The organism is Ensifer sp. ENS03, assembly GCF_014852035.1.
Lineage (GTDB): Bacteria > Pseudomonadota > Alphaproteobacteria > Rhizobiales > Rhizobiaceae > Ensifer > Ensifer adhaerens.
In genome coordinates this window covers 1-53392 of record NZ_JACVAV010000010.1, presented here as the reverse complement: position 1 = coordinate 53392, position 53392 = coordinate 1, and the positions used below count along the sequence as shown (strand labels likewise).

Genomic DNA, 53392 nt, shown 5'->3' with positions numbered 1-53392 from the left:
TTCTGGGCTATGCAGGCGTTCCGGCGGATCGAATGAGGCCTCTTCTTTTCCGGCTGGCCGATGCGATCGCCCGATCGCAAGGCCGCATCGGGCGATCAGGCGATTGAGGAGCCTTTCGACCGCCATGGCCCAATCCTCCGGATCCTCGTCATCGCCGCGAAGCCGCCGGGCGACCACGTAACCGATACCGCGCAACATGACGCACCGCCCTTTCCAAGGATCATTATTGCCGGACGGCGCGAAGCGGCTTTCCACTGCGCTGGGTGACGCCAACGCCGGGGGCGACGCCAACTGCGGCGTTGCAAGCCGCAAGCAGTGGCTTGCCGCGCACCATGTCGGAGGCGCGTTCCGCCAGCATGATCGTCGGCGCATTGAGGTTGGCGTTCGGCTCTGACGGAAAGACGGAACTGTCGATCACCCTCAGCCCGTTGATGCCGCGGACCTTGAGCTCGCTGTCGACGACTGCCATTCCGTCCTCACCCATGCGGCAGGAGCCGCAAGGATGGTAAGTGCTTTCCATTGTCTCGCGCACCCAGGCGTCGATCTCGTCGTTGCTTCGAACATCCTTGCCCGGCGCCATTTCCTCGCCGCGAAAGCGGTCGAAGGCCGGCTGGGCGATGATTTCGCGCGTCAGCCGCAGGCAGCGGCGGAAGCCCTCGCGGTCCTCCTCGCGGTCGAGATAATTGAAAAGGATATCCGGTTGCTCATGGGCTTCCGGAGAGCGTAGCCGGACATAGCCGCGGCTCTTCGGCTTGTTCGGACCGGTCAGCACCATGAAACCGTGGCCGTCGAGCGGCTTCTTACCGTCGTAGCGCATGGCGGCCGGCAGAAAGTGGAACTGGATATCCGGCCATTGCAGCGACGCGTCGGAGCGAATGAAGCCGCCGCTTTCGAAGTGGTTGGAGACCGAAAGCCCCTTCTTGAACAAGAGCCATTCGGCCCCGATCAGAGCCTTGCTGAAGAGCCCCATCTTGCCGTTGAGCGTGATCGGCTCCTTGCAGGCATACTGGATGTAGACCTCGGAATGATCCTGCAGGTTCTCGCCGACCCCTGGCAGATCGTGCAGCACGGGAACACCGGCCTTCTGCAGCACGGCGGCTGGCCCGATACCGGAGCGCTGCAACAGGTGCGGCGATCCGATCGGTCCGGAGGAAATCAGCACCTCGCGGTTGGCGCGCGCGACATGACGCTCGCCGCCGAGCTCGTACTCGACGCCAACGGCGCGCTTGCCTTCGACAAGCACGCGCCGCGTCATCGCATGGGTGATGACCGTGAGGTTCGGCCTCTCCATCGCCGGCTTCAGATAGGCGTTGGCCGTCGACCAGCGCACGCCGTCCTTGACGGTCATGTGCATCGGCCCGAAGCCCTCCTGCATGTGCCCGTTCGGGTCGTCTGTGGTGATGTAACCCGCCTCGCGGCCGGCATCGACGAAGGCGCCATAGAGCGGGTTCTTCATCCCGTTGCCGGCATTGGTCGCAAGAGGCCCGGAGGCGCCGCGATAGCTGTCGCCTCCGTCCTGCCAGCTTTCGGCGCGCTGGAAATAGGGCAGGCAGTTGGCGTAGCGCCAGCCGCGCGCACCCAGTTCCTCCCACTCGTCGAAGTCGCTGGCGTGGCCGCGCATGTAGACGAGCCCGTTGATCGAGGACGAGCCGCCGATGACCTTGCCGCGCGGGCAATGCACGCGCCGGCCGTCGAGACCGGGCTCCGGCAGGGTCATGTATTTCCAATTGTACTTCGTTCCGTTCATCGGGATCGAAAGCGCCGTCGGCATCTGGATGAAGATCGACTTGTCGCTGCCGCCGAATTCAAGAACCAGCACCCTGGTCGACGGGTCCTCCGAAAGGCGGTTGGCGAGCACGCAGCCGGCCGATCCTGCGCCGATGATGATGTAGTCGTAGGTGTCGCTCATGGCGGTCTTCTCCAGGCGTTACGGGTATTGGCCCCAACCACGGCCACGGGCAAAAAGCCGCGTGAGCACGTAGTGGGTGGCGCCTGCGGCAAGGCAGGACGGCACGGAGGCGGTCAGGTATTTGAAGGCCGGCAGGCTTGCCAGCGTCTGCGGATTGAAGACGGCGACATAGACGATGAAGCCGACCGCAAGGGCAAAGAGCCCGATGGGGTTGAAGCCCGCCCAGAACCGATAGGGTCCGTTTTCCTGCGGTCCGTGCAGGCTGCGCATGTCGAGCTTCTGGCCACGCAGGAAGAAGTAGTCGGCGATCCCGATACCGGCGAGCGCGGAATTCAGCGCCGAAGTCCAGACGAGGAAGATGAAGAAGCCGTCATACATCTGCGGGTGGAAGACCACGAGCCCGAACGGGATGAGGCAGAAGAGGAACAGGATTGCGCCCCAGGAAATGGCGCGAACCGATGCGGTTCCGACCTGCCTGAGGCCGACGATCGACGTGTAGAGGATGTTTGCCATCGAGGTCATGTTGGCGAAGGCGACGAAAAGCAGCGCGACGATGCCGATCATCGGACCGGCGATCTTCGTCATCCAGATCGTCGGATCGCTTTCGCCGAGTGCGACTGCTGCAAGCAGGCCGACAATTTCGCCGAGTGCTGCCGCCCCGAAGATACCGAGAACATTGGGCCAGAAGGCGGTGCGCTCGTTCTTCGTCAGCCGCGCCAGATTGCCGATATAAGGCCACCAGGAGAAGCCGGCTGCCAGATTGACCTCGACCGCGACGATGAAGTTCAGCGTCTTGTCCTCGAAAGGCGGCGCAAGGGCCGGCAAGGCCAGAAGCTCGCCGATCGAATGATGGCTGAGAATGAGGTAGAGCATCGCCACCATCAAGAGGACCAGCGCCGGCGACACGACCATGTTGAAGAACTTGATCGAGGTCGGCCCCTTGGCGACGATGAACCAGGTGAGCAGGATTGCGCCGATCGCGGCGATGATCATCTTCGCGCCCGTCGGATTGGCGGCCTCACCGGCGCTCAGCGCCATCAGCCCGTCGATCGAGCGACCGAACATCATCGCGAGAACCGCAAGCCACCCCATGGTGAGAATGACGACGGCGAGCACATAGACGACGCGGCTGCCGTTGTAGCCAAACTGGCTGCGCAGCGCCACGAACTGCTCAACGCCGTAGCGGCCGGTCATGGTGGTGGTGGCGAGCGCCGTCAGCACGACGCCGACGATGTTGCCGATGATAATGGCGGCGATACCCTCCTTCGGCCCGACGAAGAGGCCGACAGAGCCGCCGATCAGAAAGGCCCAGGTGGCAATCGCCAGTGCCGAATTGGCATAGGTGAACTCCCAGAAGCCCCAGAGCCGTTCAGACGGCAAGAGGGGCGCATCGCCGCGCTCGGCGGCAGCACGATTACGGGCGGCCTCTTCCTGTTCCGTCTTCAAAGTGGAGAGATGTTCGAGTGCGACATGATCGGTCATCTCAAGCCCCCCAGAGCCAGAAGCCGACGACCAGCACGAGCGTCAATACCGTCATGCCGGTGTAGTCGAGCGCAGTCATCGTGCCCTCGAAGCGGTCGCCCGCCTCGATATCTTCATAGATGCGGGCGCGCCGCGCCAGTTCGCTCTGCCAGGCGATATCGTTGTTTTCCATCGTCGTTCCCCTTTTCGCGTCGCGCCTTCTGGCGTCTTTCCGCGAAGTCCATTGCGGCTCCATCAGCCGCCGATCTTCGGAAGCGGATAAACCCGCTGCCGGCTACCGAACCGTGACGGGCTCGGAATAGAAGGGCAGTCGGTCAATCCTCGGCGACCAGCTGCCGTTTTCGACAACACGCCGCACATGGGCGGCAATCTCCTCCATCGGCGCGAACCAGACGTCACCGCGCGTGAGAACCTGTTCGAGGAAGCGATGCACCACCTCCCAGCGGGCAAGCCGGCCGGTGGCAAAGGGATGCACGACCGGCACCCACAGCGCGCCGTGGCGATAGGCCGCCTCGAACTCCTGCGAAAAGGCGGCAAAGCCCTGCTCCGGCGCGCGGATTGGCATCATGTAGTCGAGGTCCATCGACTGGACATATTGCGGCCAATCGTCGAGGCCCCAGTGCGACGGCAGCTCGACGAGGGCGCCGGCGTCGCATTCAAGCAGATAGGGAATGTCGTCACCCATCAACGAAGCGTCGTAGGCAAAGCCCCGCGACACCAGGAGGTCAGCGGACCGGTGGGAAAAATTGTAAAGCGGCGCCCGCCAGCCACGCGGTCGCTTGCCGCTCGCCTTCACGATCACCTCGATGCCGCGGTCGAGCCAGTGCGCCTCTTGCTCGTCCGAAAGTTCGCGGGGGTGCTCGTGCAGGAAACCGTGATGCGCCAGCTCGTGGCCGCCTTCCAGAATGGCCTCGATCGCCTGCGGATATTGCTCGATGCACCAGGCCGGCACGAAGAAAGTCTGCTTGATGCCCAGTTGCCGATAGCTCTCGACAATGCGCGGGATCGCGACCTTCGGCCCGTATTGCAGCATCGAGATCGCCGATACGCGGCTGTGGCCATCCTTTGGATGGGCGATATGGACGAGGCTGTCGGCATCCATGTCGAAGGTGATGGAGGCGGCGCATTTGGCGCCGTTCGGCCAGGGAATGGGATTGGCTATCATGGCATGATGCTCCCGCCGTTGCTGCCGATCCCCTGGCCGGTGAAGTAGCGCCCGCCGGAGCCGGCGAGAAACCGTGCGAGTTCGGCGATCTCCTCGGGCTTGCCGAAGCGCGCAAGCGGTATCGCCAGTTCCCTGGCACGCCATTCGGCGCTCATGTTCGCCGCCCCAAGCATCTCGGTATCGATCGGACCGGGGCAGATCGCATTGACCAGCACGCGCGGCGCAAATTCCTTTGCCCAGGAACGCACCAGACCGAGCACGCCGTGCTTGGACGCGACATAGGGCGAAAAGGTCTCGCGGCCGTAATAGGCCATGTCGGAGGCAATCATGATCAGCCGCGCGGGCTCCTCAGCCGTTCCCCCCATCAGCCCCAATGCCATCTTGCCGACGAGGAAGCTGCCACGCAGGTTGATGGCGATGACCCGGTCGAAATCCGCAACGGGTGTTTCAAGCAAGGGCGCTTCATGAATGACGCCGGCGCAGTGGACGACGATATCCAGTCCGCCGAACGTCCGTTGCACCACCTCGCCGATGGCGGCGACCGAACCTTCGTCTGAGACATCGCAGGCAAGCGTCAGGGTTTCCGTAGCCCCTGCCTGTACGGCCGAAATCGCCGTCTCGTCCGGTTTGCGAATATCGGCAAGCGCAACCCGAGCTCCTGTCGCTGCGAATGCCAGGGCGCAAGCAGCCCCAATACCGCGATAGGCGCCGGTGACAAGAACGCGCGCACTCATGCCATCACCTCGCCGCGGTCGAGCATCAGCGCCTGGCCCGTCATGTCCCTTGCGCCATCGGAAGCGAGGAAGAGATAGGGTGCAGCGAGGTCTTCCGGTTCCAGGAGGCCCGGCAGAACCTGGGCTCCCACGATCTCGTCCAGCAGGTCCTCCTCGCTGCGCCCGGTGCGCAGCGACATGTTCTTCAGCGACAGCATCGCCGCCTCGGTGCGCACCCAGCCGGGGCAGACGGCATTGACACGAATGCATCGTCCCCCAAGTTCCTTGGCCATCACCCGGGTGAAGCCGAGATTGGCATGCTTGGAGGCGATATAGGCGGAGAACTCCGGCACCGCGACACGGCTCCAGATCGACGCGGTGACGACGATGCGGCCCCCCTCGCGCATGTGAGGCAGCGCGTGGCGGGTCACATAAAAGGTGCCGTTGGTGTTGATGTCGGTGATGCGTCGGAACGTGTCTTCGACACCGTCGTCTTCGTCGGTCACCGGCGTAATGCGCTCGAGCCCGGCATTGTTGACGAGCACATCGATGGGACCCAGCGGCGCGAGTGTCGCCTTAACGGCAGCACTGTCGGTGATATCGCATTCGAGGGCCTCGATCCTGCGACCGAAGCGTTCAGACATCTCGCGGGCGGCCTCGTGAATTCCACGGCCGGAGGAAAGAATGGTGACCTCTGCCCCGGCGGCGGCAAAACCTTCCGCGACCGCGCGGCCGATGCCGCGGCTGGCGCCCGTCACCAGCACGTGTTCGCCGGAAAAATCGTAAGCGATACGACCCATGGTCTCAGCCTCTCTTGGCGTGCATGACGCGGCCGATGAGGTTCATCAGCACCTGGGCGGCGAGGATCGAGGTCGAGCCTGAGTGGTCGTAATCCGGCGCAACCTCGACCAGGTCGATGCCGACGATGGTGCCGCGCCTGGCGAGTATCGAGAGGATCTCCAGCACCTCGTAATAGATGAAGCCGCCATGGGACGGCGTGCCGGTGCCCGGCGCAATCGAGGGATCGAAGCCGTCGATATCGATCGTGACGTAGTAGCGGGCTCCGGCCGGCACGCGCGAAGCAACCTTCTCCGTGCCGAGCGCGCGGATCTGGCGCACGGACAGGATATCCGAGCCCATTGACCGCGCATTCTCGTAGCCTTCCTTGGCCGTCGAGGAAACGTTGCGGATGCCGAACTGCGAGAGCCCGGAGACATAGGGCTTCTCGGCGGCCCGGCGCATGGGATTGCCGTGGCCGTAGCGAACCCCGTGCCGCTCGTCGACGAAGTCGAGATGCGCGTCGATCTGGACGATATGGATCGGGCCGTGTTCAGCACAGTCGTCTTCAAACGCGTTGATGCAGGGGATGTTGACCGAATGGTCACCGCCGAGCACCACCGGAAGCGCGCCGGCGGCCAGGATCTTGCGCACGCCGAATTCGATGTTGGCATGGCTCTTCATCGTGTCGGTGTGGACGATGTCGGCGTCACCGATATCGACGATCGAAACCTTGTCGCTCGGCAGGTAGGTGACGTCGTCCTCGTGATCGTAGGCGCCCCCATGGCCGAAGGAAAACAGCGTCGATGCCTCGCGGATGGCTCGCGGCCCGAAGCGGGTGCCGGCGCGCCATTGCGTACCGCAGTCAAACGGCGCGCCGAGGATCGCCACATCCGCATCGATCGCATCCCAGTCCGGCTGGTAGGGATATTTGCCGAAGGTGCAGATGCCGACGAACGGCAGGTTCAGCCGCCCGGTTTCATAGGAATTACCCGCCATGTCTCTCCTCCTCAGGATGAAGGGAGTGTGTGGAAGGTCGATACGCTTAAAAATATCTATGATTGGATGTTTAGTTATGACTTAATCAATGAATGATCAACAAGGTTCGCCATCGCATCCTCAATCTGTCGCTCGGCGATGCAGAGTTGAGATTGTTGCGTGTCTTTGCCTCCGTCGTGCAGCATGGGGGGTTTTCCGCCGCGCAATCATCACTCGGGATGACGCAGGCGACCATCTCCACCCATATGCGCCACCTTGAGGAGCGGCTGGGCTTACGCCTCTGCAGCCGCGGGCGCAGCGGTTTCCTTCTGACCGACGAAGGACGCCTCGTTTATGAGGCGACGCTGGATCTTTTCGGCGCGCTGGAAAAGTTCCAGAGCCGTGTCGGCGAAGCGCAAGGGGAACTGACCGGCAGCCTGACCTTCGGCACTGTCGACGCGATGATTACCAACCGGGATCTCGATCTCCAGGGGGCGCTCGCTGCCTTCCACCGACAGGCGCCGCGTGTGCATCTGGAGATCGACGTCGCCGCGCCGCAGGTGCTGCATCAGGGCCTTCTAAATGGTGGTTATCAGATCGTGCTGATGCCGACGGTCGGCAGCGCGACGCCGCATTTGCGCACGCAGCCCGTTTTTTCCGAGGTGCAGAAACTCTATTGCGCGCAGGGTCACCCGCTATTCGACCTGCCCGACGATGCGCTCACCGACGCAGTTCTGGAAGCGCAGTCTTTTGCTGGTCGCACCTACATGCTTACCGAGACGATCTGTGGGGTAAACTTCCACTGGGCGGCGGCCACGCCGCACATGGAGGGCACGCTGCTATTGCTCCTCTCCGGCGCCTATATCGGCTTCTTGCCCGACCACTACGCCGACGAATGGGTACGCAACGGTCGCCTGCGGCTGCTCGCCCCCGAGCGCATGACGTTCGAGGACATGTTCCACATCGCCCATCCCCGCAGCAAGCCCTCGCGTGCCGCCGAGACGCTTGCCCAGGCGATCCTCGCAAGCGCGCGCCCCGGCTAGACTCGATGGCGATTTCGGGGTGATCCTCGACACGCGGATTGGATGTGTCGGACGACTCAATCGTGGTAACGATCTGTTCGGTGAACTGCGGCAACGCCCATAGCGAACCTGAATCAGCCGGCGGCACCTTTCCGCTAGCGCCCTCGGCATGATCATGTACCCGACGCGCAGGGATTGCAGCAGCGTCATGCTGAAGGCGCCGATATAGATGACCTGGCTGGCCTGATCGAGCGCTTTCAGCGGTGGAATCGGACCGCCCCGATAGCCAAACTCGCTGCCCAGATCGTCCTCGATGATCAGCGCCTCGTGGCCGGAATGTCGGACATAATGCAGTCATGCAGGTAATCGGCGAAGGTGTCGCCATTCTGTCGGACAGCGCAACGGTCGCCATGGCGGTGCCAAGAGCAATGGCGGCATCCATCAGTATAACCCCGCACGCAAACTCGACGGCATGCCAGCTTGCTGCATTCGATGAAGGCGGGCGCATTGCCCATAAGCTGACGACGCGCTCTACAGTTCGAGGCTCGGCGTGCCGGCCGGACCGGGCGAGCGAACGTATGACAGAACGCTTTCGCGCGCTATTGCCCGAGCCATGCGGCACAACATGCTTGAGCAGCACTCGAAGCTGACGCTCCGGGGTTTCGATTCCATCTGGCAGGGCAATCACAGACGGCTCACGCCGCATAAGCGGGTAGGACGGGATGCGTTCTCCCGCCCGCCTCAGGCAAATTTCTGATCGATGGCTCGAAAGCCGAAGAGGGCTTTCCTCGTTGTTTGGTATTGGACACGATGTTGTCCACGGCAGGCGCTTCCGTGCCGGGCAAGGTGCGCGATCTCTGATCTGTCAGCCCGTCTTGTGTATCCCCAGCGCGTCCGCGATGGACTTCACGCGTCTGCCAAGCTTGATGTAGAGCTGCACGGCTCTCATGCGGTCTTCGTACGAATACATGAACTATCTCCTGTTAGTCCAAGAATTCGTCCGCACCTCCAGGGGATCAGTTTTTCATTTCGCCCGACACTGCGACTGCGTGAATGTCTTCATATCGTCTTCCTCGGTTCAGTTCGGCTGGCTAACTCCCCGTTCGAACCTCAAGAGCGGGCGAACGCCAGCAACGGTCCTATGTCGTGGTTATCAGCCGCCCGAAGGGCCGCAACATAACGAGCGCGGGTCTCGCCCGCATCCACCAGATCAGCTCTGCCCCAGGTAAAGGGCGGCCGGCCAAGCCGACGTGCCAGCAGATCACCAGCCAGCCGGGAAAATCTGCCGTTCCCGTTCGGAAAGGGATGAATGGCCACGAGCATATGACTGAACCGCACGGCGATCTCGTCGGGTGGAAAAGTTTCCTGTTCGACCCAGTAGCGTACGTCGTCGACCACCTGCCTGACTGCCACTGAGATGCGATAGGCATCGATACCGATATTGCGAGGCGTGGTTCTGTAGTCCCCAGCCCAGTCCCAAACGTCCCCAAACATGCGGCGATGCAGCTCACAAAGAAAAGCCTGGTCGAGCACGTCCCTTTTTCGCGACGTTGCCCACCGCAGGCCCTCGCCGATATTGACTTGCTCGGCCTCATTCAACTCGTGCCGCAAGGTGATGTAGGAAGGGATGAGCCGCTCCCGCTCCTCAGGGGGTAGAGGGGTGTTTGCCTCGTCGTCGTGCTCGAATAGAGGATCTTCAGCCATGGATCTCAATCCTCATCCCAAAGGCGCCGTGCAGCGTCGGTAAGCAGGGATTCCACGAGCCGCCGACGTTCTGCCTCCAGGTCCGACTTAAGCAGCGCCTGATTCTCCAGCCGCATGGTGTGGTCGAGCCTCGTCATATCCTCGCCCACCTTTTCGGCGGCACGCTCGTAAAGGATATCGTCGAGCGGTTTTATCGGCACGAAAGCGTAGACGAACGTGCAGTTCATTGCCGCAGCGGCCTCACGAAGGGTCTTGATTGTTGTCGCTCCGGAAACCTCGGCCTTCTCGATGGCCGGTATGCGAGACGGAGCCGCTCCCATGCGGTGGGCAAGTTGTCGGGTGGTCATACCAAGAGCTTCCCGGATGGCCTTCATCCAACCGCGAGGCGGCGAGATGATTTTGAGTTCTCGCACGGGCGCGAGACGTCTTTCCAACTGTTTTCGCGCGAGCGCGGCTTGCTTTCTGTTCATATATTTATGTCCATAAAGAAGAAAATTATCACAAATAAATGATCATGGTCAGCTTAATAGAACATATAAAGATAATCAATATTCCCATTCTTGATCATATATCCATGAGCAGTGGCCGCAATTTCAACGTGACTCTCTGGTCGCAGTGAACGCTTGCCGGCTTTCCAACCCGACATCAACAGCTGCATGGCGCCTTTTACCGCTGATTATTTCTACGCTACGAGCTCCACCGCCGGCTCGCGGACCGCATCTCGACCTTGCAATGGGATTGGAGGGTCTACACGTCATGCGCGTTTTTCTGATAACGGGCCTGTTGCGTTTCCGATGAAGCGACATTTCCGCCTGCTGACGGCAGCAAACTTTTGAGAGCTGCTTGATTGTGCGGAACCGTTTGGTTCAGATGCTCGACCACCAGTTTCGAGCCGCTGGAACCGCCACCTTCTTAGAACGCGTCGCGAACTCTTCGCGCAGGGATGGTCAGTATGGTCCAATATCAAGACTGGTGCGACTACAACGACGGGGCTCTTGGAAAAGACTACCTCCGGGTCATGACTGCGCACGGGGCCGATGTTGCGCCGTCCAAATGACAGCAAAAGCCCTGCCCGCTCACTACGTCGCCGAGGAACGGATCGCCAGACCGCTTGCAAGGATGGGTAAGAGCAGCGTGGCCAAGATAATCACCGATCTACTGCCGAAGATGCCGCAGATCCGCTCCGGCGACCTTGGTGCGACCGAAGGGATCAATGCCTATAGCGGCTACAAAGCGCCCATGTCGTTTTGCATTTAACCGCAAGACTCCGACAGCAATAGTTTCAACAAGATAGCCTGGCACTAAATTTAAGAGTTGGCAGTTAATTGAGATTGCCCCTTTGGAGACCGGTAACTTCTCGAGGGTCCGGCGGCGCAAAGGGGGGTGGCTTGGGTTTGAATATCGAAGGCACGTTCGGGTCTGGCTGTCGGAATGGTGCCCTGAAGCGATCGCGAAGTCCGCCGTTCAACGCGGTCGTCCGGACCTGCGTGAGCATGTGAGCGCCGTGGAGCGACCATCGCGTCTGCTGCTTCTTGACCATCCGCTTTCCAACAAGCGAATTACCGCCGACTCGGCAAGTGTCGTAGGGACGCGAAGCCCAGCCGGGTAGCGCTTTCCATAGTTGATGATCGCACCGCGGTTGGAACGGATGTAGGTCGGGAGCTGCGAGCCAAGGCTGTGAAGCCGTGCAAACTAGAATTCACCTTCCCGCTGCGACTGCTTGAGACTGACCAGGAGTTGCTCTAGGTCGCGGATCGCCCAATCGACGCGACCGTGCCACAGACGCCACTTCACGGCCGTGACGTCCCTGTCAATGGTAAGCAGTACATCGGCACGGTCAGAGTTGGAGCGGCAGAGGTGATTGGCGATCTGCTGCATCGGCTGGATCTTCATGGCGATGTGGAACAGTCAGATGTGAGCTGTCGGCTTCGGCATCGCCCGGGGCAGGCGCTTGAGGATTTCGGCGCCGTCCGAGATCACGGTGACGTCGCCGAAACCGCGATACCCTTCCTGCCGAAGGGCATGCAAAGTTCGATCCCGGATTGCGGTTTGGTCGGTGCTGCTCGTCGCGAAATAGCGGCCGCTGACATCACCCCGACCGCCGTGGCCGCATCGGGCCACAACGAGCTCGAAGTTTCGCCCTGAATTAGGATCAGCACTTCGGACATGAGCCGTGTCGATGCTGATGACGAATTCCTTGCGTCGGTCACCGGGAAGCTGCATTTCAAGCGAAGCGCGTTCCATCTTCGACAGCGTCACTGTTATCCTGCGCTACATAAAGTCGGTAGATGGACGGGCTTTCGAGGAGTCGGGGCGGCCGGAACGCTGGTGCGGGTCGTTTGCGCCGCCTTATGCGCAGCACTTAGAGCTGGCGGAGGAACTACAGCAAGAGATTTTAGCAGCTTGTTCGGCCAACCAGCGGTCCCGAGGCTTGCAGCTCGCAGGCCGTGGCGTCAACGCGACCTGGAGAGTGCCGTCTTCCGCGACAGGAGTATTCGCGCAGAACAACTGCATCGGCCCGACGCCATCGCTCACCTCGAAGGTCAGCTTGGCGGACCCGTCGAGACGGACGTGTTCGGAAACCTTGCGGACGATGGCCGAGAACTTCCCGGCCGTCATATGGGTCCGCTCGCCCTCCTCGATGTCCCATAGCTGCACGAAAATCTCCGACCAGGCTTCCGGATTTGCCCCGCAATCAAGCGCGGAGAACTGGCCAGCCTTGACCTCGGTCACGTGATAGCCGGGCTTCACGGGCTTTCCGTCATACAGGAAGACCAAGGGCAGGTCCGGTGTCTCTGCGGCTCTGCCGAGCAACTCCCCAAGCGAGATATCGGTTTTGTGGGATTGGCTATTGTCGATCGCGCTCATTTGCGGTTATCCTAAATTTCAATGATTCAAGGATTATTGAAATATGGATGATCGTCAAGCCCTCTCCTCCTTCGCCGCGCTTTCACAGGAAACCCGACTTTCCATCGTGAGGACCCTGGTCATCGCCGGCCCTGAAGGTCTGGCCGCCGGCGCGATTGCCGAACGCATGGGCGTCTCTCCATCAAACGTCTCGTTCCACCTCAAGGAACTCGAACGATCAGGCCTCATCTCCCAACGCCGGGAGTCGCGCTCGATCGTCTATAACGCAAGTTACGACACGCTGGCCGATCTGGTGACTTTCCTGATGGAAGACTGCTGCGCGGGGCATCCCGGCATCCGCGGGTCCGTCGAGCGATCCGCCAGTTGCTGTTCAAGCGAAGCATAGCCCGTCAAGGAACACGTCATTGCATACGATCAAGGTTCCGGCGGGCATCGTCTCCGCTCTCGGTGTCACGCAGATCATCGGCTACGGCACTCTCTACTATTCCTTCAGCATCCTCGCACCCGGAATGGCCAAAGACCTTGGCATCAGCCTGGAGCGGGTCTTCGCCGTCTTCTCGGTCTCGCTGTTCATCGGCGGCCTGTCTGCTCCGTTCATCGGCAGGCACATGGACAAGATCGGTGCGGCAACGGTGATGACGCTGGGGTCGGCCCTTGCGGCGTTAACGCTGGTGCTTTGTGCATGGTCGCCGTCTGTGTCGCTCTTTGTCCTTGCGATTGTCCTGCTCGAAGTGTCCTCCGGGATGGTCCAGTATCAGGCGGCCTTCGCAACACTGGTCGAAAGCGAACCTCGCATGGCGTCCCGCAGCATCACCTATCTGACACTCATCGGCGGCTTTGCCTCCACCATCTTCTGGCCGATCGCCGCGGCACTGACCGGATATCTCACCTGGCGGGAAATCTATCTGGTGTTCGCCGTCCTGAACCTTATCGTCTGCATGCCCCTACACTACTGGATCATGCGTGCCGGAAGGCTGAGTTCCAAAACGGACGAGACAAGAATCCGCGAGGTCGTTGTCGGCGCTCTCGAACCCCAGGCGCGTCGCCGTGGCATGCTGCTGGTCTCCTTTGCCTTCTCTCTTTCGGGCTTCACCCTCGCCGCGATCCTTGCCCACATGGTGCCGATGCTCGGCGCGATCGGACTTGGCAGTGCGGCGGTCGTGATCGGTTCCTTGTTTGGTCCGGCCCAGGTCATGAGCCGCCTGATCAACATGGTCTTCGGAAAGAGCCTGTCGCCGCCCGCGCTTGCGATTGTCTCTGCCGCTCTCATGGTCACTGGCGCGGTAATACTCGGGGTGTCAGGTGATTGGCTGCCAGGTGCGGTGGCTTTCGCCATCTGTCTTGGCCTTGGGTCAGGGATCAACAGCATCGCTCAGGGGAGCTTGCCCCTCTATCTCTTCGGGTCCGCTGGCTACGGCGCGATCACGGGCAAGATGGCTGCGGCAAGGTTGGCGACTGGCGCGGCCGCCCCGTTTGCGTTCGCGGCCGCTATGAACCACTTCGGGACAACCCTCTCGCTTTTCGTGATCGCCGCGCTGGGTACGCTTGGGATCCTGGCGTTCGTCGCTGTCGCCTCATCGGTGCGTCGCGACCGCGTTGCCTGATAATGGAAGAGCGTACATAAGAGTCCGCGGATCATTGCCATGAAAGCCGAGCCTTCGTGAACACTCCGATCAAATCGACGACGTCACGCAGTCATCCGGCCGCTTTCGGCGGCGGCGCCATCATCGGCGCACTCGGCGGGTTGATAGGGCTTGGAGGGGCAGAATTCCGTCTGCCGCTGCTCATCGGCGCATTCAATTTCGCGGCCCTCGAGGCGGTGATCCTGAACAAGGCAATGAGCCTTGTCGTCGTGTCTTGCGCCCTGCCGTTTCGAGCCGGCACGATCCCTTTCAGTCAGATCGCATCGAATTGGCCGATCGTACTGAACCTTCTTGCAGGAAGCCTGATCGGTGCCTGGTTCGGCGCAGGATGGGCCGCACGGTTGAAATCTGAGACCCTCTACAGGGTGATATCCGTTCTTCTTGTCGCAATCGCCGTCGTGCTGGTGCTTGGCCACAGCACCTCGGCGGGTCAACCGCTTCTGACCGGAAACTGGCAGATTGTCGCCGGAATATCCGCCGGCTTCGTGATCGGCATCGTTGCGTCGCTGCTGGGCGTCGCCGGGGGCGAGTTGCTCATTCCGACGTTGGTTCTGCTCTTCGGCGCGGACATCAAGCTCGCCGGTAGCCTCTCACTGGCGGTGAGCCTTCCCACAATGCTGGTGGGCTTTACCCGCTACAGCCGCGACCAGAGCTTTTCGGTTCTGGGTCGCAACAGGGTGTTCGTCCTCATCATGGCCGCGGGATCGGTGGTGGGGACGTTTGTCGGCGGTCTACTCCTCGGCATTGTCCCGAATTCGATCCTCCTTCCCGCACTCGCGGTGATCTTGTTGGTGTCAGCCGTGAAGGTCTGGCGGCACGGCTGACAGGATTTCTTCCCTGGATCATTGACGCGCTTTTCGAGTTCGGCCCCGTGGCCTCAGGCGACGGACCATCCGCCGTCCACCAGCAGGTTCGCGCCGGTGATCAGGCTCGCAGCCGGCGATGCAAGGAAGACTACGGCACCCACCACATCATCGGTTTCCCCGATCCGGCCGAGTGGAATGTGATCGACCGTCGCTTTGCGATTTTCGGCATCGGATAAAAACGGTGCTGTACCATCCGTGTGGATGAATGTCGGCGATACGGTGTTTACGGTGACATTATAGCGTGCCCATTCGGCTGCAAGGCAGCGCGTGAGGTGATTAATTGCCGCCTTGCTCATGCAATAGATTGCCTCACCGCGCAGTGCGACCGTACCGGCCTGTGAGCTAATGCTGATGATCCGGCCACCATTTCGCGCGATCATGTGAAGGCCCACTGCCTGTGTCATCAGGAAGGTGCCCTTGATGTTGACATCGAGTATCTCGTCAAGGTCCTTCTCCTCAACGAGTTCCGCAAGATTGCCCGGGGCCACGCCTACATTGTTGACGAGGACGTCGATCCGACCGAATGCAGAAACCGCCGCGTCGACGGCTTGTGCGATATGGGCCTTGTTGGGAATGTCCAGTTCAACAGGGAGAACCTTTCGTCCCGCGCCCTCGATTTCGGCGATCAGGCCCGCTGACGCTGCGACATCGCGGACCCCCAAGACAATATCTGAGCCTGCTGCAGCACAGGCAAGTGCGCAAGCACGTCCAATGCCACGGCTCGCGCCCGTCACCAAAGTCACCTTGCCCTCAAGGCTGAAATCCGGCGCACTCTTCCGCATCATTGCCTCCCTCGATGAAGCTCAATTATTGCAGCGTCGGCGTGCGGATGCCAGTTGTTCTGCTCATGTCGCGCACGTGAAGTCCGTCCGACGAACGTCATGCTCGTCGAGAACGACCTTGGGGCAGTGGTGCGCGGGCTCTAGGCTTGGCTCGGTGGGGAGATAGAAGCTTCCGGCTCAGTGCGGGCGCGATGCCTGACCGATCTTGGTCTCATTGATGAGTATCGGCCTGGGCGTTTCGATCCATGCTTTCGCCAGACCTATGGAAGGTCGATCTCACCGTTCACCACGTGGTTGAGACCAGTGCCCTCCGCCGCCAGCGTCATGCGCACCTTCAGCTTCTCGCCGCCGAACTGCCCCTCGCGCACGGCCTCTTCGATCTTACGCTGCGAGGTGACACCGACTTCTTTCAGGAACTTGCGGATCGACATGTTGAAGGCGTCTTCGCTCATCGTGGAACTCCTCGGCGTCCGTGAGGGAGCAGCGTGGGCGCTTGTCTATCGCCCGGAATGCGCCGGCATAGCCCGATGGGATGTCAGCCTTGCCTCTCATCCCACGTTAGGAACCGACGCAACAACTTGCGGCTCCGTTGTTATGTTTGGCCTCCTGGATTGGCGGGCAAGGCACGTCGCCAAAGGAACAGAACACACAGCAGTCCCCGGATTTTGGCCGGAGCATCATACCGCATCCATTGCAATCATAGAAAAACTGTCAGGCGCCGGTGGGCATCGTTTCCGTAGCCCGCTGGCCGCAATTGGGACAGGTGACGGTTGATCGAAGCTGTATGGTCACACTTTGTGCCTCGGCAACGAATGCTTTCAGATGACGCCCGTCATCCATTGCTGAATAGCCTATTGGAAATATCGCCTCGTGCATAGTTTTGCGTCATGAGCGCTAGGTCAGTCTTTCGAAAGGCTGCAATGGGCCACCATAAGCAAACAAGGCGTTGGTTCGCTTTGGCCAAACAGCGGCCATTGCGATTGCAAGATGGCCGCTATCGGAACATTGCCGATGGCCTTTGACTAAATCGATCTCAGTGACACCCGCTTCTCCAACACGGCCGCGTGCTCCTTCCGCTCGCTGTAGCGGTCTGTAAGGTGGGCCGAGGCGTCCCGTGTCAGCAGCGTGAACTTCACCAGTTCCTCGCAGACATCCACGACGCGGTCGTAGTAGGACGACGGCTTCATGCGGCCGTCGGCGTCGAACTCCTGGTAGGCCTTGGCGACCGACGACTGGTTCGGGATCGTGATCATCCGCATCCAGCGGCCGAGCACGCGCATCTGGTTCAGGGCGTTGAAGGACTGGCTGCCGCCGGAGACTTCCATGATCGCCAGCGTCTTGCCTTGCGTCGGCCGGATCGATCCCAGCGACAGGGGAATCCAGTCGATCTGGGCCTTCATGATGCCCGTCATCGCGCCGTGGCGCTCGGGGCTAACCCAGACTTGGCCTTCCGACCATTGCGACAGGTCGCGCAGCTCCTGCACTTTCGGATGGCTGACCGGCGCCTCGTCGGGAAGCGGCAGCCCCCTCGGATCGAACATCCGCACCTCGCACCCCAACCGCTCGAGAAGGCGTCTGGCTTCGTGCGCGAGCAGCCGACTGTAGGAAACCTCCCGGAGCGAGCCGTAGAGGATCAGGATGCGCGGCTTGTGCGTCGAGAACGCCGGACGCAACGCGTCGATGTCAGGTTGGCGAAGATGCCGCTCCTGCAAGGCGGGAAAAGTCTCAGACAACGCGCTTGCCCTCCTGATCGAGGACCTGCTCGCCGTCTTCCTTGAAGAAGGCACCCTTGAAGGCATCCGGCAGGATGTCGAGCACCGCCTCGGAGGGTCGCGCAAGCCTGGTGCCGAGTGGCGTGACGACGAACGGACGATTGATGAGGATCGGGTCCTTCAGCATCGCGTCGAGAAGCTGGTCGTCCGTCAGCTTCGGGTCGTCGAGACCCAGTACCGCGTAAGGCGTGCCCTTCTCGCGGATCGCCTGTCGGACGGTCAATCCGGCATCGGAGATCATCCTTGCCAACTCATCGCGCGACGGCGGTGACTTGAGATACTCGATGATATCAGGTTCGATCCCGGCTGCGCGGATCATCTCCAGCGTGTTGCGGGACGTGCCGCAGGCGGGGTTGTGATAGATGGTGGCGTCCATTGTCATGTCCTTTCAGTGATGGTGTTCCGGGAGACAGCGGGAGCTGCCTCGTACCAGCCCTTGGTGCGGTTCACGGCCCAGACGACCGTGAGCATCACGGGAACTTCGATGAGCACGCCGACGACGGTTGCCAGCGCAGCACCTGACTGGAAGCCGAACAGGCTGATGGCCGCGGCAACCGCAAGTTCGAAGAAGTTGCTGGCTCCGATCAGTGCTGAAGGCCCGGCGACGCAATGGCGCTCGCCCGACATCCGGTTCAGGAGATAGGCCAGGCCTGAGTTGAAGTAGACCTGGATCAGGATGGGCACGGCCAGCAGCGCGATGATCGTCGGCTGTGCGATGATCTGCTCGCCCTGGAAGCCAAAGAGGAGAACGAGCGTCGCGAGCAGGGCGAGGAGCGAAAGCGGCTGCAGTTTCGTCAGCATGGTGTCCAGCGCGTTCGCCGTGCCATCGGCGGTCAGTCGCGCTCTCAGGACCTGGGCGATGATGACCGGGACGACGATATAGAGGACCACCGACAGAACGAGCGTGTCCCACGGTACGGTGATGGCTGACAGCCCAAGCAACAGCCCGACGATCGGCGCGAAGGCGACGACCATGATCGCATCGTTGAGGGCCACCTGAGACAGCGTGAACAGCGGCGCGCCGCGCGTCAGGTTGCTCCAGACGAACACCATCGCGGTACAGGGGGCGGCCGCGAGGATGATGAGGCCGGCGATATAGGAGTCGATCTGGTCGGCCGGCAGATAAGGACGGAACAGCCAGCCCACGAACAGCCAGCCGAGCAGCGCCATGGAGAACGGTTTGATGGCCCAGTTGATGAACAGGGTCACGCCGATGCCACGCCAATACGTGCTGACCTGCGCCAACGAGCGGAAGTCGATCTTGATGAGCATCGGGATGATCATCAGCCAGATCAGGATGGCGACGGGCAGGTTCACCTTCGCGACCTCCGCCGCGCCGATGACCTGGAAAACGCCGGGCATCAAATGACCGAGGGCGACGCCGACGACGATACAAAGGAAGACCCAGATGGTGAGGTAGCGTTCGAAGGTAGACATTTCACTCGACCTTTGCGGACTTGACGGAAGCGCCTTCGAGCGAACCGATCTGACGGACGTGCTGCTCGAGCGCCAGGCGGTCGATGGAGGCCAGAGGCAGATTGATGAAGGCCATGATGCGGTTCTTGAGGAAGCGAGCGGCCTGTGCAAAGGCGCGCTGGATTTCGGTTTCGGAGCCGACAACCGCAGCCGGGTCTTCGACACCCCAATGCGCCGTCATCGGATGCCCGATCCATACCGGGCAGGCCTCGCCGTGTGCGCTGTCACAGACGGTAAAGATGAAGTCCATTTCGGGCGCGCCCGGCTGTGCGAAAACGTCCCAGCTCTTCGACGAGAAGCCGGTCGCCGGATAACCGAGGACGTCCAGTTCCTTCAGGGCATGTGGATTGACTTCGCCGTTGGGCTGGCTGCCAGCGGAAAACGCCCGGAAGCGCCCGCCGCCTTCCTTGTTGAGAATGGATTCGGCGAGAATAGAACGTGCGGAATTGCCCGTGCACAAGAAGAGCACGTTGTAAGTCTTGTCGGTCATGGTCGTGTTCCGTGGTTAGGTCGGAGGTCTGTCGAGTTTCATGATCGTTGCCGATGCCGGGCAGATACCCGACAGTTGACGGGTTGCGAGAACGGCGGGCGGCACATCGGCCCGCTCGACCACAACGAAGCCAAGGCTTTCAAAGAACGGTGCGGCGGAGGTTGTCGCCAGGAAGACTGCCGAGCTCACATTGACGGTCTTCAGGGTTTCCCTGGTCAGCGATTTTCCAAGCGCCTTGCCACGATGCTCGGGCAAGATGACTATCGACCTGAGAAGCACGTCGTCGCCGCACGCCTCGATGCCAGCATAGCCAACCGTGCCGCGATCTGAGGAAACCGCCCTGAAAAACGAGCGCCCAGTGTCTTCGAGGTCTTCGGTTGGAAGACCGGAAGCCGACAGCGCCAGTTTCAATTCGGGATCGCTCCCCGTGACTGGCTCCAGCCTGATGTTGCTCATGACAGCTCCACCTCGGGAGCACAGCAGGATGTGAGTTCTGCGATGAGCGGCGCGCAGAGTTCCGCCGAGCCGCCGCAGCAGTCTTTAAGCAGGAAGAGGGTCAGGTTGCGCAGCCCCTGAAGGTCCGCCCGATAGATGATCGAACGGCTCTGCCGCTCGCTTGAAACCAGGCCCGCACGGGACAGCGTCGCAAGGTGCGCCGACATGGTGTTTTGCGGTACATCGAGAAGCCGGGCGAGTTCGCCGGCAGGAATGCCATCGGGTTCGTGTCGGACGAGAAGTCGAAACGTCTCGAGCCTGGTAGACTGGGCGAGTGCGGCAAGCGCCGCGATTGCTGTATTGCTATCCATATATCCAGAATAACGGATATGTTTTTCGTGTCAACCTCCGTCGGCTTTGTTGAGTGCCAGAAAACTTGGCGGATCGAAATCCGCCAAGGCCCCCTCTCGATTTCACGCTGGCTCAGAACCGGCATCGGCTGGTTTTGAGCGAGGTCTGCCGGACGGCTCCTGTGTGGATGCTGAAGGCTTCATCTGGAATTGCCGCGTCGCCGGCGGCGGATGTGTGGTCCGATTTGCACCCGCCGACGGCTCCGCTGGAGAGCCTGTGGCTGGATCCCGGTGCTCAACGCCGTTTCACGCCGCCCGCCGTAAGCCGACTTTAGTCGGATATAGCGGCCACAGAACTCTTAGCATTTTGAGCCAGGCTTACCCGCCATCGGCGACGCTCTATTGCAATTCGCCGGGGCGGATCACCCGCGTTTTCCCGACATCAGGCGCCGGTGTTTTGATTTCAGTGTCGCCGACGCGAGGGGGCTTCAACACCCCATCGCAATCGTCCAGTTTTTCTGAGAGATTCTTCTGGTTCGTGTCGTCGCCCGAAGCAACGCGGCAACGATCCTTGTCCTCAGCGTTCGCCGGCTGGGTAAAGACCGCCGCCGAGACCAAAACGGTCACTGCTGAAAGTGCGTGAAGGACGGATCTAAAGGCGCCGATCGGATTCCCGCTGCTTCTGAAAGCGGGTGAAGTGTTGACACCCACAAATCAAACCTTCGGGTGGCCGGATTGGTTCCAATTTTTTCGGCAATGACCCCTGAGCTTGTCAGTCGTTTCCTAGTCGACCGGGATGGGCGATGTCTCTATGGCTGCGGTCCCGCAAAGCAGTATGGCATCCTTCAGAACGTGACGGGTGACCGCATCGACGCCGATCTTTTTCGTGGGCACTGTGACGACATCCTGCGCCTGATGACCTCCCTTGGCACCCCGCACCGTCAGCGCCTCGGAACACAATCTACACCGGCCGCGTCGTCCATAAACGCGGCAAGCTTTAGAAGTGCTCGGCGAACTTCGCCGAGCACACAATGCTACGGAAGCTGGCGCGCTCCAAACGAGCCGAACACGGATCGAGTTTGAAGAGCGTCTCTTCGATCAATTGGGGAGCGCGCCGCTCTTCTTGGCTGCCCATGTGGCGATCACATCCATCAGGACCGGGTTGAGGCAATCATAGGGTTCAAGTCTTAGCTCGCGCAGCCGCGCGCGCACACCGCCCATCTTCGCTGGATCGTAGCCGCTTTCGATGATCGAGGAGACGAAGGCGGCAAACCCGGGCTTCGCCCAGCCGCTTTCCTGGAAGCGCTCAGGAGGGCTGCGCGCCCCGGCCTCGAGCTCGTGCTACTGCGTCACGCGAAACGTTATATCGAGGCTCGCCTCGACGCCAGCACGCTGAACATCGATGCGATCTGCAACATTGTCGCCGTATCCCGCCGGACGCTTTATCGCTTGTTCGAAACGGAAGGTGGCGTTGTCCATTACATCCAGACCCGTCGGCTCGAGCGGATTAGGTCTATTTTGGCCAATCCCAGGGATATGCGCCGCATCTCCGACATTGCGGCCGACTTCGGATTTTTGAGAGGCGATCATTTCGCCCGCGCCTTCAAACAGCAGTACAGGCAAAGCGCACGGGAGCTTAGGCAATCGGTGAAATCAGACGGACGACCGAATACGGGTCTGGCGGTACAGGCCCCACACGCTGGATTCGACGATTGGATAAGGCAACTTCCGTCATAGGAGGTTGACCGATTTGCTGCTTGGCACGTTTCTCAGCGTCTGCGAGACGATTCCCTCGCCTTGAAGGGAATCGAACCTGAGGCCTATTGGTTATCGAGACCTTGGAAGTCTCAAAAATGCTCGGGTCTGAATACTGAGCGAAATTCTCACGCGCTACCGCCACAACGCGGATATTGGCACAGCGGACAAACGTTCTCCGAAAGGGACCACTTTGTGGTGGTCATACAAGACCATGCCCGAAACAAACCGTTCTCCGGATGCTTCGGCCAAAATTCGCAATCCGGAAAAATCGGAATTCGAGACGGATGCTGCCGCCTTTATTTCGATACCGACGATCCGCCCCCTTGTATCTTCGATGACGATATCGACTTTGTTCTGCTGCTTGTCTCGAAAATGCGAAAACTGAAGGCGGGTTTGCCCGCCGCTGGCGAGTTTAAGGATCTCGGCAAAAACGAAAGTCTCCAGCAATGCCCCGAACCGACCCCTGTCGTCGTGGAGACGGTCGAGAGAGAGGTCACGAAGGGATGCGAGAAGACCAGAATCGAGGAAATGTATTTTCGGTGTTTTCGTGAGGCGTTTTAGTTTGTTCGAAAACCAGGGTTGTACGGTTCGAGCGAGGAACAGGCTCTCGAAGATGCCGACATATTTTTGCGTTGTAATGTGGTTCATCCCAATGGCCGCGCCAATTCCAGAATAGTTGACGAGCTGTCCCGAATGCTCTGCCAGGATGCGTAGGAGGCGCGGCATTTGAGCAATCTGCTCGATTTGCGCGACATCGCGAACGTCGCGTTGAACGATCGCCTGGATATAATCCGCATACCAGTCCTGTCTGCGGTTCAAGGTTTTGCGGGCCAGCGCCTCGGGATATCCACCGGCCAGAACCGCAGCCATGAGGTCGTCTCCGAAGAATGGCTCTCCGGCCTTGGCTTCGTTTTGGAAGGCGTCGCGCAGGAAGCTGCTGCCGGCGGTTCTGATCTCGCTTTGCGCAAGCGGCAGCAATCGAACAACCTCCATTCGCCCTGCGAGCGAGTCTGCCACGCGTGGCAACGTCATGAGATTGGCTGAACCGGTCAGAAGGAACCGCCCTGGGCGCTGGTCGGTATCCACGCTTTCCTTGATGGCCAACAGCAGTTCGGGCGCGCGCTGAATTTCATCGATGATGGCGCGATCCATACCTCTTACAAAGCCAACTGGATCCTGTCGCGCTGCGTCCAGGATGGTTGCATTATCCAGCGTGTAATACTCCATCCCCTCGGTGGCCATCTTCTTAGCCAACGTCGTTTTTCCTGATTGTCTGGGACCTACGATCAGTACGACTCGCGTGTCTGACAGGGCGTCGGCAACGCGTTGCTCAACGAGCCTTGGATACAGCGCCACAGCTTCCTTCCTTTGATGACTGTTTGAAACTACGGCGATGACCAATTGAAAGTCAAGGAGTGACGATTTGAAATCTACGTGGCGACTGATTGAAACTCGAAACCAGAAGTGGGTGGCATGTCAGATTGCGGCATGAGGGAAGCCACAGGCCATGCAAGGGGAGTGGGAAAAAGGTGGGGGTAAGAAATTTCGGCTAAGCAGGAGCCTTTTCTGAAGGGGCTTTCGTTGGCGTACGACATCCACAAAGAGCGGCGGCAGCGCCTGAGGAAGCTTGTGCGGCACCCGCAATTGCGCGAGCTGGTGATCGAGCAGCTGAAGACACCTTGGTCACCGGAACAGATTGCCGGTCGTCTGCTCGCCGATGGCGTCAGCGCCGTGCGGGTCTGCAGCGAGACGATCTATCGCTTCATCTATGGCAAGGAAGATCAGGCGCTGGAACTCCATCAGCATCTGGCGGAAGGCCGCAGCAAACGCCGCCCCCCGCAGCTCGAGGAAACCCCGTGACGGCACTTTTCCGGCTGCCTGCAGGATATCGCAACGCCCTGATTTCATTGATGATCGTTCGCAGTTCGGGCATTGGGAGGGCGACTTGTTGATCTTCGAACGTGATTTCGGCAACGCCAACCTGATCTCGTTGGTCGAGCGCAAAAGCCTCTACACCGTGATGATCAAGAATCCGAGCCGGCGCTGGAGACCGATCATGGACAAGATCATCGAAACGTTCTCACCTTTGCCAGCCTTTGCCCGGCAGAGTTTCACCTTTGATCGCGGCACGGAGTTCGCCGCTTTAGGGCTTTGGAAGATGGCATCGGCGCGCGGAGCTGGTTCTGCGACCCCAGTGCGCCGTGGCGGAAAGGTGCGGTGGAAAAACGCCAACAAGCGCAGCCGCCGCTTCACGCCCAGCGATACCGATCTCACCGCCGTCACCCAGCAATAGCTCGTCGCGCTCGTCCACCATCTGAACGCGCTGCCACGCAAGTGCCTGGGTTACCGCACACCCGCCGAGGTCTTCATAGCGCATTTGCGAGAGTGCGCGTGATGCCCTACCCTTCACACGGAAATGTTGCACTTGGACTAGATTCTCCAAGGTTAACATTGGACCTGGAGGCATTGGCAACCAGAGCCGCTGTGATAACTGAGACCCTCGGATCTTATTCCGCACCGAGGCTATGTTCGACGAACAGAGAGCCGCTCGATGTTCTTCGTCTTGGCGGAACCACGGTCACGCCCAGCTCTCCTCCCCAACGAGCCTGGCTAAGGCTTTAATGCCGCAGTTCCTCGGGAGCGAGGCCTACGTACCGGCCAGTTGTATGGTCCTGACGGATAACAGCCAAACGACACCGTCAATCGACTACGATTGAAGGAAACATGGGTTAGTTATCGTCCGGTAATGCCCGGGAACGCGATCAACATGGAGACGGCGAGGATCTGTAACATGACGAACGGAACAAGAGCCCGGAAGATGATCCCCAGCGTAATGCCCGGAGGGGCCACTGACTTCAGGTAGAAGGCGGCCGGCCCAAAGGGCGGCGACAGGAACGACACCTGCATGTTCATGCAGAAGAGAACGCCGACCCAGACCGGGTCCATGCCGAGCGACTTGATGATCGGTACGAAGATCGGCATCGTGAGAAGGGCTATCCCGACCCAACCCAGAAAGGCGCCCAGCACGAACAGGATCAACATCATCACCAGCACGATCACAGTCGGATTATCGGAAATGCCGGTGATCATGCCAGAAACGAAATTCACGCCGCCCATCAAGTTGTAGACGCCCACGATGGCCGTGGCACCTATGCCGATCCAGACGATCATGCCCACAGTCGATAGCGTCTGCATCGCCGCATCGCGCAGCAGTCTATATGAGAACTCCCCCCGCAGAATGGTCGAAAGGATGACCCCACCGACTCCGATTGCGGAGGCTTCAGTTACGGACGCGATGCCGCCATATATCGAGCCGAGAACAACGAAGACGACAAGCACCGGCAGGGCAAGACCCTTAAGGATTATGGCCGCGATACTCGACCGCTCCGGCATCGCACGCGACCTCATCGATGCCATGAAGCTTTTTGCCAGCCGAATACGCGGCGGCGTTGCGGTTCAAACCGTCTTTGTGTCGGTGATCCTCGCTGCCATGAGCGGTATCATCGGCGGCGAGATCGTTCTTCTCGGCCTTATCGCTGCCGCAGATGCTGCGTCTCGGATATGATCGCAACCTGGCGATCAGCGTCGTCTGCGCGGGCGGTTCGCTCGGCACGATGATCCCGCCTTCCATCGTCCTGATCATCTATGGCCTGACGGCGAACGTTTCTATCGGTGATTTGTTCACGGCAGCCTTCTTGCCTGGCTTCATGCTGGCGATGTTCTATGTAGCCTATATTCTCGTGTGCGCCAACTTTACGCCCGGCGTTGTGCCGCCGGTAGATATGACGCCGATCCCAACAGAAGAGAAACTCCGGCTAACTTCGTATTCGTTTCGGTGCCGATGTTCGTCCTACCCTGCGCCTGATTGACCGAGAATACGGAATAATCGGCCGCATCGACGACGCCCTTCTCGATCGACGTATAGACTTCGGAGGACGGCAGATTGACCGGGGCAGCGCCAAAGGCTGCAAACACGTTGGCAATCGGACCTTCCGGGGCGCGCATCTTCAGCCCCTTGAGATCATCGACACCATCAAGCGGCACACGCGAGACGAACGCTTCCAGCCCCGGAGTGGAAACGCCGATAAAATGCAGGCCGTAGGAGCCCAGCAATTCCTGCATGATCTCCTTGCCACCGCCGTTCTCCACGAAGTCGATCATCTGCGCCGGATCGGACCAGGCGCCGACCGGATTGGAGATCAGGCCGAAAGCCGGATCCTTGCCGGCCCAATAGGACGAATCGCAGATCTGACCATCGAGAATGCCGCCTGCAACCGCATCAAGCGTTTCGTTATATTCCACGACCGAACCGACCGGCAGAAGCTCGATCTTCACCTTGCCGCCGGAGCGCTCGGCGACGAGGTCGGTCCAACCTTTCTGATATTCGAAGTTCGGGTTGCCCGCCGGGTCCGAAGACTGGAAGCGGAACGTGAATTCCTGCGCAAGCGCAGTGCCGGCAAGGCCGATGGCCGTGACGACGGCAAATGCACCAATAAGAAAACGCTTCATGCCTACCTCTACCCCTTCGTCGAAGCCCTTGCAGGTATCCTGATGATCGCTGGCGTATGGTTGTGGCTTGCAATTCCGGTTGCGTTCGTAATCGGCACCATTGGTGCCATTTCCGTTTTCAAGGCCGTTTACATTGACCGCCGTAAGCTGAAATGTGCTTGCGTCGGCGGCGACAGCAATGTCCCGTTGGGCCTTATCTCACTCACTGAAAACCTAATGTTGATTGCTATGGCGGTCTGGATGCTCATCAATCGAATAGAGGGATAGCATGTCCTATGTAACGGGGCTGGTAGGGCTCGGCCATGGGTTACGATGCGACGGCTACGAGGAGAAAATCAAGCTGGCAAGGAACCAATTTCAACCTCAGAGATTGAATAGGTGGGCTGGCGAGTTCCATCCTGCCGGCCCGGCAGAAGGACGACACTCTCATGGCCCCTTAATCGCCTTTCGGGGCCATTCTTTTTCTGGCCTGCCCTTGGAAGCGAATTCTACGCCTCCTATATAAGCTAATGCGCATTTAGATCCCCGCCCTTCGGAGACTGAAGGCGCCTGACGGCTTCACCATTAGTGAAGTCGTGTAGCCGGCCTCGTCGCCCCCCACGACGAGGCCGTTTCTTAGAGTCGCCTTTCCGAGCACACCCGTAGAATCTCTGAACCATTGGGCGCATAGTATAGCGCGTTAGAACTAGCGCGGGCCGCCTGCCGCCCCACGCGAAGGAGGCCGCTTGTCTTCCAAGGATCCAGATCTAGATATAGACGCCGAAGACATCAGCCTTTTGGTTGAAATACTAAAAGCTGCTGGTTATCTCGAAGCCAAAGAAAGAGATGAACGCGCCGAAAAGCTTGCTCTGGCGCGATTCCTGACGGCCGCCATTCAGCGGGGCGAACTGACAAAGGCGCAACTGACCGCCTTTCTTGGGAAGAGCGGCGCGCCAGGCGGACAAAATCAAATTGCAGCCCAAACGAAAACGGAAGCCATCAATCGGTGGGAGAATGAAGGTGGCGCAATCGCACGTTCACCTTTTGAGCTTCCTCCAAGTCCGGTTCGACGCGCACCCGCTTCATTCATAGGAGGTGTCAGTGCACATACCGCCCAAACTCGCAATTCAACATCTTGGTCCCCGAGATCTTGCCTTGATACGAAAAGTCTTCGAAACGGCCTGTGCCAAAACTCGCATTCCACATCTCAGCAAGCGCGCCGTCCGCCTAGCAAGCTTCATCGCTGATGAATACCGGCTTGGGAACAAGGATGAAACTTCCCTTCTAGAGTGCGCTATCTGGTTCGGCACCGCCCGCATTCCCTTAGCAACTGAGGACAAATCACCCAGCGACACCCAAGTTGCAGCGACGAGAGAGGGTAGAGGTCGGGCGGGCTTGCGCAAAACCGGCGTGCCCAAAAGCCAGGGCTAGACACGCTCCGGAACATGCGCCATCGCCACCCACTTAGCCGCCGGATTGGCGATACCACCGCCCAGGACGCAGCGGTAGAGGAGCTTTTCCACGCAGGTGAAGAGAATGCTCAAAGTCTTTACAGCCGCGGGCGAATATCGAGAAGTTCAATGAACTGATTTCGAAGGAGGGGGCCCGCTAATGGCTTTCAGGCCTCACGTCTTTGCAGGGTCTATGCCCAATGCATCACAGATTTTCTGCCACGATTTTGCGCCCATTCCCTTCATCCGCAACGCGTCCGTCGTGGGAACGTGCTTCATGTCGTCGACGGTCTCAAACCCCCGTCGTTTGAGCTCGCCGAGGAGCTTTGGGTTTCTCAGCCTCAAGTCTGAAAGCTTCGTGGTCATGCCCGCACCAGATCAGGCTTTCGCCCGACGCGCAATTTGTAGGATTCTCCAAAAGGCTCGGAATTAGTCGCCGCACGTGATAGTCTTAGAATGAGCCCGTGTGGTCCTTTCGCCTGCCCGGGCTTCTTGGCACAGCACACTCTTCGGCCCCGTTGGTTGCACTTTGGGGCCATTTTTTTGCGAAGGCAGGAACTCAATGACGCCGTCGGCGTTTCTCGCCTGTGGCAGCCCTGAGTCCCCCCATCAGGATGACGCCTTCACGATCCGCCCGGATCTGAAAGCAACGAAAGTGCCCCAATGGCCTCGCTCTCCCCGGCGAGGCCATACTTTTTGGCGGGGACCGCATTGCTCCTTTGAGGAAAAGCGTCTTTCCCGCCCACCCACAATCTGGCATTGTGCGCGGCCGAGAGGGGAAGCTCATGTCCTACGATTGGGAACGCGCCAGACGGCAACGGTTTAGGCACGCTCGGGTTTGGATTTTGATCGCCTTGACAGCTTGGCTTATCGCCCTCGCGTTAACGCCGTAGCTGGAACGAACCAATGTTCCGAAAGATCGCCGTCATCGCCTGCATTGTGGCTACTGGATTAGCTCTGGCGAGCTGTGCGGGTCGCTCTTGCCGCGATTGGCCGGGCACCTGCATTATTCAGTGATGGGGGTCCCAAAGATAGGATCCCCCGCGGCGGCATCAAAGCAGTTGCGCCCCCAAATTGATTACGCGACTACCCCTTTCGCATAGTTGCGATCGGTCCGCATTTTTGCGACGATACAACCGTGATCGCGCACTAGAAATAATCCATGGTTGTGCTTCTCATTGCCGTGCGATCACTGAATAATGTACGCATTGCGTTTTTTATGGTTTGACGACCTTCCACGATGAGGCCCCGCATCCCCTGCGGGGCTTCGTTCGTTTGAGTGCGCGCGAGTAGATGACGCACAACCTCTTTCGTGGCCCGTTGGCTGCAATTTTGGGGCCTTTTTTTTGCAGAGACGGAACTCAGTACCGCCGTTTGCGTTTCTGGCTTTGTGGAACCCTTCCCCGATCAGGGTGACACCTTCACAATCCCTCCGGAAGTGAGGTCTGCTCAGTGCCGATGGCCTCGTCGCCGCCCGACGGGGCCATTTCTTTTCAAGCCCCCAAAATTTCCGGGGAGTATTCTTGCTCCTGTCGGCCATGGCAGGTCTCGTCATAACCTCAACGGAGGACCTGACATGACGGAGAATGACCGCCGCCAAATGAACGCCAGCGAGATCCCCGCATTCGTCGTCGACGTGATCGAGGCCGGGTGCAACATCTGCGCAGTCGGGCATGAAAGCTACGTGCTCGGGGATATAGACGAGCAACATGCCGCGATCGAGGAGCTTGAGCGGATCAGGGAGAAGTACGGCGACCGTGATCCGCTGAAGCTGGAGATCGTCGCCTATCTCTGGTCGATCGGACGGTTCATAAACGTCGCCCCTGCGGGAACCAGTTATAAAGCCCCCGTGCAGGCTTCCCTACTCAATTTGGAGTAAGTGAAATCGAGCAGTGGTTGCGGTACGGTCACTACGAGAAGGGCATCCGTGGGGAGGGAGAGTTGCCGTTCAAGCCAACGTGGGCGTGCTGCCTCGGCCTACTATCCGGCGCAATTGTGGGTTATCTCACTGGCTTCGGCGCCGGCATGGGTATGCCCGAACTGGGAACGGAACTTGTCGGGCTGATTGGCGCTGTTGCCGGAGGCGTCGGTAGCTTGGTCGCCCTTGGCTGCTTTGAGCAGGAGTAACGGTGATGTCTCTTACAAACGCCCGAGTTCAGATTCTGCTGGGGTGGCTGCTGATGATTGTCGGCGGCATCGTGGGCTGGACCGCGAACTCCAGTGTCGGAACGGGTATATGGGGCGTTGGGGCGGCATTGCTCATCGTGGTCTCCGTTCTCTACATCATTTCAAAGTTTGGCGGTCGCCTGGGTGGGGCGTGAATCGTCATTGACCTCATGGCACGTTGAACCCACCCTTCATCATGAAGGCAACGACGCCCGCAACCATCGCGCTTAGAGCAGCGCCGATGACGATCTTCCCCAGCCAGCGGATATTCCCGCCGAGCTCATCCATCTTCTTGTTCAGGCTTGTGTCAACGGTATCGATCCTGCGATCCATCAGACCGAATTTCTCGAGCAGGTTTTTCCATTGCTCGTCCTTTCTGGCGTCGGTCAGGTCGGATTGCTGCCGCCACTGTTCCTGGCAAGCCTGCGCTCCGTGTCCGAAGCCTTCTGTTCCAATGCAACCACTCGCGCGCGAAGGTCGGGTTCCATGTCGTCGATCCTGCCGGTCAAAATTTTGCCCCTCGTTGGTCTGCACTGCCGCACGTGATGAAATAGGCCGGCTCCCGAGGATGAGAGACGGCCAAGATGATGCTTACTGCTGGTTCTTCGGGCCACATAGGTCAGGACCGCCGGCAGGGCGATCGTGAGCGCGTAGAGCGCCAGATAGCCGTACCAGGGCGTGCCCTCGGGCATGAACGGGACGCCGGCGCTGCCAGCAAACGCGCCGCCGACGCCGGCGCCAAGAGCTTTCGAGATGCTACCCATTATTGTGCTTCCTTCAGTGCGAGAGATATGGTCGCGTATGCGGTCGCAGCGACGACGAGCGCGTTGGCAGCCGTGACGCTTCCCGGATCGGCGCAGATGACGATGAACGCCGTCGTAGGTGGCCTTTTCCTTGGCGATGGTCGAAGCCTTGATGTTGCCCGAGACCGAGGCCGCGATGAACGCGGCGTGCGCCGTCTCGAGCAGAGCGCAGGTCTTCGGAAGGCTGGTCTTGATCGCGGTGTCGATCGAACCAGTGGCGGTGCAAGCGGACAGCACAAGGGCCGCCGCCGATACGATGATCAGCGAACGCATGTTCGTTTCCTTCGATGTTGGGAGGTTGGTTAGAGGCGTGCTTTGACGTCGGCGCGCATCTTATCGCCGCATGCTTTGGCGCCGATGACGTTCGTCGCGAACGGGAGCCGGGTGAAATCCCACTTCCCGGCCTGCTTGATGCCCAGATTCGTTTGAACCTCGGCATGGGAAAGGATCGTCTTCGAGGTGACCGGGATTTTGTAGAACTCGGCCAGGTGCGCGATGACGTCCATGGCGCGATGCCACTGCGTTTCCGTCATGGGATATTTGCCCGCATGGAATGGACTTTCGATCGCGCCGGCCATGCAGGCCAGCGAGACGCCGATCGAACCGGTGTTGCAGCCCCGCGTATGGGCGGCGTAGTCGTCATCGGCAGTGCTCACGTTGTCGGCGATCGTGTGATCACCGCGGACCACGTTGCCGGAGCCCTCGACGATGAAGTGGTAATGCTCCTTGTCGAGATCGGATGCTCGATAGGCGCCGGCGCTCCATTGCCGAAGCGAACCTGGGATCTGGATCTGGTATTGATCGTTGTCGTGAACAGTGGCGCGTTGCTGGCGCCTTGCTATTTTTCACGATTTGACAGTGAAGGGCCCGAATGCCGAAGACCCCGACAGACGCATACAGCTATCCACCGCGTGGGATGCGCCGAGAAGAAGCAGCCAGATAAGTGGGCGTGAGTGTGACAAAGTTCGACCAGATGGTTTCGGACCGGCGAATGCCGACCGGCTGATGATCGACGCGGCGTTCTCCGATTTGCACGACGAGAACCATAACCGTATTGATGAGCTTCTATCCGGAGCCGCCGATCGCCGAGCGAACGCGTTCAATAATGCTAAGAAGCGTTAGGGCATTGATGCCGTCGATTTGGCTCTGTTCAGGCGCTCACTAAAAGGCGCGCGCCTCGCATAGGCGAGCAACGTCGTTCTGTTCATCGGGTTTTCCTTCGGTTGGGAGAGTGATAAATAGTTGTGGTGTATGCGCGGAGGCAGCCGTGGATTGCTCAGACACCTTCGATATTCAGTGCCTGACGGGCAGTGGGCGGGAGAGGTTCTCTTTCAGACCAGGGAGCGGGTTCAGCGCACCCATTGCGGCGCTGCCCGCAGCACGAAAAAAAGAAGACATTCTGGAATCTGTCGTGACGCGGCAAATATGACGCGACAAAGGCTGTGACAAATGTCGTTGGTCAAGCTCGGACGGGCGCAGCTCTCCTTGGTATTGCCCTATCACCGTGAACAGTTGCGAGCAGCCAAGAACCCGACGCTGTACGATCTGTTTGAGTCCTACGCGTTGGCCGCGCAGACCCTCGACAATCTGCTGACGGAGCACCGCCGCCGCGAGGAACTGATCAACGAGTATCAGGCGCTGTGCCTGGACATGCAGGCCGAAGTCATCGCGCTGCTGAAGCAAATTGAGCTAGCGGCACCTCAATCCCGAACCTGAGATTTTGAAGGATAGCCAGCCCGCCTCCAGAGGTGCATACTCAGCCCATCGCCGGACTGTAAAACAGCCTCTGGCGACTGGGAGATCATAATCGCTTTCGGCCCGAGTGGAGGAGATTGCGCTATGATTAGCCATCCGCAATCTGGGTACATGCTTCCTGACGGCTTCCGTGTTGTCTCTTCTGTATTTGAGAATAGTGAACAGCCGACATATTTCTCGGCACAGTAAGGAAAGTGAGTGCCTGGCGCGATATGCGCTCAAGTTTTGCATGAACGGCACGGGGGATGCGTGGGAACTTGAACAGAAGCTCAAGAACGTTTGTGTGTTCGTCAATCGTCCGCCGCAACCTGCCCCTCGCGACGACGAGTTCTCGGCTTTTCTGCCTGAGCTACTGGCATGGGCGCGCAGCCTAACGACCTCACCGGTTGAGGCGGACGCTCTCGCCGAACAGACACTCGGTTACGCCATCGAGCATTTCGACGAGTTTCGCGAAAACACCGATCTACGAGAGTGGCTCGTCGGGCTGATGATGGAGCGTCGCTTTGGCCGCGGGAGTAACCGGCGCCCACATTGACGTGAAGCAGAGCCGAAAGGCGCTCGCGCTATGGTGATTTGCATGCGACCGGAGGCAGTTGATATGTTGTATTCACGATGCGATAAGCTGGATCTGTAGGGTGAAGCGAAAGAGTTCTGGGCGCTTCACCTTTTTTTTTCTCGTAGCCTTGTCAGCGAAAGACGCGGCAACGGCTTGAAACGCCCCCAAGATCACGTCCGTGTGGAAACACTAAATTAACCCGCTCCCGCGCAATCTACGGTCGGTTGCCATTGTCCGTGCACGTTACAACTGGCACTCAAAACCGCAGCCACCGACCCCGGGGTTGCGGTTTTGCCGTTGGGCGCGGGGAAAAATCGGCAGGAGAGCTTGTCGTTTTAGCGAGGTCGCTCGCAATTGAAATTTCGATTTAATGCGGATTTCGGATTAACGGGACAGCGATTCCGGTAAATCCCGGACAGTCGTTTCACTAAATCGCGGACAGTCTCGCGGGATCGACTTTCGTTCGCCTGGTTGATGTCATTTGTTATTGATTTCGGCGTTTCGCGTTTCGGTCAAGAGCGAGGTTTGCTTTTGCTTCCTCATGCTATCGCCTTCGAGCGCAATTCGGTGAGAGTTGTGAACGATGCGATCGAGGATGGCGTCAGCGATGGTTGGTTCGCCGATCATCTCGTGCCACTGCGCCACGGGGAGTTGGGCGGTGATCAGAGTTGATTTCCTGCGGTAGCGCTCTTCGAAGATTTCCAGGAGATCCAGCCGCTGCTGATCGCTGAGCGCATGGGTTCCCCAGTCATCCAAGATGAGCAGTTGAACACGTGCGAGCTTGTCGACCAATCGAGGGAACCGACCGTCGAGGCGCGCCAGTGCCAAATCCTCGAAGAGACGAGGCATTCGGACATAGAGAACGGAATAATCGAGGCGGGCTGCTTGCCGTCCGATGGCACAGGCAAGCCAGGTTTTGCCGGTTCCCGTTTGTCCGGTCAGGATCAAGTGCTCATGGGCTTTGAGCCATTCGCCTTGTGCCAGGGAGAGAAGCTGTCTGCGGTCAAGGCCGCGATGGGCGGCGAAGTCGATGTTCTCGATGCAAGCGTCGGGGAAGCGCAATTTGGCGATTGCAAGCCGGTTGGTCAGGCGCTTGTCACCGCGCACGGCCATCTCCCGGTCGAGCATCAGACCCAGCCATTCGTCGCGGTTGAGATCGCTGCCCTCGGGCTGATTGGCCAGTTCACGATAAGCTGCTGCCATGCCGGATAGACCGAGTGCGTGCATCTGGTCGAGGGTTGGATGTGTGAGCATTCAAGTGTCTTCCTTTCTTCACTGGTAATAGGAACTGCCGCGGATGTTGCCATGCGGCGGGGCTGGCTTGACCGGCTCGGCGGCTGGTGGAGCTTGATCGAGGCCGGATTTGAGGATGGTGCTGACGGAGGAATAGCTGGTCGCATTGATCGTCAGCGCCCGATCGCACGCGGCTTCAAGACGCTCAGGTCCGTACCGGCGCGCGAGTGATAGAACGCCTTGAGCGGCGCGGTATCCCTGCTGGGGATGGGGCCTGTCGCGCATCAGCCGTTCGATCAGGATCGCAGCGTTGCGGCCAATCTTTGCGGCCTGCTTGATCAGGCTCGCCGGGGTGGTGTTGGCATAGTGCTGATGCGTCTTGGGCATGTGTTCGTTGACGGTGACGTGACCAGCCCGCTGCGACGTCCGGCGGTGACTGGCGACGCGTTGGTGATCATGGAAGACCTCGACGATCCGGCTTGTGAGCCGGACATCGACCTGGCGGCCAATCAGGCGGTGCGGCACGGAGTAGAAGGCCTTATCGACCTCGACATGATAGTCGGGATGAACCTTTGCCGATTTCCATTCGGAATATTCGAATGGCGTTGCTGGCAAGGGGGCGAGCGCGTCGCGTTCGATCGCTTCGAAGAGTTGATGTCGGGATTTGCCAACACGCCGCATCGGCCGGTTATTGAGATCGTCGAGGAGCTGGCTGATCCGCACATTGAGATCAACGAGGCTGAAGAAGCGCTCATTCCTCAGTCGCGCCAGGATCCAGCGCTCAACGATCAGAACGCTGCCTTCGACCTTGGCTTTGTCCTTCGGCCGTTTTGGGCGGGTCGGCAGGATCGTCGTGTCGTAATGTTCGGCGAATGCTGCAAAAGTGGCGTTGATGGTCGGCTCGAACCACAAGGGCTTGGCAACGCCGGCCTTGAGGTTGTCGCAGACGATCGCTTTCGTTACGCCACCGAAGAAGCTCAAAGCCCGTTGCTGACCCTCGATCCAGTCTGGCAGCCGTTGAGTGAAGCTCGCATAGGCGAAGGTGTACAAAGAGGCCGGCAGAACCGCGACGAAGATCTGCGCCGGCCGGATCTCGCCCGTCGCCGGATCAATGACGGGGACGGTGTGACCAGCATAGTCGGTCTGCATCGCCCCGCCGGCGGTGTGGCGATTGCGGAAAGTGGCGCTGGCGCGCTGTTCGAAAGCGGCGAAGCGCTCACAGAACCAAGTGTATCCATAACCGTTCGGGTGCCGCTCGCGATATTCCTGCCACAACAGCGTCAGCGTCACGCCCTTTCGCTTCAGTTCACTGGCGATCTGGCTCCAGTCAGGCGCGTGCATATCCTGGGGCGGGCGGCCGCGACGATGGAACAGGCGACGCTGCAACACAGCGTCCTCGTCAAGGCCAGGCGGCAACGGCCAGCCCGTCAGCCCGGCCTCACGCGCCCGCAGCAGGTAGGTCGAAATGGTCGTTTTGCTGATCTTCAGCCGTTCCGATATCGCACGAACCGAAAGCCCCTGTTCGTGCGTCAGTCGCAATATCGATCGAATGTCCTTCACGTCAGTAAGTCTCGCCTGCTTCCGTCTCGCCATTCCCCGCACCCCTCTCAAATCGGGGTCCAGAATGGCAAAACGGCGCGTGCGAAAGTCGATGTTTTAATCGCCGAAAGACTGTCCGGGATTTACCGGAATCGCTGTCCGGGAATTAGCGGAAATGCTGTCCCGGATTTAGTGAAATCGCTGTCCGGGATTTAATGGAAACCCTGTCCGCGAATTACCGAAACCCGCAGATTTAACCCCTCCTTGGTTGCGCCATCTTAAATTGCCCTGAAATAGGGGGAGAAAATGCAGAAACTCAGGGAACTAGGACGACGGCGTTTATTGGTGAGACTACCGAAACTTCGAGGGGCGCTCGAAGGTGATGTCTGCCCGGCGGAGCTGGATGACCTTTTCGAGGCGTATGCACTCGCAGCCGAACGGTTAGAAGAATTCCGTGAAGCAGAACAGCCAGATCAACGTCTTGTATTCGAGTACGAGGTAGCAAGTAGAGGGATAGAAAAGGAGGTTTCCCGCCTCCTGACTGCTATCCAGGGCAATGCCGCGAACACCACCATGCCTGTTGCATCGCTCCGAGACGCAAAAAGGCCTCAGAGTCCCACGAGGGTGATCCGGAGCCTTTCCGTCTGAGCGTTCGACTTCTACAGACACAACATTTTACGCCGCCAACCAGTTGGGTCGCAATCGGTACGCCCGGTCAGTGCCAGGGGTTTGATCGCCCATAGACTGCAAGCTCAGGGTCAATCATTAGATGCTCTTGCCGAGCGGCCTCAGGGGCCTGGTTCGTTCGGTATGCCTGAATGAGCAAATGCCGATCGTCGTTCAATTCAGGCGCCTGCTCTGTCGGACGCCAATAGAGCAAATCAAGAACGGCCTCGCCGAGATCTCGCATATGAATAGACATTTGATTCCTCACCGCTTGGTCGGGGGGATAACGCGCGAGCACGAATGGGGTTTCACGACATTCCGGTTGCCCGACGAGGCATCGCGAACCCGCTAGCGGCGATGGCGCTCATCGCTCGCGGGCGCCGCATGAAGATCGCGCGTATTGGAACGGCCGTCGCGCTAGCGGCCCTGCTGGTGTTCGTCGCGACCGAGGTGGTGACCCGATCGCTGTAACCGTTATGCGGGTTGGCCCACGCCGCCCGGCGCTATGAGAGCCTCGAGGGCTTCAATCCGAGCGACGAGATCCGTCGTCTGCGTAGCAAGAGTTTCGATCTGCGCTCAGCAACTCTATCGGATGCCACGCTGCTGTCATGGCCGAGGAGCAGGTCAAGACCATCGCGATCGGACCCGACTGGGCAAGCAGGCGCTGGACTTTCCCTTGTCCTGTTTTGTCGCAGTGCCGTCGTTTGGCACGGTTGTAATTAATGCCCGCTCTTCACATTTACCGCTTGCCCAAGCCGCACAGCCGCACGGCGGTAAGTCGGCTGCGGACTCTTCGCCTTGATGAGAATCGAGCGAACTTTTGTGCCCACCGTTTATTAAGCGAGTACGGTAATAAACAAAACTTCCGTTTCGTTTATTAAGAGACGGTGCGATTTAACTTCAGCGCAACAATCGACTTAGGAAGGCCATGGACAGCAACGATTCCAACACCAACGGGCGAGTGGACCGCTTTGTGGAAATCGCTGTCGGTGGTGAACGATTCGCGGCCGAGATAAACACCGTGCTTTTTCAAAGCTGCGCCCGTTGAGGCTGCAACTGCCAGATCCCCGGTTACGGCCGATTCACTATGGCCTTGGACGTCAACCCGTCTTCGTCGCCGCCGGCAGAACCCACGATCCGTCGAGGATCGACGGGTTTCCTTCCTTCGGCCAGTACAGCCGCATCATCAGGATAAACTTACCCTTCGGGGAAGGCAGCCAGTTTGACTCCTTGTCTGCGCCAGGAGATTCGTACTGGATGTAGATATCGGTCGTCCCGTCAGCATTGGCTTTGAGCTCCTGACGGGCGCTAATTGAATAGCGGTTCAGCGGGTTGTCCACGAAGAAGTATCCCGCGTCATACATCGTTATCGACCAGAACCCGTTTACCGGAGGCAGATGTCCCTTGGCAAAGTTGATTACATAGTTTTCCGAGCCGTTATAGTCGCGAGTAAAAAGGCCACTGCCCGACTTCGTACTCGTTGGATAAATCGCATCCTGAGGGCGATTGGCGCCAAGTCCGATGGCGGTGATCAGAGCGCGTTGCAGATAATCCGTACCATAGAGACCGGTTTTTGTCGTGTATGCCCACCCGTTGATGTCCTCGACGTCGCCCCCGCTATCCTTGAAGTGCAACATAATTCGCGCGTACGCAATCTGTGGAAGCCGCTTCTGGAGGACGACATCGAGTTTGCTCTCGTCGAAATCCTTGCCAGGAACAATCCCTATGGTGGCCAACTGCTCCAACAATGGAGCATCGGCCGCGGCGGGGGGATTAGTCTGCAGCAGGTCGCAGAACAGTTTGAAGTAGGCGACCGCATCCAGCGCGTTGACCTGCTCACGAACTGCAGTCTTCATGTCGATAGCTGGATCGGTCTTGCCGGCAGGTGGGGTGTAGTCCGTCCCGTAGCCACTCAAGGGAACGAGCTTCACCTCATCCTGAAGCCTGTGGACTTCGGCATAGTCCTCAGGCGTTCCGGTGCAATAGATACGCCCGAGCAGCCACACCATGCTGGTGGGTGATTTGTATTCAGTCACGCCTTCAGGCAGCGCTCCCGTCCAGCCCGGGCCGGTGATCGCATATGTCTGCGCACCCGGTCCCGTAGTTCTCTTTCCGGGTACTTCAAAGACGTTGGTCCAACCATCGAGCATCGGGAAAAGCGCATAACGATCGCCAAGATCTGGAAGGCTCAAGACATAGGGTTCCTTGGCGACATCAAAGAAAGCATAGGTGTAGAGAGTATCGGCATTAGGAGCGGTCACGTCGCGAAACGATGCGTCGGGGTAGGCGCGCAGTCGACCAATCTGGCCCATCGGCGCCTTCGTGCCTTGGGGTTCGGCGACGTTCGTGATCACGCGCCGCGTGTACTCCATGGTGACTAACGGATAGGCATAAATGTAAGCTTCAAGTGCTGTCCAGAAGTCTGTCCGTCCTAGCAACTCGTCGCCAATCGATCCGTCCTGCGCAACAGCGGGTCCCGCAATCATCCCCATGGCTAGTCCCGCACAGGTCGATGTCGCAAATGCCCGACGCGAAATATTCATGTTCCCCTCCGAACAGGATGTGTATTAGCGGCGAGATGCTAACTCATAACGGGAGGGAAATCGAATCCGAAACTTAGCGTGGAAAATGACCTGGCTGGGCCAGAGATCCGCAAGCGTGCCATACACAGCGACTGCTGATTTGACGATGCTGCGACCATCCCGACTCAACACCCTGACCTGATCATCGGCGGCGGCCGCCGTAATCATCGGCGCATACATCTATCGGGAGGAAACGAAGCCGGCCGACGCTGCATTTTGGTTTCATCAGAATGGTGTGCCCGTTCAGGAAAGCGGATGTTGGAGACAGAGGGAAGAATTGGCAGTTGAACTCGCGTTCATCAGGCGTTTCAATGGTCGCGACTTCACCCCTTGATGCCTTTAGCACATCGGTGCCCACGGGTTCTGGCGATTGCCATCCCAACGGCGCCACGCTGACTGTTTAAGAAGGGTACTCTTCGTGGTATTTTGCAATTCGAGCCTGCACCAGGGACCCGTGTGACCGGAAGAGATCGATGAGCGGTGACAATTCGCCAAACGTCTCCGAAGAGGAGATCGCTCTCTACGATGCCATCGAACGAGCGATCGCGAATGTTCGCGCGGCTCTTGTTGAAATCGATCGCGCTTGGGTTCGCATCACTGCGGAACGGCCCAATCCGACTGCCGCTGCTTTCGGCGCTCTGGATAGAGCAGACGAGATGCTGACCGTCGCCCGAGCAGATCTCGCCCGCGCCCGCGCTTCGCTGATGGCCTATCCACGGACGAGACCTCTGCAGTAATCGCTAAGAAATGCGGCGGTTTCGCCCGCCGCATGTCACGACCGTGAAGTCGATGTCAGCTCGCCTTCACCTCGATCTTCCTAACACGCGACAACGCTTCCTCCGTTTTTGGAAGCGTCACGGTCAGGACGCCGTTTTTGAACTGGGCGGCGACTTTGTCCTCGTCGACGCCCGACGGTAACGGGATCGAGCGGTAGAACGACCCGTAGGAGCGTTCCAACAAGTGATACCCCTTCTTGCTCTCTTCCTGCTCACTCTTCTTTTCTCCCTTGATCGTGAGCGCGCTGTTCGTCAGGGAGACATCGACGTCCTTCTGGTCGATTCCAGGAAGCTCCACCGAAACCTCAATCGCACTCTCGGTTTCGGTGACGTCCATTCGCGGCCCGCCGGTATCCCAGCGCCCGAAGGCTCCGAACGGTTGATCGAGCCGCTTCCAGAAATTTTCGAAAATACGGTTCACGTCGCGCTGCAAGGAAAAGACGGGGTTTCCCTCGTCTGACTTCGCAATTTCGCTTCCCTTGTTACTGCCCCAGGGGATCAGATCTCTAATCTGCATGGTCAACCTCCTTTCTCCGCACGAATTACGCCATCTTCAGCTTGATCTTTCTCGCCTTTGCCGGCGCGACCTTCGGCAGGACCAACCGCAGGACGCCGTTCTTCTGCGATGCCTCGATACTGTCCCGATCGATATCTTCGGAGAGGGTGAAGACGCGCTCATAATTGCCCGCGCCGTATTCGGCATAGATTTGGCGATAGTTGTCGTGCTGTTCGTCCGTCGCGTAGCCCCGAATCGCCAGCGTCCGCTTCTCGAGCGTGATGTCGACACCCTCTGAAGCGACGCCCGGCATGTCCACGAGAACAACGACATTGTCCTCTGTCTCATAGATATCGGTGCGCGGGACAAACACCGGGCGCGAACGGGTCGGTTCGCCACCGTCAAGCTTGCTTGGAGCCCGGCGTTCAGTCGTTTTCAGTTCCTGAGCCATTTTGGCCTCCTATCCTTTGATCTGGATCTTCTTCGGTCGATCCGTCTCGGGCCGGTGTAGTTCGACTTCAAGAAGCCCGTTTGCGAAACGCGCCTCGACCTGTTCCGGATCGACGCGGAAAGGCAATTGCACCGTTCGAGAGAATTTTCCGTACACTCGTTCGCGCCGGTGCCAGACGGATCTCTCATCCTCCGTTGGGGATCCGCGTTCGCCCCTCAATGTCAACGTGTTCTCGCGAACCGTCAGATCGACCTCGTCAGGCGCGATCCCAGGCAATTCAGCAGTCACCGCTACGCTGCCCTCACCCATCCAGAGGTTGACGGGTGGAAACTCGTGGGCGGCGTTGGCAGTCATGTCGGACAAACGCTGATTCATTTCCTGCTGCATTCGCCGCATTTCCAGAAATGGGTCGAATCCCATGCGGCCAAAATCCGATATCAGCATGTGCATCCTCCTTCGTTTCATAATCAGCCTTTGTTGTTGCTTACAACGCGCCAAGTACGTGCATGCCGGAGGCCGCAGGATCGGAGACGGACGGAACTGACGATCAGAAGATCGAGACGGTCGATCGCACAACAGCTACGCAAGGGGGTCGGGCAGACGCCGGACCATATCCTCCTTGCGAAGAGATATGAACCGAACCAGTCCAACGCATAAATGGACCATCGTTCCCGTGCCAGGATCCGAGAGGGCATCCGGCAAAAATGAGGTAGGTGAGAAAAGCGCGCGTTTCAAGGGCCGACGTTTGCTTGAGAGTAGGACACACTGGAGATGGTTGCGAACCACTAAGGCCGTTCCTTGCCGCAGGACGACGCGGCGCTTGCTGCCAGGATCTTGAACCAAGGGTGGGAGGCGGCAAGTCTCCGCGATTTTTCCCGACAACTTGATAGGTGTAGCACCTAGTGCTATATGAAGCGATGCAGACGGACTTTCAGAACAGCATGATTTTTCAAGGCAGCGAAGAAAGCGCGGATCTCAGACAAGGCCCTCCGCAAGGCGATTGAGCAGGCCGCGCGCGCACAGGCTGACGATCTCGGTGGCGGCGTGTTCAAGAAGCGCTCAACGATAAACCTGCACCGTTCGATCGTTCTGGCGAAAGCCGGTGAGGGTTGTTCGCCTATCTGTTCGCGAAGAAGGACCGCGCAAACATCGATGACGACAAGCTCCTGGCTTTTCGGAAGCTCGCCGAACTCTAGCGGCGCAAGACGCAGGCGGAGCTTGATGCCGAAATGGGACCGGCGCCTATTGGAGATTTGCAATGACGACTAAGCGCAAGTTCAAGAGCGATGCCTTTGAGGCGATCCATAGCGCCGTCGAAGACATGTATGCGGCAGGCACCATCGACAAGGAAACCATGAAGACCTTTGATGAGACTTGCTTGTCCATCCCGCAGCAGCTGTCGCCGGGTGAGATCAAGGCGCTGCGCGAGAACAACCATGTCAGCCAGCCAGTCTTCGCGCGCTATCTCAACACCAGCGGGTCCACCGTACAAAAGTGGGAAACCGGCGCCAAGCGGCCGAGCGGCCCCGCATTGAAGCTGCTCTCGATCGTCCGGAAACACGGTCTCGAAATGCTGTCTTAGGAGACGGCGCTGCGGACTGGTCGTGCGACCTTCATGCAGCGCCTACGTCTCACCTGCCCGGCCGCGCCAGGGATCGGGCGGACCCTGCGTGCCCTCCTGAGAACCTTGTCAAAGTTCATCGTCCTTTCCCGGGCCTTGCGACTGGAACGTTACCCAGCTTTGTTGGGGGCCATCAGCCACAGCCTTTACGATGAGTGACGTTAATACGGACGTGGCGATTTGCTGGGATATCGCCCCGGCTTGTGCCTCGGAGGCAAGGGCCTCCGCTGCGCCCAGAAGACCGACGCACACGGGGCGCAAGCGCTCATCTTCTAGGCCGGAGAACGGCCGAAGCGCGTCACACATCAGCTCGACGTATACGTTGAGCATGAGCCGTTGCTGTGCGGCCATCTCCTCTGTCCCTTTTAGTGCGGCGGAGATTGCGAGAGCTTCTGGACCAAACTGGGCAAGGCACTTGAAATACGCATCGCTGATGACGTCAGCTACGTCGGTGAGGTCAGTTGGCGCTTCACGGAGAGCAGAGCGGAGCCAGTGGACATAGTTGTCCTCCAGCCGCTTGAACAACGCCACCAAGAGGCCGGCCCGGGTAGAAAAGTGTTCGTAAGCAATTGGGCGACTGACCCCTGCTTTTCCGGCCAAGGTCCCGAGCGTCAGTTCATCCGCCCCCTGATTGCGGACGATTTCCATCGCGACATCGAGCATCTGTTCGCGACGCATATCTCTCTTGAGCTTCATATTTCCCTCTTGCGCAGGATCCTACAATCCGTAGGTTACAAAATGTAGCATCTTAGTCAAGGATGACGTGATGAGTCACATAGCCGTGAGATGCATGTGCCACCTGAATTTCCTGTGATTGGAATGTCGCTCAACCAGTTCTCATGCAGGAATCTTTTCTTGGAAAGTCCGATTGCCAAGTGGGACTCCCGCAATCGTCAAGGCATTAAAGCCAATAGAGGATATTGCTGATGAACTGCCGGGGGCAGACGATCTGGCGTGGCGCAAAGGTAGGGTGCAGTTCGTCTGCTTGGCCGAGAAAACCACCTGATGCTCCTCGAAGGCGAGACCTGGGCTATAGCCGAACTCATGGCGGATTTGTATGGCGCGTCGCAGGAACCACGGCCGTCGATACGCACCGATCTCATCAAGTCGCCGCAACGCCTGTAGCGTCCAACAAATACGCCTCCCACTCATGATTGGCGGGCAGACTTGACGTACTTCCTGACGACTTTCGCCACATCTTCATCGCTGGCGAACTCACCCCGGTCGGCCTCGGTCAACCCGGCTTCAATCTCAGCAAGTTGCCATTCTTGCTGCTCAATTAAAGCTTCGATGGCCTCTGCAGCCCTATAGGACGGCGACCGATCCAGCTTCTCAGCGAGCTGATCCAGTTTGCTCGCGGTTTCATCTTTTACACGCACGGTAAACGCGGCGGTCATGGGATCTCACCTTTCTTGGTTCGCTTTGATATCGATGAACCGCACTGGTGCATCAAGGTCTAGACACTTCTTCAAAGCATCCCATACGCGACTGATCCTCGGTTAACCTGTGCTTAGCCCTGGTGGGGGCTGTAGCTCAATGGTCAGTGCCGTTGGCGCTTGTCCGAGTGGTTGCAGGATCGCGTCCTGCCGCGCCCACCACATCCTGATCGCCAAACGCCTGGTGTCGGAGGTCTTGAAAACCAATCTCAGCATTCCCAGATGATTTTCCATCTTCTTTCATCCGGTTAGATAGGAAGGAGGGAAACATGTATCTTCCGGAGATGCCATGGTCTGTACCGTTGCAGGTAACGTTCCAGAACGGCAGCAATCGCACCTTTTCATCGGTCTTCGACGCGCTCGTTTTTCTGGAGAACGAGTGGCCGCGACGTCGCGGACGACGCTACGAGCAAGCCGTCGAAGCCTGTCGGCGCACCCTTAACCGAAAGATGCCGGTTGCGATCGCGCGTGAAGCTTTCGTCGCTGCGTGTATGGAGGCCGGTCTCCCAGCGAAGCCGGTAGCCCACCGCACCAGCTCGAGACGCGATGACAGGCGCTCCGCCGCATAGGTCAGGATGGGAATGCTCCGATGTTTGACCCCGTTGAAAGTGCCTGGATAAGCCCGACCGAGTTGAACTTCCTGCAAAGGATCTTCGACCGGGTTTGCATGTGGTGCCAGATTGATCGGCCCAGCAAGCGTGCCGACCACCTCGCGACTTACCTGTTGCATGAATATCGGGCTGGTATTCGCGACGAGACAGCTCTTTTCGAAGCAGCAATGTGGCGCGAGGCGCGCCGTTCAAAGTCCGGCCTCATGCATGAGCATGACAAAGGGCTCGACGACACAACAATCAACTAGACATTTGGCGCGCCGTGCTCATGGAGCGCCTATCGTCTGAACCATTCGCCGTCGATGATGCTCCAGTTGACGATGGGGCGCGATCGCCGGCGATACACTGCCGTGACAATCATTTCCGATCCCCGCGCTAGCGTGCGGCCGACATTTACGCGGCTCGTTTTACTCCGAGATTTTCCAAGCTCACCCCCATGGTGAGGTGCGCAAGCTTGGCGGAGATGGGAGAGCTGTCAACGATACGGCTGAAAGCGATAACCGAAACCAGCGCGCCAAGCCTCCTAGCGTCAATCCCGGACGTTCTGCACACCTGAAACCGCGCGTCAGGGGCTGACCGTGACTTCGTTGATTTCCGGGAGCCGTGCGGCATCGTCCGGCGGTCGGATGCTGACGACCCCGATACCATCTGCGCCGTAAGGAAGGAGCAGCAAGGTCTTCTTCAACAACTTGTGCCGACCGTCCCTGTTCTTCGCGTAACCATCCTTCCGGGCCAAGGTGCTGGAAGAACGGGTGCAGGCCGACCTCCCATTCGTGTTCATGTTGCGTGAAAGGGAAGCAGCAGGCGATATTGTCTTTATTCCACGACCCACGTGCCGGCGGATTCATCCGCGCTTCTCAGTGCCATTCAGCTATGCCTTCGCTGAGCGAAGGCGTTAGTGACGCACAGCACCCGATCTCGGTGGCGGTTCGAGAGTCTCGTGACCTCCGAAGATTTAAGATGGCGTTCAGCTATATTAGCTAAGAGACACGAATGTGAATCGGGGCGACACATGAGCGAATTTCAAAACAAAGCCGTTCGTTTGACGGCAGCTTGCGATGGCACGGCTGCCGCCGGCGATATCGTGGAACGTCGGAAAAGATTCTTGGGAGCCGCACTCGAGCTTACTCAGGCATTAGAAGCCCCGGCTCTTGGTGGCAAGAACCTGCCCGTTGGCGGAAACACCACTCGATCTCCAGACCTTATTATTGGCGACTTGATGAAAGAACTGGCAGTCATTGGCCACCTCTTGGATATCGACGTTATGCAAGCCGGTCATAATACCCTTGACCGTCGGATGAGAGAAATTAGGAAGGCTTTCAAGGCGGCGTCGGTGAGAACAAAACAATCCGCCTGAAGGCTACCGGGCAATGAACTTCGAAACGTGGTCGCCGGAAAGCGAAACGCCTTACAGCCGCTCGATACGCACACGCTCCCGACGTCTTTGCGTCGGTGTTGTCCGGGGGAATATCCAGTGGCGGGCGGAGAGAGCGGAATGGGTAGAGACTGCGCGTGCAGTAGCGCGCGCCTTCGAGGAGGCTTGCAACCTGAACCGATGCCAGAGGCAATTCGTCGCGCCCACGTTGTGCTGCTAACCAGAAATTAAGCATGGCCGAATATTCTCATACTCAATCGCTTCGAGCGCAAAGCGGAGTTTACGATGACTATTCAGGCAAGAAATTCTGACCTGCAAGACCGCCTCGATTTTGTGGGTCTTGATGAACGCCAACGCCGCAGCTTGGCAAACGTGCAGCCCGTCATAGGCACGGCTATCGGTCATGCGCTCGACGCGTTTTACACGAAAGTGTCGAAACATCCGAAAACGGCAAGATTCTTCTCGAACGATGCTCATATTGCTCACGCCAAAGATCGCCAAGTCAAGCATTGAGAGATTATCGCCTCCGGCACATACCAGTCTGATTACGTCGAGGGGGTGACAACAGTCGGACGCGTTCACGCCCGTATCGGGCTCGAACCCCGCTGGTACATCGGCGGATACGCCATGATCCTGGACGGCATCATTCGCGCCGTTGTTAATCAAGAGCTTAAAGGTATCCTGCATGGCCGCAAAGCTCAAAAGGTCGGAGATGACCTAACGGCAGTAGTGAAAGCGGCCCTGGTCGACATGGACTATGCCATTTCGGTCTATCTCGATGCACTTGCCGATGAACGCGCCCGTCTGGAGGAGCAACGAGCGAGAGAAAAAGAGGAGCAGGATCAAGCGCTTTCCGCACTGGAAACCGTTCTGGCAAGACTGGCGGGTGGCGATCTGACATCCGAGCTCAATGAGGCGCTTGCGCCGAGCTTCAGGGGACTAAAAGACAATTTCAACTCATCGGTCGCCGCGCTCGATCGCGCTATGCAGGAGATCGCTTCGTCAGTTGACCAGGTTCGCTGTGAAGCTGCCGGAATCGCTTCTGCCGCAAATGAGATTGCCAAGCGGACCGAGCACCAGGCCTCAGCGCTCGAGGAGAGCGCGGCGGCGCTCGAACAAATCACGACCATTGCCGGACAGTCAACTCAGAGAGCCCAGGAAGTCCAGACTGTGGTTCGGGAATCAACGGTCGAGACGAATCGGTCCGGAGAGGTGGTGAAACAAGCCGTCGCGGCCATGGGAGATATCGAAAGCTCTTCGCAGAAAATGACCCAGATCATCGGAGTCATCGATGAAATTGCGTTTCAGACAAATCTACTGGCATTAAACGCTGGTGTGGAAGCAAGGCAAGGGGTTCGCTGTTGTCGCGCAGGAGGTGCGGGAACTCGCGCAACGTTCGGCTGGGGCCGCAAAAGAGATCAAAGAGTTGATCAACCGCTCGTCGTCAGACGTGCTTCGCGGCGTCCAGCTGGTCAACGAGACGGGTCATTCGTTATCACACATTGGAGATCGTGTGGCTTCGATCAACAGCAGCATCAGCTCGATGGCTCGGTCGGCCCAGGAACAGGCGTCCGGGATTGAGGAGATTAATTCTGCGGTCCGGAGTATGGATCAGATCACGCAACAAAACGCCACAATGATGGAGGAGACAAACGCATCTGCCCAAACGCTTTCACAGATCAGCGACCGGCTAGCGGTTTTGGTCGGCCGTTTCCGAACGAACGGTGCTGAGCACGGCCAAGAGGAAAGAGCAAGGCATCTACCGGCTGCTTAGCGGCTTGCCCGACGGCCGTTGATCTCCCTCCAGTCCAACGATGGTTTTCTGAGCGACCGTCCCTGCAAGTTCGTCCGCTCTGAAACGGAAAGGTGGTGGCTTGCCGCCACCTTTCTTGCGGGTTCACGCGGTCAAGCGGTGCACCCGGCTGAGTGCGAACCACCGCAGTCTCGATTCGTGCGTTCTACAAGGGGCGAGATGCGAGAAAAGAAAGCAATTCGAAACAGATCAGGCTGGCGTTTGAGGTCGCCGGAATCCTGTTCCAGAAGACGGCGACTGCTCAGCGGCGAACTGAGCGTTCGTTTGCCCCCCATCCGTCGCCGCCGGCTCACAAGTTGCGTCGATCGGGTTTCGACTCTCCAGCAGTGAGAAGATCCGCTTCCAGTCGATACATCATGCAATTTGGAAACCCAAAACGTAAATTTACAGCAACAAGCCGTAGCCGGCTCGTGGGAGCCCGGTCTGTCCGCCCCCTAAGGCGACGTCCACGCTTAAGGCTGTGACAGGCTCTGACGCCGCCTTGCACTCGGCAATATGCTGTCCGGTATGGTCCCTAGATTCGGGAAGGACTGGTGGCTCTGTACTGGATGAAGCGCGCGCCCGTATCTCCTCACGCTAACGGCGGGAGGAGATACGGGCCGTCTCATTGCCCTCAACGTCAGTAACATTCCTGGGTGAGGCAATAGGCGGGGTCAGATCCTCACTTCGTTTGACAGCTCGCTGAGTCTGCGAAATGCAAGAGCCCGAGGTCGCGCTGGAATCCATGCCGCAGGCGAGGTCGGGTCGTCGAGGACCTATTCCCGTACCGGCTGACGCTTAGGGCGCTCCGCTGTCGCTCCTCCGTCAAGACCTAACGCGAAGCGGACCGTTTCGCGCGCGGAGGCCAAGGGTGAACGCGACTGTCGGGGGGCAGCAGCTTGATTCTCGTCAGCGGCGCGACAATCGCAAGGCCGCCGTGCGGCTATCTACAAACAAGACTTGGACATAGATCCGTTCAAGGTGAGCTCCCGGAGCTTCCATTGAGTTTCGGCTGCTTCTCATGTGGTGAGCCACTGGGCGACGAGCCAAATGTGGTCTAAGGGCGTCCGTTCATTTTGCTGCTGTTCTGCGATTGACCCGCACCCGGGCCCCCTCGCGAAACACCACGCCCGTGGCTGCTTCCTCTATTTGTCGAACTCGGCCCGTTACCCCACCCATTGTTTCCTTTGCTGCCGCCACCGCCACCACCCGAAGAGGCAATCGCTTGCGACGTCAGGCTGGTTGACAGAAGCATTGTGACGACTGGTGGGGTTACGGCCGCAAATCGACCGCAGCTTTTCAGAAACTCGCGCCGATCGTGGTCACTTCGAGATTGGTTGAGTTCTTCGGCCATCTACCCTCCCACCCGTCCAACGGATGCCAGATATATTAGGACCAACTACTTTTACATTAAAAGCTACGAGTTATCCATATATCTTTAGATGTAGCTGGGTGCCCTCCGCACATCCACCCACTGTCAATGCTCGGTTGCAAACTCCACAGGCTTCCCCAATCGGCTACAGTTTTCCGGGAGGCTTGGCGCGGAAATTACGCCGCAATTCGCGAGCCTTTCGCACAAGCTCCCGGCGCTTAGAAGGATAAGGCTCGCCCCCGAAACGATCCCAGGAGCGATAGTGGGCAACTTCCGAGATGAGAGTCAGGAGCGTGAGCGGAGTCCGCAGGTAGTCACAGCCGAGCTGAAGTCGCCGCCGGGCAAACTGGATCCTGGCCGTCGATCCCACTCCCCTAATCGCCGTTCGGTCTAGGCCGAGAAGCGCGGCGGCTGTTACGATTTGGGTCTCGACTGCGTTCCTCTCATAGCCGTTCGCGAAAAGCGCTCTGAGTCCGTTCCAGTCGACCGATGACGCGCGGGCGAGCGTTGCTATGTCCAGCAGATGGCGCAGGTCGAGTAGCCCGCGCCAATAGTCACCATCTTGAAACTGATCGTGAAGAATGAAAAGAATGATCTGCGCAAACGCCGTTGGAACGCGTACACGGCCTCCGCCAATAGCGACCACGCAACTATCGCCATAAAGCCACTCCGCGTCGCCGAAGGAGGCCGGCCCTTTCGCTCGACACTGAAGATCAATGCTTCCGACATCCGTTGGACGGATCAGGACGACTGGGAGATGATATTCCGCATTCCCTGGCCAGGAACCTTCACCGGAAGATAGCGCAACCTCATATCCCTGACGGCATAGTGCTTTTGATGCCTCTCGCATATCCTGGGGGCAGACAAGAATGTCCAAATCGGTCAGGAGCCGTGCACCAAGCGCTTCAGGGGCCGCACTCGCAAGGATGGCTGTTCCCTTCAGCACGACGGGCTCTATACCGATCTCGTTCAGAGATGCGGCCGCCTCCCCCAGCTGAGCTTTCAGTCTGCAATTTCGGTCAGTGTTCCGCCGATATATCATCGACAGATAGTTGGAGAGATCCTCCGGCAAGTGCGGGTTGGCTTCCTTCACCGCGCCTGCAAGTGAGGTGATCGTCAGGCTTCTGTTCGCAAGGGCTACGATCCCGTCCCAGTTCGCCTCTTTCGGTATGTGCCCGTTGAGGCAGGAGGCGAGCGTAACCAGATCGCGCCAACTATTGCCTGTCATAAAGTCGCCTCAATGTCTCTACGGCTCTGTCGAGGGAAGAGTAGGTCAGCTCGACGGTGCGCGCCTGTGAAACCATATCGAGGAGCCGCTGAAACTGCGGCAAGGCGAGGCGACGCTCTGGCGTGTGCGCACCGGCCAGTAGTTCCGAAAGGGCACGCATGGGCTCAACGTCGCAAACCTCGACTGGCCCGGTGCGACGACGGCGGATCAGCACGACAGCTGCAGGCTGAACCCGCACGCGTGCAGCATAGGGCAGCCCTGTCGGATAGCGCACACGCTTATTGTCGAGCCGCCTATGGATTGGCGCTGCCAGAATTGCATCTGACATGTGGCCGAGCAGCCCCCAAGACCCCTGCTTCAATGCGGGCGAGAAGGGCACTCCCACAAGCAGTCCATCCTCATCCATCAGCGCGATATCATCTCCGCCGTAGGTGAAGCCTGCCCCGAGCAATGCCACGGCGAGTGTCGTCTTGCCGGCCCCCGCCGCGCCACAGATCAGGAGGCCTTTTCCGTTCTTGACGAGCAATGCCGCGTGAAGTGCGACATTCAGGCCAAGGTTGGCAAGAATGTCGTCTGTCACAAGCGCCTTGATCGCTGGGGCAACCTCCAAGTCAGCGACAATCATACCCGCGGAACGATGTCGGCTGATGCATACGCGCTCGCCAAAACGCGCCACGTCGTACGCAGCCGTGTGTGACGTAGCGGCAGCAGCCCCATTGTGGGCGAAAATCGGGACAACGAGGTCGCGAAGCTCTCGATCATAAAAGGCGAGCGATACGGCGGTACCTTCGAAATCAAATGTCTGGGTGTCTAACGCAGTGCCCTCGTTCTCATCAAACATGATCTCCAGCAGATTCCATCGTGACAAATGGGCCAGATAGTCTTGCACCGACGCGTGCGCACGCGCTCGGCTTACGCCCCGGGCCACCAGGACGCCTTCCAACTGATGCGCCGGCGCGGCCTCGGCGAGGAGGCAGGTAAGAAAGGCGCTCAACTCATCCAGTTGGAAAATCTGCTGGGACGCTTCGTCAAAGATAGTCTTCCGTTCCCCAAGCAAGAAGAAACTTGCACCGGCGGAGAGGCGGAACTTCATCGGCGCTTCTCGTTCGCTAAAGACAATTGAATCCACATTCTAGTCGACAATAGGGTTGCAAGAGCCGAGCGCCCTCGATTTCATGAAAATAGTCGCTCATCTGTGAGCGTGAGGAGGACGACGACCTCTGCCTGCAAGTCCGAGCACACCTGTCTGTATTCGCTGATCAGCTCTACGCGCGCCGGGTACTCCTGCATCAGGTCGTCGAGAGTCGTCGCGGCGAGCGCGTACGCCTCGAAAAGATCTAGGAGGCAAGGTTCTCTGGCTTGGCGCAGCTGAGGGCGATACCGGACGGGCTCGACCTAAATGCATCAATCTCATGGTTGCTCCCTCGCTAAAGCTCAAGGCTATTTTGACGTTGGGGCGGGTGGGGGAAGGACAATGGCACTGGTTTGGTGAGGATCGTTCGAGAGCGCGCTGCCCACGAAGAGATAGGCTCCGATGACAACTATCGCCAAGAGCGTGATGCCGATGGGCAACCCTCTAGACAATTTGCGCGGTGGCTCGCCGTAGCAGTATGGTTCGTACATTCGATCCTCCTGTCGGCAACGACACCAGAAGGAACCGAAGGGCGGGTAGGCTGCCCCGGCGTCGTTGTCGGACTATGGAGCACTGGATGGATTGTCCACAGGCTAAAGCTAAAATAACGCGACGATATGGGACCGCTACGGATTAGGACCTTTGCGGCCAGATTATGGGACTAAAGTCCAATCGCCGTTCTTCCTCGCGTAGCTCGCGAAGACGTCCCTTCCCCGAAAGGAAGGGACGTGTCTTCAGTCATTCGATAACGCGAACGATCTTGCGAGTGCCTGGATCTACCAGCACGGTGCGATTATCGATGACCACATAGCGGTATTTGATGTCCGGCGCATCAATGGTGTGCAATTCCACCGTCTCGGGGAGTGCGGAGCCCACATTCAGCTCAACGCCCGGAAGATTGATGGAAGCGAGGGGTTTCTTCTTCACGTATTCGCGAACGACCGTTTCCTGCTCTGGCGTGACTAGGACCGTTTGAGCAAAACCAAAGCCGGAAGCCCCGAGCAGAAACAAACCTGCAAGGGCAGAACTGACAAAAACCTTCTTCATGTACGTCTCCATCTGTTTTGGATTCCCTGCTCTCAAAGCGGGAACACTTTGCAAACGCTCTTGAGGAATTACCGTTCCAGGGTCAGACTTCAGTCGCACGTACTTCGACTTAGGTCTTGCCGGCCGCCCAGACCATAGTCTGGCTCGGATCGGCTAAACGAGGTCCAGGCAGTTCCCTCCTCCGCCTCCTTTGACCCTGCAACGCCGCGGTGCAACCGGCCGCCGCGAGGTCCTGAATGGCCTTCGAGGTGGCACGGCTATCGCCTCACCATGCTGAAGCGGGCAACGTGAGGGCAATCCCCCGTGGCGGTCACGACGACGAGAAGTTCGGGTCGCCGAGCCTCGCGAGTACGGCCATGTGGCGAGGCGGTTGTTCTCGACGACCAGGGTCCGACTTCGGCCTGCTTCAGCGCAGCGGTTGGCAGGCATCCGAGCCTGCACGATGCCGCCGAAATCATCTTCTTTGCCTTCGTTGTTCCGCATCTATCTCGGGATGATGCGTATCCGTCCGGTGAGCACCACAGGTAGCTCGAAGGTGACTTCCGCCTAGCGGTTTGATCGTAGGGCCACGATTGCTGCTGCGGCTGTCTCGGACAGCTTCGCCATCTCGCGATTGGGCAGCGCCA

At 59.0% G+C, this 53392-nt stretch carries 62 protein-coding genes and 8 pseudogenes (1 of these 70 cut by a window edge); 27 read left to right on the top strand and 43 right to left on the bottom strand.

What is annotated here, in order from left to right; genetic code table 11:
• A protein-coding gene (locus tag IB263_RS27440) for a PLP-dependent aminotransferase family protein (protein ID WP_192439280.1) crosses the window boundary here: on the top strand, window positions 1–107 show its 3' portion. 1405 nt of this gene lie to the left of the window's left edge; the window shows 107 of its 1512 coding nt (coding positions 1406–1512); its start codon lies off the left edge, out of view; it ends in the stop codon at window positions 105–107.
• A gap of 116 nt (window positions 108–223) precedes the next feature.
• Here the strand turns inward: IB263_RS27440 and betA are convergent, their stop codons facing one another.
• From betA to speB, 7 genes are all read right to left on the bottom strand, one after another.
• Window positions 224–1909, bottom strand: coding sequence for a choline dehydrogenase (betA, locus tag IB263_RS27435; RefSeq protein ID WP_192439279.1), 1686 nt, complete (start codon window positions 1907–1909; stop codon window positions 224–226).
• An 18-nt stretch (window positions 1910–1927) separates the two neighbouring features.
• Window positions 1928–3391, bottom strand: a complete 1464-nt coding sequence (locus IB263_RS27430) for a cytosine permease (RefSeq protein ID WP_192439278.1) — start codon at window positions 3389–3391, stop codon at window positions 1928–1930.
• A gap of 1 nt (window position 3392) precedes the next feature.
• Window positions 3393–3563 carry a hypothetical protein gene (locus IB263_RS27425; RefSeq protein ID WP_089046047.1) on the bottom strand — a complete coding sequence of 57 codons (171 nt, stop codon included), beginning with the start codon at window positions 3561–3563 and terminating at the stop codon, window positions 3393–3395.
• Between the two features lie 102 nt (window positions 3564–3665).
• Window positions 3666–4556 (bottom strand): polysaccharide deacetylase, encoded by an 891-nt coding sequence (locus IB263_RS27420; protein ID WP_060520835.1) that lies wholly within the window; start codon window positions 4554–4556, stop codon window positions 3666–3668.
• Window positions 4553–5290: an SDR family NAD(P)-dependent oxidoreductase gene (locus IB263_RS27415; RefSeq protein ID WP_112772678.1), complete on the bottom strand. Its 738-nt coding sequence runs from the start codon at window positions 5288–5290 to the stop codon at window positions 4553–4555. The genes IB263_RS27420 and IB263_RS27415 overlap by 4 nt, the downstream gene beginning before the upstream one ends.
• Complete coding sequence (locus tag IB263_RS27410) at window positions 5287–6069, bottom strand: SDR family NAD(P)-dependent oxidoreductase (RefSeq protein ID WP_192439277.1); 783 nt, start codon at window positions 6067–6069, stop codon at window positions 5287–5289. Before IB263_RS27410 ends, IB263_RS27415 begins: the two co-directional genes overlap by 4 nt.
• 4 nt (window positions 6070–6073) lie before the next feature.
• Window positions 6074–7045 carry an agmatinase gene (gene speB, locus IB263_RS27405; protein ID WP_113188112.1) on the bottom strand — a complete coding sequence of 324 codons (972 nt, stop codon included), beginning with the start codon at window positions 7043–7045 and terminating at the stop codon, window positions 6074–6076.
• 92 nt (window positions 7046–7137) lie between these two features.
• On the opposite strand from speB, the gene IB263_RS27400 reads away from it, so the two are divergent.
• Window positions 7138–8067 (top strand): LysR family transcriptional regulator, encoded by a 930-nt coding sequence (locus IB263_RS27400; RefSeq protein WP_090428361.1) that lies wholly within the window; start codon window positions 7138–7140, stop codon window positions 8065–8067.
• A 1089-nt stretch (window positions 8068–9156) separates the two neighbouring features.
• Here the strand turns inward: IB263_RS27400 and IB263_RS27395 are convergent.
• Together IB263_RS27395 and IB263_RS27390 are read right to left on the bottom strand one after the other, a co-directional pair.
• Window positions 9157–9750 carry a mobile mystery protein B gene (locus IB263_RS27395; protein ID WP_090297719.1) on the bottom strand — a complete coding sequence of 198 codons (594 nt, stop codon included), beginning with the start codon at window positions 9748–9750 and terminating at the stop codon, window positions 9157–9159.
• Between the two features lie 5 nt (window positions 9751–9755).
• On the bottom strand, window positions 9756–10220 hold the full coding sequence (locus IB263_RS27390) for a mobile mystery protein A (protein WP_034798540.1): 465 nt from the start codon (window positions 10218–10220) through the stop codon (window positions 9756–9758).
• Window positions 10221–10803: 583 nt separating this feature from the next.
• Between IB263_RS27390 and IB263_RS27385 the strand changes: the two genes are divergently transcribed.
• The gene (locus IB263_RS27385) at window positions 10804–11007 is read left to right on the top strand and encodes a hypothetical protein (RefSeq protein WP_176960320.1); all 204 of its coding nucleotides are present in this window, start codon (window positions 10804–10806) and stop codon (window positions 11005–11007) included.
• Window positions 11008–11442: 435 nt separating this feature from the next.
• On the opposite strand, the gene IB263_RS27380 is transcribed toward IB263_RS27385, so the two are convergent.
• From IB263_RS27380 to IB263_RS27370, 3 genes are all read right to left on the bottom strand, one after another.
• Window positions 11443–11628 (bottom strand): hypothetical protein, encoded by a 186-nt coding sequence (locus IB263_RS27380; RefSeq protein WP_192439276.1) that lies wholly within the window; start codon window positions 11626–11628, stop codon window positions 11443–11445.
• Between the two features lie 30 nt (window positions 11629–11658).
• The gene (locus IB263_RS27375; protein ID WP_192439275.1) at window positions 11659–12009 is read right to left on the bottom strand and encodes a hypothetical protein; all 351 of its coding nucleotides are present in this window, start codon (window positions 12007–12009) and stop codon (window positions 11659–11661) included.
• 90 nt (window positions 12010–12099) lie between these two features.
• A complete protein-coding gene (locus IB263_RS27370; protein WP_192439274.1) occupies window positions 12100–12618 on the bottom strand; it encodes a DUF6428 family protein in 519 nt (172 codons plus the stop codon).
• Window positions 12619–12661: 43 nt separating this feature from the next.
• Here IB263_RS27370 and IB263_RS27365 point away from each other — a divergent pair, with 43 nt between their 5' ends.
• The 3 genes from IB263_RS27365 to IB263_RS27355 are packed head-to-tail and all read left to right on the top strand — an operon-like array spanning window position 12662 to window position 15085.
• Complete coding sequence (locus tag IB263_RS27365; protein WP_060520391.1) at window positions 12662–13003, top strand: helix-turn-helix transcriptional regulator; 342 nt, start codon at window positions 12662–12664, stop codon at window positions 13001–13003.
• A gap of 19 nt (window positions 13004–13022) precedes the next feature.
• Window positions 13023–14222 (top strand): arsenite efflux MFS transporter ArsK, encoded by a 1200-nt coding sequence (arsK, locus tag IB263_RS27360; protein WP_210337770.1) that lies wholly within the window; start codon window positions 13023–13025, stop codon window positions 14220–14222.
• A 56-nt stretch (window positions 14223–14278) separates the two neighbouring features.
• Entirely contained in the window at window positions 14279–15085 is an 807-nt protein-coding gene (locus tag IB263_RS27355) for a sulfite exporter TauE/SafE family protein (RefSeq protein WP_371814226.1), read from the top strand.
• A 53-nt stretch (window positions 15086–15138) separates the two neighbouring features.
• Here the strand turns inward: IB263_RS27355 and IB263_RS27350 are convergent, their stop codons facing one another.
• The 9 genes from IB263_RS27350 to IB263_RS27315 all read right to left on the bottom strand — a co-directional run bounded on the left by IB263_RS27350 (window position 15139) and on the right by IB263_RS27315 (window position 20453).
• On the bottom strand, window positions 15139–15909 hold the full coding sequence (locus IB263_RS27350; protein WP_034801598.1) for an SDR family NAD(P)-dependent oxidoreductase: 771 nt from the start codon (window positions 15907–15909) through the stop codon (window positions 15139–15141).
• Window positions 15910–16169: 260 nt separating this feature from the next.
• Window positions 16170–16361, bottom strand: coding sequence for a DUF6494 family protein (locus IB263_RS27345; RefSeq protein ID WP_192439273.1), 192 nt, complete (start codon window positions 16359–16361; stop codon window positions 16170–16172).
• A gap of 106 nt (window positions 16362–16467) precedes the next feature.
• On the bottom strand, window positions 16468–16749 hold the full coding sequence (locus tag IB263_RS34240; protein WP_246811096.1) for a GDCCVxC domain-containing (seleno)protein: 282 nt from the start codon (window positions 16747–16749) through the stop codon (window positions 16468–16470).
• A 182-nt stretch (window positions 16750–16931) separates the two neighbouring features.
• The gene (gene arsH / locus IB263_RS27340; RefSeq protein WP_309142301.1) at window positions 16932–17660 is read right to left on the bottom strand and encodes an arsenical resistance protein ArsH; all 729 of its coding nucleotides are present in this window, start codon (window positions 17658–17660) and stop codon (window positions 16932–16934) included.
• Window positions 17635–18057, bottom strand: coding sequence for an arsenate reductase (glutaredoxin) (arsC, locus tag IB263_RS27335; protein ID WP_192358601.1), 423 nt, complete (start codon window positions 18055–18057; stop codon window positions 17635–17637). The genes arsH and arsC overlap by 26 nt, the downstream gene beginning before the upstream one ends.
• Before the next feature lie 2 nt (window positions 18058–18059).
• Window positions 18060–19118 (bottom strand): ACR3 family arsenite efflux transporter, encoded by a 1059-nt coding sequence (gene arsB / locus IB263_RS27330; protein ID WP_192439272.1) that lies wholly within the window; start codon window positions 19116–19118, stop codon window positions 18060–18062.
• Window position 19119: 1 nt separating this feature from the next.
• Window positions 19120–19647: an arsenate reductase ArsC gene (locus IB263_RS27325; RefSeq protein ID WP_192439271.1), complete on the bottom strand. Its 528-nt coding sequence runs from the start codon at window positions 19645–19647 to the stop codon at window positions 19120–19122.
• 15 nt (window positions 19648–19662) lie between these two features.
• On the bottom strand, window positions 19663–20103 hold the full coding sequence (gene arsN2 / locus IB263_RS27320; protein WP_192439270.1) for an arsenic resistance N-acetyltransferase ArsN2: 441 nt from the start codon (window positions 20101–20103) through the stop codon (window positions 19663–19665).
• Window positions 20100–20453, bottom strand: a complete 354-nt coding sequence (locus tag IB263_RS27315) for a helix-turn-helix transcriptional regulator (RefSeq protein ID WP_192439269.1) — start codon at window positions 20451–20453, stop codon at window positions 20100–20102. Before IB263_RS27315 ends, arsN2 begins: the two co-directional genes overlap by 4 nt.
• A gap of 46 nt (window positions 20454–20499) precedes the next feature.
• Here IB263_RS27315 and IB263_RS34785 point away from each other — a divergent pair.
• Window positions 20500–20685, top strand: a pseudogene (locus IB263_RS34785) (SMP-30/gluconolactonase/LRE family protein); the annotation flags it as partial.
• A 146-nt stretch (window positions 20686–20831) separates the two neighbouring features.
• On the opposite strand, the gene IB263_RS27305 reads toward IB263_RS34785, so the two are convergent.
• The gene (locus IB263_RS27305) at window positions 20832–21143 is read right to left on the bottom strand and encodes a hypothetical protein (protein ID WP_244496913.1); all 312 of its coding nucleotides are present in this window, start codon (window positions 21141–21143) and stop codon (window positions 20832–20834) included.
• 78 nt (window positions 21144–21221) lie between these two features.
• On the opposite strand from IB263_RS27305, the pseudogene IB263_RS34780 reads away from it, so the two are divergent.
• Window positions 21222–21384: pseudogene (locus IB263_RS34780) on the top strand (Tn3 family transposase); the annotation flags it as partial.
• Between the two features lie 146 nt (window positions 21385–21530).
• On the opposite strand, the pseudogene IB263_RS27300 reads toward IB263_RS34780, so the two are convergent.
• A pseudogene (locus IB263_RS27300) lies at window positions 21531–21743 on the bottom strand (aldehyde-activating protein); the annotation flags it as partial.
• Between the two features lie 27 nt (window positions 21744–21770).
• On the opposite strand from IB263_RS27300, the gene IB263_RS27295 reads away from it, so the two are divergent.
• Window positions 21771–22169, top strand: a complete 399-nt coding sequence (locus IB263_RS27295) for a helix-turn-helix domain-containing protein (protein ID WP_244496912.1) — start codon at window positions 21771–21773, stop codon at window positions 22167–22169.
• A gap of 153 nt (window positions 22170–22322) precedes the next feature.
• Here IB263_RS27295 and IB263_RS27290 read toward each other — a convergent pair whose 3' ends face one another.
• Window positions 22323–23546 carry an ATP-binding protein gene (locus IB263_RS27290; protein ID WP_192439268.1) on the bottom strand — a complete coding sequence of 408 codons (1224 nt, stop codon included), beginning with the start codon at window positions 23544–23546 and terminating at the stop codon, window positions 22323–22325.
• Between the two features lie 225 nt (window positions 23547–23771).
• Between IB263_RS27290 and IB263_RS27285 the strand changes: the two genes are divergently transcribed.
• Window positions 23772–24050 (top strand): hypothetical protein, encoded by a 279-nt coding sequence (locus IB263_RS27285; RefSeq protein ID WP_156553107.1) that lies wholly within the window; start codon window positions 23772–23774, stop codon window positions 24048–24050.
• Entirely contained in the window at window positions 23959–24483 is a 525-nt protein-coding gene (locus IB263_RS27280; protein WP_162727375.1) for an IS30 family transposase, read from the top strand. Before IB263_RS27285 ends, IB263_RS27280 begins: the two co-directional genes overlap by 92 nt.
• Before the next feature lie 440 nt (window positions 24484–24923).
• On the opposite strand, the gene IB263_RS27275 is transcribed toward IB263_RS27280, so the two are convergent.
• The gene (locus IB263_RS27275) at window positions 24924–25583 is read right to left on the bottom strand and encodes a TRAP transporter large permease subunit (protein ID WP_246811095.1); all 660 of its coding nucleotides are present in this window, start codon (window positions 25581–25583) and stop codon (window positions 24924–24926) included.
• Between IB263_RS27275 and IB263_RS27270 the strand changes: the two are divergent.
• Window positions 25552–26008: pseudogene (locus IB263_RS27270) on the top strand (TRAP transporter large permease subunit); the annotation flags it as partial. The gene IB263_RS27275 and the pseudogene IB263_RS27270 sit on opposite strands and share 32 nt — an antisense overlap.
• Here IB263_RS27270 and dctP read toward each other — a convergent pair.
• The gene (gene dctP, locus IB263_RS27265; RefSeq protein ID WP_210338329.1) at window positions 25944–26699 is read right to left on the bottom strand and encodes a TRAP transporter substrate-binding protein DctP; all 756 of its coding nucleotides are present in this window, start codon (window positions 26697–26699) and stop codon (window positions 25944–25946) included. The pseudogene IB263_RS27270 and the gene dctP overlap by 65 nt on opposite strands.
• Between dctP and IB263_RS27260 the strand changes: the two are divergent.
• Both IB263_RS27260 and IB263_RS34235 read left to right on the top strand, forming a co-directional pair.
• Window positions 26697–26966, top strand: a pseudogene (locus tag IB263_RS27260) (MauE/DoxX family redox-associated membrane protein); the annotation flags it as partial. The gene dctP and the pseudogene IB263_RS27260 sit on opposite strands and share 3 nt — an antisense overlap.
• A 458-nt stretch (window positions 26967–27424) precedes the next feature.
• Window positions 27425–27925 carry a hypothetical protein gene (locus IB263_RS34235; protein ID WP_246810460.1) on the top strand — a complete coding sequence of 167 codons (501 nt, stop codon included), beginning with the start codon at window positions 27425–27427 and terminating at the stop codon, window positions 27923–27925.
• Between the two features lie 378 nt (window positions 27926–28303).
• Here the strand turns inward: IB263_RS34235 and IB263_RS27250 are convergent, their stop codons facing one another.
• A complete protein-coding gene (locus tag IB263_RS27250) occupies window positions 28304–28495 on the bottom strand; it encodes a helix-hairpin-helix domain-containing protein (RefSeq protein ID WP_110818993.1) in 192 nt (63 codons plus the stop codon).
• A gap of 1210 nt (window positions 28496–29705) precedes the next feature.
• Between IB263_RS27250 and IB263_RS27245 the strand changes: the two genes are divergently transcribed.
• Window positions 29706–30008 (top strand): hypothetical protein, encoded by a 303-nt coding sequence (locus IB263_RS27245; protein ID WP_181432596.1) that lies wholly within the window; start codon window positions 29706–29708, stop codon window positions 30006–30008.
• A gap of 253 nt (window positions 30009–30261) precedes the next feature.
• Window positions 30262–30450, top strand: a complete 189-nt coding sequence (locus tag IB263_RS27240; RefSeq protein ID WP_110818991.1) for a hypothetical protein — start codon at window positions 30262–30264, stop codon at window positions 30448–30450.
• 13 nt (window positions 30451–30463) lie between these two features.
• Here the strand turns inward: IB263_RS27240 and IB263_RS27235 are convergent, their stop codons facing one another.
• From IB263_RS27235 to IB263_RS27225, 3 genes are read right to left on the bottom strand one after another with little or no spacing between them, the layout of a single operon-like run.
• A complete protein-coding gene (locus IB263_RS27235) occupies window positions 30464–30628 on the bottom strand; it encodes a hypothetical protein (RefSeq protein ID WP_162727376.1) in 165 nt (54 codons plus the stop codon).
• Window positions 30629–30681: 53 nt separating this feature from the next.
• Complete coding sequence (locus tag IB263_RS34230) at window positions 30682–31371, bottom strand: hypothetical protein (protein WP_246811094.1); 690 nt, start codon at window positions 31369–31371, stop codon at window positions 30682–30684.
• A gap of 29 nt (window positions 31372–31400) precedes the next feature.
• Window positions 31401–31883 (bottom strand): N-acetylmuramoyl-L-alanine amidase, encoded by a 483-nt coding sequence (locus tag IB263_RS27225; protein ID WP_255382370.1) that lies wholly within the window; start codon window positions 31881–31883, stop codon window positions 31401–31403.
• A 664-nt stretch (window positions 31884–32547) separates the two neighbouring features.
• Between IB263_RS27225 and IB263_RS27220 the strand changes: the two genes are divergently transcribed.
• Together IB263_RS27220 and IB263_RS27215 are read left to right on the top strand one after the other, a co-directional pair.
• Entirely contained in the window at window positions 32548–32814 is a 267-nt protein-coding gene (locus tag IB263_RS27220) for a hypothetical protein (RefSeq protein WP_110818988.1), read from the top strand.
• A 268-nt stretch (window positions 32815–33082) separates the two neighbouring features.
• The gene (locus tag IB263_RS27215; RefSeq protein ID WP_110818987.1) at window positions 33083–33388 is read left to right on the top strand and encodes a hypothetical protein; all 306 of its coding nucleotides are present in this window, start codon (window positions 33083–33085) and stop codon (window positions 33386–33388) included.
• A gap of 498 nt (window positions 33389–33886) precedes the next feature.
• On the opposite strand, the gene istB is transcribed toward IB263_RS27215, so the two are convergent.
• Window positions 33887–34663: an IS21-like element helper ATPase IstB gene (istB, locus tag IB263_RS27210; protein WP_060521043.1), complete on the bottom strand. Its 777-nt coding sequence runs from the start codon at window positions 34661–34663 to the stop codon at window positions 33887–33889.
• Between the two features lie 18 nt (window positions 34664–34681).
• The gene (gene istA / locus IB263_RS27205) at window positions 34682–36235 is read right to left on the bottom strand and encodes an IS21 family transposase (RefSeq protein ID WP_192439267.1); all 1554 of its coding nucleotides are present in this window, start codon (window positions 36233–36235) and stop codon (window positions 34682–34684) included.
• A gap of 912 nt (window positions 36236–37147) precedes the next feature.
• Between istA and IB263_RS27200 the strand changes: the two genes are divergently transcribed.
• Window positions 37148–37318 (top strand): hypothetical protein, encoded by a 171-nt coding sequence (locus tag IB263_RS27200; RefSeq protein ID WP_192439266.1) that lies wholly within the window; start codon window positions 37148–37150, stop codon window positions 37316–37318.
• Window positions 37319–37947: 629 nt separating this feature from the next.
• Here IB263_RS27200 and IB263_RS27195 read toward each other — a convergent pair.
• A complete protein-coding gene (locus IB263_RS27195; RefSeq protein ID WP_112976259.1) occupies window positions 37948–39390 on the bottom strand; it encodes a DUF1254 domain-containing protein in 1443 nt (480 codons plus the stop codon).
• 512 nt (window positions 39391–39902) lie between these two features.
• Between IB263_RS27195 and IB263_RS27190 the strand changes: the two genes are divergently transcribed.
• Window positions 39903–40166: a hypothetical protein gene (locus IB263_RS27190; protein ID WP_192439265.1), complete on the top strand. Its 264-nt coding sequence runs from the start codon at window positions 39903–39905 to the stop codon at window positions 40164–40166.
• Window positions 40167–40221: 55 nt separating this feature from the next.
• Here IB263_RS27190 and IB263_RS27185 read toward each other — a convergent pair whose 3' ends face one another.
• The 3 genes from IB263_RS27185 to IB263_RS27175 are packed head-to-tail and all read right to left on the bottom strand — an operon-like array spanning window position 40222 to window position 41596.
• Complete coding sequence (locus IB263_RS27185) at window positions 40222–40722, bottom strand: Hsp20/alpha crystallin family protein (RefSeq protein ID WP_192439264.1); 501 nt, start codon at window positions 40720–40722, stop codon at window positions 40222–40224.
• A 25-nt stretch (window positions 40723–40747) separates the two neighbouring features.
• On the bottom strand, window positions 40748–41152 hold the full coding sequence (locus tag IB263_RS27180; RefSeq protein WP_110819539.1) for an Hsp20/alpha crystallin family protein: 405 nt from the start codon (window positions 41150–41152) through the stop codon (window positions 40748–40750).
• A 9-nt stretch (window positions 41153–41161) separates the two neighbouring features.
• On the bottom strand, window positions 41162–41596 hold the full coding sequence (locus IB263_RS27175) for an Hsp20/alpha crystallin family protein (protein ID WP_110819540.1): 435 nt from the start codon (window positions 41594–41596) through the stop codon (window positions 41162–41164).
• Between the two features lie 528 nt (window positions 41597–42124).
• Here IB263_RS27175 and IB263_RS27170 point away from each other — a divergent pair.
• A pseudogene (locus IB263_RS27170) lies at window positions 42125–42421 on the top strand (type II toxin-antitoxin system RelE/ParE family toxin).
• Complete coding sequence (locus tag IB263_RS27165) at window positions 42411–42734, top strand: DNA-binding transcriptional regulator (protein ID WP_110819541.1); 324 nt, start codon at window positions 42411–42413, stop codon at window positions 42732–42734. Before IB263_RS27170 ends, IB263_RS27165 begins: the two are co-directional and overlap by 11 nt.
• A 108-nt stretch (window positions 42735–42842) precedes the next feature.
• Here IB263_RS27165 and IB263_RS27160 read toward each other — a convergent pair whose 3' ends face one another.
• Window positions 42843–43469: a TetR/AcrR family transcriptional regulator gene (locus tag IB263_RS27160; RefSeq protein WP_110819542.1), complete on the bottom strand. Its 627-nt coding sequence runs from the start codon at window positions 43467–43469 to the stop codon at window positions 42843–42845.
• Between the two features lie 90 nt (window positions 43470–43559).
• On the opposite strand from IB263_RS27160, the pseudogene IB263_RS27155 reads away from it, so the two are divergent.
• Window positions 43560–43859, top strand: a pseudogene (locus IB263_RS27155) (aminoglycoside phosphotransferase family protein); the annotation flags it as partial.
• A gap of 62 nt (window positions 43860–43921) precedes the next feature.
• Here the strand turns inward: IB263_RS27155 and IB263_RS27150 are convergent.
• The gene (locus IB263_RS27150; protein ID WP_110819543.1) at window positions 43922–44170 is read right to left on the bottom strand and encodes a CopG family ribbon-helix-helix protein; all 249 of its coding nucleotides are present in this window, start codon (window positions 44168–44170) and stop codon (window positions 43922–43924) included.
• Window positions 44171–44478: 308 nt separating this feature from the next.
• On the opposite strand from IB263_RS27150, the gene IB263_RS27145 reads away from it, so the two are divergent.
• Together IB263_RS27145 and IB263_RS27140 are read left to right on the top strand one after the other, a co-directional pair.
• The gene (locus tag IB263_RS27145) at window positions 44479–44778 is read left to right on the top strand and encodes a DUF982 domain-containing protein (protein WP_192439263.1); all 300 of its coding nucleotides are present in this window, start codon (window positions 44479–44481) and stop codon (window positions 44776–44778) included.
• A 20-nt stretch (window positions 44779–44798) separates the two neighbouring features.
• Window positions 44799–45068: a hypothetical protein gene (locus tag IB263_RS27140; protein WP_110819545.1), complete on the top strand. Its 270-nt coding sequence runs from the start codon at window positions 44799–44801 to the stop codon at window positions 45066–45068.
• Between the two features lie 180 nt (window positions 45069–45248).
• On the opposite strand, the gene IB263_RS34775 is transcribed toward IB263_RS27140, so the two are convergent.
• Window positions 45249–45668 carry a HipA N-terminal domain-containing protein gene (locus IB263_RS34775; protein WP_371814222.1) on the bottom strand — a complete coding sequence of 140 codons (420 nt, stop codon included), beginning with the start codon at window positions 45666–45668 and terminating at the stop codon, window positions 45249–45251.
• 164 nt (window positions 45669–45832) lie between these two features.
• On the opposite strand from IB263_RS34775, the gene IB263_RS27135 reads away from it, so the two are divergent.
• Both IB263_RS27135 and IB263_RS27130 read left to right on the top strand, forming a co-directional pair.
• Window positions 45833–46177 (top strand): hypothetical protein, encoded by a 345-nt coding sequence (locus IB263_RS27135; protein ID WP_110819546.1) that lies wholly within the window; start codon window positions 45833–45835, stop codon window positions 46175–46177.
• A 303-nt stretch (window positions 46178–46480) separates the two neighbouring features.
• Window positions 46481–47969: pseudogene (locus IB263_RS27130) on the top strand (globin-coupled sensor protein).
• 1075 nt (window positions 47970–49044) lie between these two features.
• Here the strand turns inward: IB263_RS27130 and IB263_RS34220 are convergent.
• From IB263_RS34220 to IB263_RS27115, 4 genes are all read right to left on the bottom strand, one after another.
• Window positions 49045–49341, bottom strand: a complete 297-nt coding sequence (locus tag IB263_RS34220; RefSeq protein WP_110819547.1) for a hypothetical protein — start codon at window positions 49339–49341, stop codon at window positions 49045–49047.
• A gap of 163 nt (window positions 49342–49504) precedes the next feature.
• Entirely contained in the window at window positions 49505–50587 is a 1083-nt protein-coding gene (locus IB263_RS27125; RefSeq protein WP_192439262.1) for a nucleotidyltransferase family protein, read from the bottom strand.
• Window positions 50574–51680, bottom strand: coding sequence for a serine kinase (locus IB263_RS27120; RefSeq protein WP_110819549.1), 1107 nt, complete (start codon window positions 51678–51680; stop codon window positions 50574–50576). The genes IB263_RS27125 and IB263_RS27120 overlap by 14 nt, the downstream gene beginning before the upstream one ends.
• Window positions 51681–52457: 777 nt before the next feature.
• Window positions 52458–52766 (bottom strand): DUF1236 domain-containing protein, encoded by a 309-nt coding sequence (locus IB263_RS27115; protein ID WP_060608662.1) that lies wholly within the window; start codon window positions 52764–52766, stop codon window positions 52458–52460.
• Between the last annotated feature and the right edge of the window lie 626 nt (window positions 52767–53392).

What these genes read in the sequence shown, in the direction of transcription:
- betA (WP_192439279.1), bottom strand. Translation starts at nt 1,909, where the DNA reads ATGAGCGACACCTACGACTACATCATCATCGGCGCAGGATCGGCCGGC.
- IB263_RS27430 (WP_192439278.1), bottom strand. Translation starts at nt 3,391, where the DNA reads ATGACCGATCATGTCGCACTCGAACATCTCTCCACTTTGAAGACGGAA.
- IB263_RS27425 (WP_089046047.1), bottom strand. Translation starts at nt 3,563, where the DNA reads ATGGAAAACAACGATATCGCCTGGCAGAGCGAACTGGCGCGGCGCGCC.
- IB263_RS27420 (WP_060520835.1), bottom strand. Translation starts at nt 4,556, where the DNA reads ATGATAGCCAATCCCATTCCCTGGCCGAACGGCGCCAAATGCGCCGCC.
- IB263_RS27415 (WP_112772678.1), bottom strand. Translation starts at nt 5,290, where the DNA reads ATGAGTGCGCGCGTTCTTGTCACCGGCGCCTATCGCGGTATTGGGGCT.
- IB263_RS27410 (WP_192439277.1), bottom strand. Translation starts at nt 6,069, where the DNA reads ATGGGTCGTATCGCTTACGATTTTTCCGGCGAACACGTGCTGGTGACG.
- speB (WP_113188112.1), bottom strand. Translation starts at nt 7,045, where the DNA reads ATGGCGGGTAATTCCTATGAAACCGGGCGGCTGAACCTGCCGTTCGTC.
- IB263_RS27400 (WP_090428361.1), top strand. Translation starts at nt 7,138, where the DNA reads ATGATCAACAAGGTTCGCCATCGCATCCTCAATCTGTCGCTCGGCGAT.
- IB263_RS27395 (WP_090297719.1), bottom strand. Translation starts at nt 9,750, where the DNA reads ATGGCTGAAGATCCTCTATTCGAGCACGACGACGAGGCAAACACCCCT.
- IB263_RS27390 (WP_034798540.1), bottom strand. Translation starts at nt 10,220, where the DNA reads ATGAACAGAAAGCAAGCCGCGCTCGCGCGAAAACAGTTGGAAAGACGT.
- IB263_RS27385 (WP_176960320.1), top strand. Translation starts at nt 10,804, where the DNA reads ATGACAGCAAAAGCCCTGCCCGCTCACTACGTCGCCGAGGAACGGATC.
- IB263_RS27380 (WP_192439276.1), bottom strand. Translation starts at nt 11,628, where the DNA reads ATGCAGCAGATCGCCAATCACCTCTGCCGCTCCAACTCTGACCGTGCC.
- IB263_RS27370 (WP_192439274.1), bottom strand. Translation starts at nt 12,618, where the DNA reads ATGAGCGCGATCGACAATAGCCAATCCCACAAAACCGATATCTCGCTT.
- IB263_RS27365 (WP_060520391.1), top strand. Translation starts at nt 12,662, where the DNA reads ATGGATGATCGTCAAGCCCTCTCCTCCTTCGCCGCGCTTTCACAGGAA.
- IB263_RS27350 (WP_034801598.1), bottom strand. Translation starts at nt 15,909, where the DNA reads ATGCGGAAGAGTGCGCCGGATTTCAGCCTTGAGGGCAAGGTGACTTTG.
- IB263_RS27345 (WP_192439273.1), bottom strand. Translation starts at nt 16,361, where the DNA reads ATGAGCGAAGACGCCTTCAACATGTCGATCCGCAAGTTCCTGAAAGAA.
- arsC (WP_192358601.1), bottom strand. Translation starts at nt 18,057, where the DNA reads ATGGACGCCACCATCTATCACAACCCCGCCTGCGGCACGTCCCGCAAC.
- arsB (WP_192439272.1), bottom strand. Translation starts at nt 19,118, where the DNA reads ATGTCTACCTTCGAACGCTACCTCACCATCTGGGTCTTCCTTTGTATC.
- IB263_RS27325 (WP_192439271.1), bottom strand. Translation starts at nt 19,647, where the DNA reads ATGACCGACAAGACTTACAACGTGCTCTTCTTGTGCACGGGCAATTCC.
- arsN2 (WP_192439270.1), bottom strand. Translation starts at nt 20,103, where the DNA reads ATGAGCAACATCAGGCTGGAGCCAGTCACGGGGAGCGATCCCGAATTG.
- IB263_RS27315 (WP_192439269.1), bottom strand. Translation starts at nt 20,453, where the DNA reads ATGGATAGCAATACAGCAATCGCGGCGCTTGCCGCACTCGCCCAGTCT.
- IB263_RS27280 (WP_162727375.1), top strand. Translation starts at nt 23,959, where the DNA reads ATGGCAAGGAAGATCAGGCGCTGGAACTCCATCAGCATCTGGCGGAAG.
- IB263_RS27275 (WP_246811095.1), bottom strand. Translation starts at nt 25,583, where the DNA reads ATGCCGGAGCGGTCGAGTATCGCGGCCATAATCCTTAAGGGTCTTGCC.
- dctP (WP_210338329.1), bottom strand. Translation starts at nt 26,699, where the DNA reads ATGAAGCGTTTTCTTATTGGTGCATTTGCCGTCGTCACGGCCATCGGC.
- IB263_RS27250 (WP_110818993.1), bottom strand. Translation starts at nt 28,495, where the DNA reads ATGACCACGAAGCTTTCAGACTTGAGGCTGAGAAACCCAAAGCTCCTC.
- IB263_RS27245 (WP_181432596.1), top strand. Translation starts at nt 29,706, where the DNA reads ATGACGGAGAATGACCGCCGCCAAATGAACGCCAGCGAGATCCCCGCA.
- IB263_RS27240 (WP_110818991.1), top strand. Translation starts at nt 30,262, where the DNA reads ATGTCTCTTACAAACGCCCGAGTTCAGATTCTGCTGGGGTGGCTGCTG.
- IB263_RS27235 (WP_162727376.1), bottom strand. Translation starts at nt 30,628, where the DNA reads ATGGATCGCAGGATCGATACCGTTGACACAAGCCTGAACAAGAAGATG.
- IB263_RS34230 (WP_246811094.1), bottom strand. Translation starts at nt 31,371, where the DNA reads ATGCGTTCGCTGATCATCGTATCGGCGGCGGCCCTTGTGCTGTCCGCT.
- IB263_RS27220 (WP_110818988.1), top strand. Translation starts at nt 32,548, where the DNA reads ATGTCGTTGGTCAAGCTCGGACGGGCGCAGCTCTCCTTGGTATTGCCC.
- IB263_RS27215 (WP_110818987.1), top strand. Translation starts at nt 33,083, where the DNA reads ATGAACGGCACGGGGGATGCGTGGGAACTTGAACAGAAGCTCAAGAAC.
- istB (WP_060521043.1), bottom strand. Translation starts at nt 34,663, where the DNA reads ATGCTCACACATCCAACCCTCGACCAGATGCACGCACTCGGTCTATCC.
- istA (WP_192439267.1), bottom strand. Translation starts at nt 36,235, where the DNA reads ATGGCGAGACGGAAGCAGGCGAGACTTACTGACGTGAAGGACATTCGA.
- IB263_RS27200 (WP_192439266.1), top strand. Translation starts at nt 37,148, where the DNA reads ATGGGGTTTCACGACATTCCGGTTGCCCGACGAGGCATCGCGAACCCG.
- IB263_RS27195 (WP_112976259.1), bottom strand. Translation starts at nt 39,390, where the DNA reads ATGAATATTTCGCGTCGGGCATTTGCGACATCGACCTGTGCGGGACTA.
- IB263_RS27190 (WP_192439265.1), top strand. Translation starts at nt 39,903, where the DNA reads ATGAGCGGTGACAATTCGCCAAACGTCTCCGAAGAGGAGATCGCTCTC.
- IB263_RS27185 (WP_192439264.1), bottom strand. Translation starts at nt 40,722, where the DNA reads ATGCAGATTAGAGATCTGATCCCCTGGGGCAGTAACAAGGGAAGCGAA.
- IB263_RS27180 (WP_110819539.1), bottom strand. Translation starts at nt 41,152, where the DNA reads ATGGCTCAGGAACTGAAAACGACTGAACGCCGGGCTCCAAGCAAGCTT.
- IB263_RS27175 (WP_110819540.1), bottom strand. Translation starts at nt 41,596, where the DNA reads ATGCTGATATCGGATTTTGGCCGCATGGGATTCGACCCATTTCTGGAA.
- IB263_RS27165 (WP_110819541.1), top strand. Translation starts at nt 42,411, where the DNA reads ATGACGACTAAGCGCAAGTTCAAGAGCGATGCCTTTGAGGCGATCCAT.
- IB263_RS27160 (WP_110819542.1), bottom strand. Translation starts at nt 43,469, where the DNA reads ATGAAGCTCAAGAGAGATATGCGTCGCGAACAGATGCTCGATGTCGCG.
- IB263_RS27150 (WP_110819543.1), bottom strand. Translation starts at nt 44,170, where the DNA reads ATGACCGCCGCGTTTACCGTGCGTGTAAAAGATGAAACCGCGAGCAAA.
- IB263_RS27145 (WP_192439263.1), top strand. Translation starts at nt 44,479, where the DNA reads ATGTATCTTCCGGAGATGCCATGGTCTGTACCGTTGCAGGTAACGTTC.
- IB263_RS27140 (WP_110819545.1), top strand. Translation starts at nt 44,799, where the DNA reads ATGTTTGACCCCGTTGAAAGTGCCTGGATAAGCCCGACCGAGTTGAAC.
- IB263_RS34775 (WP_371814222.1), bottom strand. Translation starts at nt 45,668, where the DNA reads ATGAATCCGCCGGCACGTGGGTCGTGGAATAAAGACAATATCGCCTGC.
- IB263_RS27135 (WP_110819546.1), top strand. Translation starts at nt 45,833, where the DNA reads ATGAGCGAATTTCAAAACAAAGCCGTTCGTTTGACGGCAGCTTGCGAT.
- IB263_RS34220 (WP_110819547.1), bottom strand. Translation starts at nt 49,341, where the DNA reads ATGGCCGAAGAACTCAACCAATCTCGAAGTGACCACGATCGGCGCGAG.
- IB263_RS27125 (WP_192439262.1), bottom strand. Translation starts at nt 50,587, where the DNA reads ATGACAGGCAATAGTTGGCGCGATCTGGTTACGCTCGCCTCCTGCCTC.
- IB263_RS27120 (WP_110819549.1), bottom strand. Translation starts at nt 51,680, where the DNA reads ATGAAGTTCCGCCTCTCCGCCGGTGCAAGTTTCTTCTTGCTTGGGGAA.
- IB263_RS27115 (WP_060608662.1), bottom strand. Translation starts at nt 52,766, where the DNA reads ATGAAGAAGGTTTTTGTCAGTTCTGCCCTTGCAGGTTTGTTTCTGCTC.